63 protein-coding genes and 1 tRNA gene (2 of these 64 only partly in view) are annotated in these 53,292 nt (G+C 60.5%); 35 read left to right on the top strand and 29 right to left on the bottom strand.

The features are described from left to right. Both MGEO_RS10035 and MGEO_RS10030 read right to left on the bottom strand, forming a co-directional pair. Positions 1-773 carry the 5' portion of a class II glutamine amidotransferase gene (locus tag MGEO_RS10035; RefSeq protein WP_085636686.1) on the bottom strand. 16 nt of this gene lie to the left of the window's left edge, so only the first 773 of its 789 coding nucleotides appear in the window; the start codon lies at positions 771-773; the stop codon falls past the left edge of the window. Beyond that, positions 773-994, bottom strand: coding sequence for a DUF6356 family protein (locus tag MGEO_RS10030; RefSeq protein ID WP_085636684.1), 222 nt, complete (start codon positions 992-994; stop codon positions 773-775). The genes MGEO_RS10035 and MGEO_RS10030 overlap by 1 nt, the downstream gene beginning before the upstream one ends. 112 nt (positions 995-1,106) lie before the next feature. Here MGEO_RS10030 and MGEO_RS10025 point away from each other — a divergent pair, with 112 nt between their 5' ends. The 4 genes from MGEO_RS10025 (at position 1,107) to MGEO_RS10010 (ending at position 2,910) form a co-directional block, all read left to right on the top strand. Further along, positions 1,107-1,571, top strand: a complete 465-nt coding sequence (locus MGEO_RS10025; RefSeq protein ID WP_085636682.1) for an Lrp/AsnC family transcriptional regulator — start codon at positions 1,107-1,109, stop codon at positions 1,569-1,571. A 13-nt stretch (positions 1,572-1,584) separates the two neighbouring features. Beyond that, positions 1,585-2,043, top strand: coding sequence for a DUF6173 family protein (locus MGEO_RS10020; RefSeq protein ID WP_085636680.1), 459 nt, complete (start codon positions 1,585-1,587; stop codon positions 2,041-2,043). 86 nt (positions 2,044-2,129) lie between these two features. After that, a complete protein-coding gene (locus MGEO_RS10015) occupies positions 2,130-2,264 on the top strand; it encodes an aa3-type cytochrome c oxidase subunit IV (RefSeq protein WP_085636678.1) in 135 nt (44 codons plus the stop codon). 19 nt (positions 2,265-2,283) lie between these two features. Continuing rightward, positions 2,284-2,910 (top strand): hypothetical protein, encoded by a 627-nt coding sequence (locus tag MGEO_RS10010; protein WP_085636676.1) that lies wholly within the window; start codon positions 2,284-2,286, stop codon positions 2,908-2,910. A gap of 4 nt (positions 2,911-2,914) precedes the next feature. Here the strand turns inward: MGEO_RS10010 and MGEO_RS10005 are convergent, their stop codons facing one another. Together MGEO_RS10005 and MGEO_RS10000 are read right to left on the bottom strand one after the other, a co-directional pair. Continuing rightward, positions 2,915-3,238, bottom strand: a complete 324-nt coding sequence (locus MGEO_RS10005; protein ID WP_085636674.1) for an AzlD domain-containing protein — start codon at positions 3,236-3,238, stop codon at positions 2,915-2,917. After that, positions 3,235-3,942 carry an AzlC family ABC transporter permease gene (locus tag MGEO_RS10000; RefSeq protein WP_085636672.1) on the bottom strand — a complete coding sequence of 236 codons (708 nt, stop codon included), beginning with the start codon at positions 3,940-3,942 and terminating at the stop codon, positions 3,235-3,237. The genes MGEO_RS10005 and MGEO_RS10000 overlap by 4 nt, the downstream gene beginning before the upstream one ends. A 62-nt stretch (positions 3,943-4,004) precedes the next feature. On the opposite strand from MGEO_RS10000, the gene MGEO_RS09995 reads away from it, so the two are divergent. From MGEO_RS09995 to MGEO_RS09980, 4 genes are read left to right on the top strand one after another with little or no spacing between them, the layout of a single operon-like run. Beyond that, complete coding sequence (locus MGEO_RS09995; protein ID WP_408607493.1) at positions 4,005-4,883, top strand: formate dehydrogenase accessory sulfurtransferase FdhD; 879 nt, start codon at positions 4,005-4,007, stop codon at positions 4,881-4,883. Continuing rightward, positions 4,880-5,512 (top strand): molybdenum cofactor guanylyltransferase MobA, encoded by a 633-nt coding sequence (mobA, locus tag MGEO_RS09990; protein WP_085636668.1) that lies wholly within the window; start codon positions 4,880-4,882, stop codon positions 5,510-5,512. Before MGEO_RS09995 ends, mobA begins: the two co-directional genes overlap by 4 nt. Beyond that, entirely contained in the window at positions 5,509-6,000 is a 492-nt protein-coding gene (mobB, locus tag MGEO_RS09985) for a molybdopterin-guanine dinucleotide biosynthesis protein B (protein WP_085636666.1), read from the top strand. Before mobA ends, mobB begins: the two co-directional genes overlap by 4 nt. Next, a complete protein-coding gene (locus tag MGEO_RS09980) occupies positions 5,997-8,117 on the top strand; it encodes a molybdopterin-binding protein (RefSeq protein ID WP_085636664.1) in 2,121 nt (706 codons plus the stop codon). The genes mobB and MGEO_RS09980 overlap by 4 nt, the downstream gene beginning before the upstream one ends. Before the next feature lie 84 nt (positions 8,118-8,201). On the opposite strand, the gene MGEO_RS09975 is transcribed toward MGEO_RS09980, so the two are convergent. Further along, the gene (locus MGEO_RS09975; protein ID WP_106299141.1) at positions 8,202-9,206 is read right to left on the bottom strand and encodes a hypothetical protein; all 1,005 of its coding nucleotides are present in this window, start codon (positions 9,204-9,206) and stop codon (positions 8,202-8,204) included. Between the two features lie 16 nt (positions 9,207-9,222). Continuing rightward, the gene (gene greA, locus MGEO_RS09970) at positions 9,223-9,693 is read right to left on the bottom strand and encodes a transcription elongation factor GreA (protein WP_085636660.1); all 471 of its coding nucleotides are present in this window, start codon (positions 9,691-9,693) and stop codon (positions 9,223-9,225) included. A gap of 274 nt (positions 9,694-9,967) precedes the next feature. Between greA and MGEO_RS09965 the strand changes: the two genes are divergently transcribed. The 3 genes from MGEO_RS09965 to MGEO_RS09955 all read left to right on the top strand — a co-directional run bounded on the left by MGEO_RS09965 (position 9,968) and on the right by MGEO_RS09955 (position 14,330). Next, on the top strand, positions 9,968-11,617 hold the full coding sequence (locus MGEO_RS09965) for an electron transfer flavoprotein-ubiquinone oxidoreductase (protein WP_085636658.1): 1,650 nt from the start codon (positions 9,968-9,970) through the stop codon (positions 11,615-11,617). A gap of 99 nt (positions 11,618-11,716) precedes the next feature. Then, on the top strand, positions 11,717-13,441 hold the full coding sequence (locus MGEO_RS09960) for a tetratricopeptide repeat protein (protein ID WP_085636657.1): 1,725 nt from the start codon (positions 11,717-11,719) through the stop codon (positions 13,439-13,441). Beyond that, the gene (locus MGEO_RS09955; protein ID WP_085636655.1) at positions 13,428-14,330 is read left to right on the top strand and encodes a 4-(cytidine 5'-diphospho)-2-C-methyl-D-erythritol kinase; all 903 of its coding nucleotides are present in this window, start codon (positions 13,428-13,430) and stop codon (positions 14,328-14,330) included. The genes MGEO_RS09960 and MGEO_RS09955 overlap by 14 nt, the downstream gene beginning before the upstream one ends. Here the strand turns inward: MGEO_RS09955 and MGEO_RS09950 are convergent. Beyond that, positions 14,323-15,321 (bottom strand): polyprenyl synthetase family protein, encoded by a 999-nt coding sequence (locus tag MGEO_RS09950; RefSeq protein WP_085636808.1) that lies wholly within the window; start codon positions 15,319-15,321, stop codon positions 14,323-14,325. The two genes, MGEO_RS09955 and MGEO_RS09950, sit on opposite strands and share 8 nt — an antisense overlap. A 56-nt stretch (positions 15,322-15,377) precedes the next feature. On the opposite strand from MGEO_RS09950, the gene MGEO_RS09945 reads away from it, so the two are divergent. The 3 genes from MGEO_RS09945 to MGEO_RS09935 all read left to right on the top strand — a co-directional run bounded on the left by MGEO_RS09945 (position 15,378) and on the right by MGEO_RS09935 (position 16,632). Next, on the top strand, positions 15,378-15,593 hold the full coding sequence (locus tag MGEO_RS09945; RefSeq protein WP_085636811.1) for a putative signal transducing protein: 216 nt from the start codon (positions 15,378-15,380) through the stop codon (positions 15,591-15,593). Beyond that, entirely contained in the window at positions 15,574-16,383 is an 810-nt protein-coding gene (locus MGEO_RS09940) for a tRNA1(Val) (adenine(37)-N6)-methyltransferase (RefSeq protein ID WP_408607492.1), read from the top strand. The genes MGEO_RS09945 and MGEO_RS09940 overlap by 20 nt, the downstream gene beginning before the upstream one ends. A gap of 87 nt (positions 16,384-16,470) precedes the next feature. Beyond that, on the top strand, positions 16,471-16,632 hold the full coding sequence (locus MGEO_RS09935) for a YdcH family protein (protein WP_085636651.1): 162 nt from the start codon (positions 16,471-16,473) through the stop codon (positions 16,630-16,632). Between the two features lie 33 nt (positions 16,633-16,665). On the opposite strand, the gene gcvA is transcribed toward MGEO_RS09935, so the two are convergent. Beyond that, positions 16,666-17,604 carry a transcriptional regulator GcvA gene (gcvA, locus tag MGEO_RS09930; protein ID WP_085636649.1) on the bottom strand — a complete coding sequence of 313 codons (939 nt, stop codon included), beginning with the start codon at positions 17,602-17,604 and terminating at the stop codon, positions 16,666-16,668. 71 nt (positions 17,605-17,675) lie between these two features. On the opposite strand from gcvA, the gene MGEO_RS21385 reads away from it, so the two are divergent. Then, positions 17,676-17,819, top strand: a complete 144-nt coding sequence (locus MGEO_RS21385; protein ID WP_158091003.1) for a hypothetical protein — start codon at positions 17,676-17,678, stop codon at positions 17,817-17,819. Between the two features lie 90 nt (positions 17,820-17,909). On the opposite strand, the gene MGEO_RS09925 is transcribed toward MGEO_RS21385, so the two are convergent. The 6 genes from MGEO_RS09925 to MGEO_RS09900 all read right to left on the bottom strand — a co-directional run bounded on the left by MGEO_RS09925 (position 17,910) and on the right by MGEO_RS09900 (position 23,507). Continuing rightward, on the bottom strand, positions 17,910-18,506 hold the full coding sequence (locus tag MGEO_RS09925; RefSeq protein WP_085636647.1) for an alpha/beta hydrolase: 597 nt from the start codon (positions 18,504-18,506) through the stop codon (positions 17,910-17,912). Next, the gene (locus tag MGEO_RS21700) at positions 18,499-19,431 is read right to left on the bottom strand and encodes a VOC family protein (protein WP_085636645.1); all 933 of its coding nucleotides are present in this window, start codon (positions 19,429-19,431) and stop codon (positions 18,499-18,501) included. Before MGEO_RS21700 ends, MGEO_RS09925 begins: the two co-directional genes overlap by 8 nt. Before the next feature lie 105 nt (positions 19,432-19,536). Then, complete coding sequence (gene yddG, locus MGEO_RS09915) at positions 19,537-20,400, bottom strand: aromatic amino acid exporter YddG (RefSeq protein ID WP_085636643.1); 864 nt, start codon at positions 20,398-20,400, stop codon at positions 19,537-19,539. 78 nt (positions 20,401-20,478) lie between these two features. Next, the gene (gene phbB / locus MGEO_RS09910; RefSeq protein WP_085636641.1) at positions 20,479-21,201 is read right to left on the bottom strand and encodes an acetoacetyl-CoA reductase; all 723 of its coding nucleotides are present in this window, start codon (positions 21,199-21,201) and stop codon (positions 20,479-20,481) included. A gap of 123 nt (positions 21,202-21,324) precedes the next feature. After that, a complete protein-coding gene (locus MGEO_RS09905) occupies positions 21,325-22,497 on the bottom strand; it encodes an acetyl-CoA C-acetyltransferase (RefSeq protein ID WP_085636639.1) in 1,173 nt (390 codons plus the stop codon). A gap of 185 nt (positions 22,498-22,682) precedes the next feature. Then, positions 22,683-23,507: an EAL domain-containing protein gene (locus MGEO_RS09900; protein ID WP_085636637.1), complete on the bottom strand. Its 825-nt coding sequence runs from the start codon at positions 23,505-23,507 to the stop codon at positions 22,683-22,685. A 226-nt stretch (positions 23,508-23,733) separates the two neighbouring features. On the opposite strand from MGEO_RS09900, the gene rpsD reads away from it, so the two are divergent. After that, a complete protein-coding gene (rpsD, locus tag MGEO_RS09895; protein ID WP_085636635.1) occupies positions 23,734-24,354 on the top strand; it encodes a 30S ribosomal protein S4 in 621 nt (206 codons plus the stop codon). Positions 24,355-24,501: 147 nt separating this feature from the next. Here the strand turns inward: rpsD and MGEO_RS09890 are convergent, their stop codons facing one another. Beyond that, positions 24,502-24,717, bottom strand: coding sequence for a DUF1127 domain-containing protein (locus tag MGEO_RS09890; RefSeq protein ID WP_085636633.1), 216 nt, complete (start codon positions 24,715-24,717; stop codon positions 24,502-24,504). Positions 24,718-24,936: 219 nt separating this feature from the next. Between MGEO_RS09890 and MGEO_RS09885 the strand changes: the two genes are divergently transcribed. From MGEO_RS09885 to MGEO_RS21695, 3 genes are all read left to right on the top strand, one after another. Beyond that, complete coding sequence (locus MGEO_RS09885) at positions 24,937-26,262, top strand: NAD(P)-dependent oxidoreductase (RefSeq protein WP_085636631.1); 1,326 nt, start codon at positions 24,937-24,939, stop codon at positions 26,260-26,262. A 16-nt stretch (positions 26,263-26,278) separates the two neighbouring features. Further along, positions 26,279-27,586 (top strand): NAD-dependent dihydropyrimidine dehydrogenase subunit PreA, encoded by a 1,308-nt coding sequence (gene preA, locus MGEO_RS09880; protein ID WP_085636630.1) that lies wholly within the window; start codon positions 26,279-26,281, stop codon positions 27,584-27,586. Between the two features lie 84 nt (positions 27,587-27,670). Continuing rightward, positions 27,671-27,919 carry a hypothetical protein gene (locus tag MGEO_RS21695; protein ID WP_233139802.1) on the top strand — a complete coding sequence of 83 codons (249 nt, stop codon included), beginning with the start codon at positions 27,671-27,673 and terminating at the stop codon, positions 27,917-27,919. An 11-nt stretch (positions 27,920-27,930) separates the two neighbouring features. Here MGEO_RS21695 and MGEO_RS09870 read toward each other — a convergent pair whose 3' ends face one another. Beyond that, the gene (locus MGEO_RS09870; RefSeq protein ID WP_085636626.1) at positions 27,931-28,545 is read right to left on the bottom strand and encodes a TetR family transcriptional regulator C-terminal domain-containing protein; all 615 of its coding nucleotides are present in this window, start codon (positions 28,543-28,545) and stop codon (positions 27,931-27,933) included. Positions 28,546-28,731: 186 nt separating this feature from the next. On the opposite strand from MGEO_RS09870, the gene MGEO_RS09865 reads away from it, so the two are divergent. The 6 genes from MGEO_RS09865 (at position 28,732) to MGEO_RS09840 (ending at position 35,145) form a co-directional block, all read left to right on the top strand. After that, positions 28,732-29,982, top strand: coding sequence for a Zn-dependent hydrolase (locus MGEO_RS09865; protein ID WP_085636624.1), 1,251 nt, complete (start codon positions 28,732-28,734; stop codon positions 29,980-29,982). 84 nt (positions 29,983-30,066) lie between these two features. Continuing rightward, positions 30,067-31,521: a dihydropyrimidinase gene (gene hydA / locus MGEO_RS09860; RefSeq protein ID WP_085636622.1), complete on the top strand. Its 1,455-nt coding sequence runs from the start codon at positions 30,067-30,069 to the stop codon at positions 31,519-31,521. Further along, positions 31,521-32,342, top strand: coding sequence for an ABC transporter ATP-binding protein (locus tag MGEO_RS09855; protein ID WP_085636621.1), 822 nt, complete (start codon positions 31,521-31,523; stop codon positions 32,340-32,342). Before hydA ends, MGEO_RS09855 begins: the two co-directional genes overlap by 1 nt. Before the next feature lie 6 nt (positions 32,343-32,348). Then, positions 32,349-33,281, top strand: a complete 933-nt coding sequence (locus tag MGEO_RS09850; protein WP_085636619.1) for an ABC transporter permease — start codon at positions 32,349-32,351, stop codon at positions 33,279-33,281. Beyond that, positions 33,278-34,129 carry an ABC transporter permease gene (locus tag MGEO_RS09845; RefSeq protein WP_085636617.1) on the top strand — a complete coding sequence of 284 codons (852 nt, stop codon included), beginning with the start codon at positions 33,278-33,280 and terminating at the stop codon, positions 34,127-34,129. Before MGEO_RS09850 ends, MGEO_RS09845 begins: the two co-directional genes overlap by 4 nt. 29 nt (positions 34,130-34,158) lie before the next feature. Next, a complete protein-coding gene (locus tag MGEO_RS09840; RefSeq protein WP_085636615.1) occupies positions 34,159-35,145 on the top strand; it encodes an ABC transporter substrate-binding protein in 987 nt (328 codons plus the stop codon). 52 nt (positions 35,146-35,197) lie between these two features. On the opposite strand, the gene MGEO_RS09835 is transcribed toward MGEO_RS09840, so the two are convergent. Further along, positions 35,198-36,220: a LacI family DNA-binding transcriptional regulator gene (locus MGEO_RS09835; protein ID WP_198948098.1), complete on the bottom strand. Its 1,023-nt coding sequence runs from the start codon at positions 36,218-36,220 to the stop codon at positions 35,198-35,200. 131 nt (positions 36,221-36,351) lie between these two features. Here MGEO_RS09835 and MGEO_RS09830 point away from each other — a divergent pair. After that, positions 36,352-36,428: transfer RNA gene (locus tag MGEO_RS09830), tRNA-Arg, on the top strand. A 17-nt stretch (positions 36,429-36,445) separates the two neighbouring features. Here MGEO_RS09830 and MGEO_RS09825 read toward each other — a convergent pair. Genes MGEO_RS09825 through MGEO_RS09815 form a run of 3 tightly spaced genes read right to left on the bottom strand, consistent with a single transcriptional unit; the run spans position 36,446 to position 37,914 of the window. Further along, a complete protein-coding gene (locus MGEO_RS09825) occupies positions 36,446-37,054 on the bottom strand; it encodes a MotE family protein (RefSeq protein WP_085636611.1) in 609 nt (202 codons plus the stop codon). Further along, positions 37,051-37,404, bottom strand: coding sequence for a hypothetical protein (locus MGEO_RS09820; RefSeq protein WP_085636609.1), 354 nt, complete (start codon positions 37,402-37,404; stop codon positions 37,051-37,053). The genes MGEO_RS09825 and MGEO_RS09820 overlap by 4 nt, the downstream gene beginning before the upstream one ends. Positions 37,405-37,413: 9 nt before the next feature. Beyond that, positions 37,414-37,914: a flagellar basal body-associated FliL family protein gene (locus MGEO_RS09815; protein WP_085636607.1), complete on the bottom strand. Its 501-nt coding sequence runs from the start codon at positions 37,912-37,914 to the stop codon at positions 37,414-37,416. Between the two features lie 123 nt (positions 37,915-38,037). On the opposite strand from MGEO_RS09815, the gene fliF reads away from it, so the two are divergent. From fliF to fliP, 4 genes are read left to right on the top strand one after another with little or no spacing between them, the layout of a single operon-like run. Further along, entirely contained in the window at positions 38,038-39,639 is a 1,602-nt protein-coding gene (gene fliF, locus MGEO_RS09810) for a flagellar basal-body MS-ring/collar protein FliF (RefSeq protein WP_085636605.1), read from the top strand. Further along, the gene (locus MGEO_RS09805) at positions 39,636-40,238 is read left to right on the top strand and encodes a FliH/SctL family protein (protein WP_085636603.1); all 603 of its coding nucleotides are present in this window, start codon (positions 39,636-39,638) and stop codon (positions 40,236-40,238) included. Before fliF ends, MGEO_RS09805 begins: the two co-directional genes overlap by 4 nt. Continuing rightward, positions 40,231-40,527 (top strand): FliM/FliN family flagellar motor switch protein, encoded by a 297-nt coding sequence (locus tag MGEO_RS09800; RefSeq protein WP_085636601.1) that lies wholly within the window; start codon positions 40,231-40,233, stop codon positions 40,525-40,527. Before MGEO_RS09805 ends, MGEO_RS09800 begins: the two co-directional genes overlap by 8 nt. Positions 40,528-40,533: 6 nt before the next feature. Continuing rightward, complete coding sequence (gene fliP / locus MGEO_RS09795; protein WP_085636805.1) at positions 40,534-41,259, top strand: flagellar type III secretion system pore protein FliP; 726 nt, start codon at positions 40,534-40,536, stop codon at positions 41,257-41,259. 2 nt (positions 41,260-41,261) lie between these two features. On the opposite strand, the gene MGEO_RS09790 is transcribed toward fliP, so the two are convergent. From MGEO_RS09790 to sfsA, 6 genes are all read right to left on the bottom strand, one after another. Beyond that, entirely contained in the window at positions 41,262-42,077 is an 816-nt protein-coding gene (locus MGEO_RS09790) for an extensin-like domain-containing protein (protein WP_233139801.1), read from the bottom strand. A 93-nt stretch (positions 42,078-42,170) separates the two neighbouring features. Then, positions 42,171-43,082 (bottom strand): prephenate/arogenate dehydrogenase family protein, encoded by a 912-nt coding sequence (locus MGEO_RS09785; protein ID WP_085636597.1) that lies wholly within the window; start codon positions 43,080-43,082, stop codon positions 42,171-42,173. Beyond that, positions 43,079-44,164 carry a histidinol-phosphate transaminase gene (gene hisC / locus MGEO_RS09780; RefSeq protein ID WP_085636595.1) on the bottom strand — a complete coding sequence of 362 codons (1,086 nt, stop codon included), beginning with the start codon at positions 44,162-44,164 and terminating at the stop codon, positions 43,079-43,081. The genes MGEO_RS09785 and hisC overlap by 4 nt, the downstream gene beginning before the upstream one ends. 80 nt (positions 44,165-44,244) lie before the next feature. Further along, on the bottom strand, positions 44,245-44,928 hold the full coding sequence (locus tag MGEO_RS09775) for a hypothetical protein (RefSeq protein ID WP_085636593.1): 684 nt from the start codon (positions 44,926-44,928) through the stop codon (positions 44,245-44,247). 14 nt (positions 44,929-44,942) lie between these two features. Beyond that, positions 44,943-45,758 (bottom strand): type I methionyl aminopeptidase, encoded by an 816-nt coding sequence (gene map / locus MGEO_RS09770; RefSeq protein WP_085636591.1) that lies wholly within the window; start codon positions 45,756-45,758, stop codon positions 44,943-44,945. A 67-nt stretch (positions 45,759-45,825) separates the two neighbouring features. Then, complete coding sequence (gene sfsA / locus MGEO_RS09765; RefSeq protein WP_085636589.1) at positions 45,826-46,542, bottom strand: DNA/RNA nuclease SfsA; 717 nt, start codon at positions 46,540-46,542, stop codon at positions 45,826-45,828. A gap of 46 nt (positions 46,543-46,588) precedes the next feature. Between sfsA and MGEO_RS09760 the strand changes: the two genes are divergently transcribed. From MGEO_RS09760 to MGEO_RS09745, 4 genes are read left to right on the top strand one after another with little or no spacing between them, the layout of a single operon-like run. Next, on the top strand, positions 46,589-47,311 hold the full coding sequence (locus MGEO_RS09760; protein WP_085636587.1) for a competence/damage-inducible protein A: 723 nt from the start codon (positions 46,589-46,591) through the stop codon (positions 47,309-47,311). Beyond that, on the top strand, positions 47,308-48,045 hold the full coding sequence (locus MGEO_RS09755) for a GNAT family N-acetyltransferase (RefSeq protein ID WP_085636585.1): 738 nt from the start codon (positions 47,308-47,310) through the stop codon (positions 48,043-48,045). The genes MGEO_RS09760 and MGEO_RS09755 overlap by 4 nt, the downstream gene beginning before the upstream one ends. Then, positions 48,042-48,614 carry a peroxidase-related enzyme gene (locus MGEO_RS09750; protein WP_085636581.1) on the top strand — a complete coding sequence of 191 codons (573 nt, stop codon included), beginning with the start codon at positions 48,042-48,044 and terminating at the stop codon, positions 48,612-48,614. The genes MGEO_RS09755 and MGEO_RS09750 overlap by 4 nt, the downstream gene beginning before the upstream one ends. Then, positions 48,589-49,530, top strand: coding sequence for an OmpA family protein (locus MGEO_RS09745; protein ID WP_085636579.1), 942 nt, complete (start codon positions 48,589-48,591; stop codon positions 49,528-49,530). The genes MGEO_RS09750 and MGEO_RS09745 overlap by 26 nt, the downstream gene beginning before the upstream one ends. 54 nt (positions 49,531-49,584) lie before the next feature. Here MGEO_RS09745 and MGEO_RS09740 read toward each other — a convergent pair whose 3' ends face one another. After that, positions 49,585-50,238 carry a peroxiredoxin gene (locus MGEO_RS09740; RefSeq protein ID WP_085636577.1) on the bottom strand — a complete coding sequence of 218 codons (654 nt, stop codon included), beginning with the start codon at positions 50,236-50,238 and terminating at the stop codon, positions 49,585-49,587. A 130-nt stretch (positions 50,239-50,368) separates the two neighbouring features. On the opposite strand from MGEO_RS09740, the gene MGEO_RS09735 reads away from it, so the two are divergent. Then, positions 50,369-51,808 carry an aldehyde dehydrogenase family protein gene (locus MGEO_RS09735; RefSeq protein WP_085636575.1) on the top strand — a complete coding sequence of 480 codons (1,440 nt, stop codon included), beginning with the start codon at positions 50,369-50,371 and terminating at the stop codon, positions 51,806-51,808. A gap of 109 nt (positions 51,809-51,917) precedes the next feature. Here MGEO_RS09735 and MGEO_RS09730 read toward each other — a convergent pair whose 3' ends face one another. Together MGEO_RS09730 and MGEO_RS09725 are read right to left on the bottom strand one after the other, a co-directional pair. Continuing rightward, entirely contained in the window at positions 51,918-52,562 is a 645-nt protein-coding gene (locus MGEO_RS09730; RefSeq protein WP_085636573.1) for an RluA family pseudouridine synthase, read from the bottom strand. Positions 52,563-52,655: 93 nt separating this feature from the next. Continuing rightward, positions 52,656-53,292 carry the 3' end of a GcvT family protein gene (locus MGEO_RS09725; protein WP_085636571.1) on the bottom strand. The gene runs 1,808 nt beyond the window's last position, so the window shows 637 of its 2,445 coding nt (coding positions 1,809-2,445); its start codon lies off the right edge, out of view; it ends in the stop codon at positions 52,656-52,658.

The raw sequence follows: 53,292 nt of genomic DNA, 5'->3' as shown, positions 1-53,292 counted from the left end.
CATGCGCCGAAGATGTCTGCAAACTCGGGGTCGTTGCCCGAGATCGTGACAAACTGATCCATCCCAACAGTGATCCATCCGTCGCGTGTCGGCTCCAGCGGTTCTGACGCAAGGATGCGGCCTCCATCGCAAAGCTGTTTCAAATAAAGCGTCGGCGCGCGCATGTCGCTGGCATGGCGGAAGGCGTAAAGGGTTTCGCCATCGCTGAGAACGCAGGTCAACCGTATCGCGTCTGACGCAGGATGCCCCAGGCTGAAGCTGTGCAGCAGGTCGATCACCGTGCGTACAGCGCTCAGGGGATCTTCGCGCAGTCCGTTTGCGAGCAGAAGCAGGAAGATCAGTTCGGAATCCGTTGTTCCCCGGCGCGCCGCATACAGATCGTCGGGCAGGGTCGACTCCAAGGGGCGACGGATATGTTCGATCCGCGGTACCTGACCATTGTGCATGAAGCACCAGTCCCCATGCGCGAAGGGATGGCAATTGACCCGAGAGGTTTCCCCGGACGTGGATGCGCGAACATGCGCCAGGAAAAGGGGAGAGCGGATCATCCTGCACAGGCTGAGCAGGTTGCCATCGGACCATGCAGGAAGCACATCGCGATAGAGGCCCATTTGCTGTTCGTGATCATACCACGCGAACCCGAACCCGTCGCCCTGTACGGCGAGCTTTGCTTCGGTCGCGTGGATGCTTTGCTCCAGCAGCGAATGGGACGGTTCGACGATGACATGCGAAAGTGCAACCGGAGGTCCGATATACGCGGCGAGGCGACACATCAGTGGCGGCGTTCCATTTTGGCGTGGAGCCTTTTGAGGATGCGGCTTGCAGTGGTTTCGCACATGGCCGGGATCAGGGCATGAATGGCCGCCGCGCCTGCCGCAACCGACAGCCAGAAGGCAAAACCGGCGGCGAAGCGCATATGTTCGAAATAGGTTTCGTCCACTGTTTCGGGATGTTCGATGAATACCCTGTGCAGGAAGGAGCCTGTGTCTGCCATTGATCTGCCCTCGTTTTGGTGCGTTCCGTGAGTGGGTGAAATATGATGGATTTCGCTGGCGCTATCTTCCCAATTTTCATATCGTAGGGCGGAATTATTGGGAAAAATTCTCATGAAAGCTGCGGAATTGGATGGTTTCGACAGGGCGATACTGCGAATTCTGCAACGCGATGCCAGTCTGAGCGTCGAGGTCATTGCGGAAAAGGTCGCGCTGTCGCGTAATGCCTGCTGGCGGCGGATCAAGCTGATGGAAGAGGCCGGGGTCATCACGGGACGCGTGGCGCTGGCCGATCCGGCGCGGCTGGGCTGCCCGCTTGAAGTGATGGTGATGATCCGCGCCGGGCGCCATGATGCGGAATGGCTTGAGGGGTTTCACAGGGCCGTGCGCGCCATGCCCGAGGTTGTGGGGGCTTACCGGATGACCGGCGATCTGGATTACCTGCTGCGCGTGCGTGTGGCCGATGTGCCGGCCTATGACGCCTTTTACAAGCGCGTGATCGCGCGGATTCCGCTCTCGGATATTTCGGCGAGTTTCGTTATGGAAGAGATCAAGGAAACCACCGCATTGCCGATCTGAGGGGCGGAGACCTATGAGCCAGGATATTCAGACCACCGCAGAGGCGACAGAGAACGATGCGCTGCCGCGTCAGGTCGAGGCACATGCCGTGGGCTGTGGTGAAACCGGCGAGAAGCCCTTGCCGGAAGTGGTGACGCGCAAGCCCGTCAAACAGAAAAGCGCGGCTGAATGGGCCTATGAGCGGCTGATCCTCTATATCCAGAACTTCGAGGAGCAACTGGATAACGAACACGAGGTGGCGATGGGCTTTGCCGGGAATGAAACCGGTGTGCTGCGGATCGAGGGGCTGTGCTATTTCGACCCTGACATTCTGACCTTCTACGGATCAGACGAAGAGGGGGGCCGTATGCAGCTGATCCAGCATGTGTCGCAGCTCAACGTGGCGCTTCGCGCTTTGCCGATTCTGCGCGAGGATACAGAGCCGCGCCGTATCGGGTTTCAGCTTGCGGCAGAATTGGAACAGGCGACCTGAGGCGCGACACACTGCGCGCTTGGCATGGGTGACATGGTCGGGCAAATCGGGTAGCGACAAGAAAACATTTGTAAGGGATGTCTCAAATGGCAGAACACAAGCACGGCACCATGGATATTTCCGAACACGAAAAGACGTTCGACGGCTTCATCCGTTGGACGATTCGCGTTGCGGCGGTTTCGATCGGTGTTCTGATCTTCCTCGCGATCTTCAACTCCTGAGATCGGGAGCCGGGCTGACATGATCGGATCTGCGCGTCTCTTGACCGGATTGGCGATGTTGGCCCTTGCGGGCTGTGGCGCGGGCGCGGATATGCGCCCGGATGCCTCGCCCGAAGTGATTAGCAGCGCATCTTACCGCCACGAAGGCCCGACGGCGCTGACGCTCTACACGATGATCAACAACCGGTCCGGAGCGGGGGCGCATACCAGCCTGATGATCAATGGATCGCAGCGGGTGATCTTTGATCCGGCTGGAACGGTCCGGTTGCGCGCAGTCCCCGAGCGGGACGATGTGCTTTATGGCATCACGCCGGGCGTTGCAGATTTCTATGCGCGCGCCCATGCACGCAAGACCTACCACGTTGTCATCCAGACAATCGAGGTTCCGCCCGAAGTGGCCGAGCGCGCGCTGCGGCTTGCGGTGGCCAACGGACCGGTGGCATCGGCTCAGTGTGCGCTGAGCACGGCGGCCATCCTGCGGCAATTGCCGGGGTTCGAGTCGGTGGGTTCCACATGGTTCCCGAAGCGACTGATGGACGATTTCGAGAAGCTGCCCGGCGTGACCACCACGCGCATCTTCGAGAACGACGACGACGACAAGGCGGTTGCCATCGCGCAGTACGAACAGGCGCTGATCGGGCAGTGACCGGTCAGAGCAGCGCGCTCAGCGTTACGAGCACCGCCGCGCCGACACCCATCGCAGCAAAGACGTTTTTCGTCAGGTAGCCTACGGCAAAAGTGGCGACCGCCGCAGAGAGGCGGGTTGCGTCCGGTTCGCCGCCTGTGGCGGTCGGCCAGACGACCAAAGGTGCCACCAGAGCCGGGATCACGGCGACTGCCGTATAGCGCAGGTGGCGCAGAAGCCATTCGGGCATGGCCCGGTCTCCGACAAGCCCCAGAAACGCAAAGCGCATGCCGAAGCTGCCAAGTCCAAGCGCGATGATGATGACCCAGAGTTGGGTTGTGTCGCTCATGGTTTGATCCCCAGACGGACCTCGGCCTGTGCGCCGGCCATCATGCCGCCCAGCCCCGCCACCAAAAGACCCGCGTTGAACGGCAGCCACGCAAAGGCAAGAGCCAGTACCACGGCGGCCAGCGCAGCGATCCTGTGCGCCGGTGTGCGCAGCATCGGACCGATCATCGCGAGGAATGCGATGGGCAGTGCGAAGTCGAGTCCGAAGCTTGATGGAATGGTTTCACCAAGAACCGCACCGAGAAAGGTAAAGAGATACCAGGGCGGGCAGATCGGGGTCATGACGCCAAGGAAGAACGCGAATTTCTCGGCGGTGGTTTGATCCGGGTTCTTTTCGTAGTCGATCAGCGAAACGGCATAGGTCTGATCGACGAGAAAATACGCCGCGATCCCGCGTTTCCAGAGCGGCAAGGACCCCAGATGCGGGGTGATCGACGCCGAATACATCGCCATCCGCAGGTTCACGGCAAGCGCACTAGCGATGATCACAAGTGTCGGTGCGTTTTCGTTCAACAGTTGCAGCGCAGTGAACTGGGCAGCGCCCGCGATCACCACAATGGAAAAGCCCATGGTCTCGTGCACGGCCAGCCCGGCTTCGGTGGCGAGCACGCCAAAGAGCATGGCAAAGGGGCCGACGACGGCCAGAAAGGGCAGCCCATCCCGGACGCCCCGCCAGTAGCTTGACATTGCGGTCCCTGCCGCCATCACTGTGCCTCGTCTGCTGTGTTCGGACCGGACGTAGCTTTGGACGAGGGGAGATGCAATCCATGCCGGATGACGTGTTGCGGGACTACCTGATTGCGCCTGATCCGGGCGCACCGCGGCTGACGCGCCGGGTGGTGGGCACCGATCATACCGGGGCCGAAACCGAGATCAGCGTGGTCGAAGAGCGGCCTTTGACGATTTTCCTGAATTCACAGGAAATCGTGACGGCGATGACGATCGGGGACTATCCCGAATATCTGGCGGTCGGTTTCCTGCGCAATCAGGGCATGCTGCGCGACGACGATGTGGTGACGAAGGTCGAGTATGACGACGACCTCGAAGTTGTTGTGGTGCGCACTGAGCGGCAGACCAGCTACGAAGAGAAGGTCAAGAAAAAGACCCGCACCAGCGGCTGTGCCGTGGGAACGGTGTTCGGCGACATGATTGAGGGGCTCGACAAGGTGGTGTTGCCGCAAGTCGAACTGCGCACCTCTTGGCTTTATGCGTTGGCGCACAAGATCAACACGACGCCGTCGCTGTACCTTGAGGCGGGGGCGATTCACGGCACGGTGCTCTGCCATCAGGATCGTCCGCTGGTCTACATGGAAGACGTGGGCCGTCACAACGCGGTGGACAAGATCGCGGGCTGGATGTTTCAGGAAGGTGTCGGGCCGGAGGACAAGATCCTTTACACCACCGGGAGGCTCACGTCGGAGATGGTGATCAAGACGGCGCTTATGGGCATCCCGGTGCTGGCCTCGCGCTCGGGCTTTACCGCCTGGGGTGTCGAGATTGCGCGGCAGGTGGGTCTGACCTGTATCGGGCGAATGCGCGGCAAGCGGTTTGTCTGCCTGTCGGGTGAGGAACGATTGGTGCGCGATATGGACCCGGACTCTGTGCCCGAGGAAAGCAGGAAGAACCGCAGGAAGAGCGCGGAATGAGTGTGCCTTTGGGAGTGATCCTTGCCGGTGGTCTCGCAACCCGGATGGGCGGCGGCGACAAGGCGCTGTTGTCTGTTGGGGGGCAGACGCTGCTCAAGCGCGTGATCGACCGGTTGCAGCCGCAGGTGGCTGGCATGGCGCTAAACGCCAACGGTGATGCGGCGCGGTTTGATGGGTTTGGACTGCCCGTGCTGCCCGACAGCATCGAGGGCTTCCCTGGACCGCTGGCAGGCGTGTTGGCTGGACTCGACTGGGCTGCGGAGCAGGGCGCAGAAGCGATTGTGACCGTCGCCGCCGACACGCCGTTTTTCCCCGACGATCTGGTCGCGGTGTTGCAGGACAAGGCACAGGGCATGGCGCATCCTTTGGTTCTCGCCGCGACGCCGCGTGGTGAGGAAAAGACCAAGTCCATGAGCCGATCCGGCCTGATCCGTCACCCGACCTTTGGCCTCTGGCCGGTGGCTTTGCGCGATGATCTGCGCGCGGCCTTGGAGGATGGGATCAAGAAAGTGGTGATCTGGACCGAAAAACACGGGGGACGCGAGGCGGTGTTCAAGACGGATCAGGGTGATCCGTTCTTCAACGTGAACACGCCCGAAGACCTTGAGGCAGCAGAGGCGATGGTATGAAGATTTACGGGGTCACCGGGTGGAAGAACGCCGGTAAAACCGGGTTGATGGAGCGGTTGGTGACCGAGATCACCGGGCGCGGGATTACTGTGTCGACGGTCAAACACGCGCATCACACCTTTGATGTGGACCATCCTGGCAAGGACAGCCATCGCCACCGGGTCGCCGGGGCGACCGAGGTGCTTCTGGCCTCGCGTAACCGCTTTGCGCTGATGCACGAGCTGCGCGATGAGGCGGAACCAACGCTGGAAGAGTTGCTGTCCAAACTGATGCCGGTCGATCTGGTTCTGGTCGAAGGCTACAAGCGGGACCGTCATCCCAAGGTCGAGGCCTTCCGGGCCGAGACCGGCAACGATCTGATCGCGCCGGGCGACCCGACGATACGCGCCGTGGCAAGCGACACGCCGATGGAGTTGGACCGTCCGGTGTTTGACCTCGACGACACGAAGGCGATTGCGGATTTCATCCTGACAGAGGTTGGGCTTTGACGGGCTTCGACACGATTGCGATTGTCGATTGGTCGGCAGGCAAACGCGCGCCTGCACAGCCCTCAAAAGATGCGATCTGGATCGGGGTTGTGCGCGCTGGCGACGAGCAGGCGCCGGTCTATTGCCGGTCGCGGGTCGAGGCGGAAGAGTGGTTATCGGGGTTTATTGAGGCCGAGGCGCAGGCTGGGCGCCGTGTGCTGATAGGGTTCGATTTCCCGTTTGGATATCCGCGTGGCTTTGTGCGCCATGTGACCGGATCAAATGACCCGCTGGCGTTCTGGGATTGGCTCGAGGCGCGGATCACCGACAGCGAGGCGGGTGAAAACAACCGCTTCGATGTGGCGTCCGAGATCAACCGCCTGTTTGACGGTCCGGGGCCGTTCTGGGGGAAGCCGCTGGAAGACGGCTGGCCGGATATCCCCTATCGCAAGGCGGGCATTTCCTATGAGCTGTGCGCTGAGCGGCGGGCCTGCGATCTGGCGGCAAAAGCTTCGTCCTCCTGTTTTCAACTCTTCTTTAACCCGACTGTGGGAAGTCAGGTTCTGATGGGTCTGCCGATGCTCGCGCGATTGCGGCGGCGTGCGGGTGTATCGGTCTGGCCGTTTGAGGACTGGTCTGATGCGCAGATCGTGTTGACAGAAATTTGGCCGGGATTGATCGAACCGGCGGTGAAAGAGGCTCAAGGCGACGAGATACGCGACGCGGCGCAGGTTCGGCTCTTGTCGCGGGCGCTGGCTGGGCTGTCGGCCGAGCGGTTGCAGACGATGCTGGCCGATCACGGCTCCGACGCGCGTGAGGAAGCTTGGATACTCGGTGCCGGGCACTCCGAAGAACTGACCTCTGTGGCGTGCGGTCGAGTGGCATTGGAACCCCCGCCCTTGCGCAACGATTGTTTCGCGCTGCCTGCTGGTGTGGATTGGACGCCGGTGGATGATGCGCTGGCCTTACTGCGCGACAGGATGACCCCGGTGGTGGGTGTCGAAACAGTGCCGCTGATGCAGGCGGCGGGGCGTGTTCTGGCGGATGATCTGGTGGCAAAGCGGTCGAACCCGCCGCATCCGAATACGGCAGTGGACGGTTACGGTTTCGCCGGTGCCGCCATCGGAGAGGGGCCGCAGGTCTTGCCGCTGGTTGACGGGCGTGCGGCGGCGGGTGCGCCGTTTGCCGGTGTGGTTCCTGAAGGGAATGCGATCCGCGTGCTTACCGGGGCGGACCTGCCCGACGGCGTGGACACTGTGGTTCTGGACGAGGACGTGCGCGTGGGCGACGGGCATGTGGCCTTTCGCGGGCCTCTGAAGCGCGGGGCCAACACGCGCAAGGCTGGCGAAGACGTGTCCCAAGGAGAGCTGGCGTTGAGCGCGGGGCGTGTGTTGACACCCGCCGATCTGGCGCTTGCGGCCGCTGTGGGTCATGGCGCGCTTGCGGTGCGCAAACGGCTGCGGGTGGCGGTGCTGTCAACGGGGGACGAAATTGTCGAACCGGGTGCGCAGGCTGCCGAGGGTCAGATTTTCGATGCAAACCGACCGATGCTGCTCAGCCTTTGCGCACAGTTCGGGTTCGAGGTCGTCGATATGGGCCGTGCGGCGGATGATCGGACAACAGTGCGCTCGGCGCTCGATGAGGCGGCTGCGCGGGCTGATGTGATCCTGACCTCGGGCGGGGCATCGGCGGGGGATGAGGATCATATTTCGGCACTCTTGCGCGAAACCGGTGCGATGCAGGAATGGCGGATCGCATTGAAGCCCGGCCGCCCACTGGCGTTGGGCCTTTGGGCAGACGTTCCAGTTTTTGGCCTGCCGGGCAATCCGGTTGCAGCCCTTGTCTGCACTCTGATCTTCGCGCGCCCGGCGATGGGCGCGCTTTCGGGCGCTGGATGGCCCGCGCCTCAGGGGTTCACGGTTCCTGCGGCGTTCGAAAAGCGCAAGAAGCCGGGGCGGCGGGAATATCTGCGGGCGCGCATTCGGGATGGCCGCGCGGAGGTGTTCAAATCCGAGGGGTCCGGGCGGATCAGCGGATTGAGCTGGGCCGAAGGGCTGGTCGAATTGCCGGACGGTGCGGTGCACGTGCAGCCGGGCGATCCTGTCCGCTACATCCCCTTTTCCTCGTTCCTGTGTTGACTGCGGCCCGATTTTTCGACGAAAAATCGGTGCCCCGCGTGAAAATGTCAGGGAAGCGTTAAGATACGGTGACTGGCCGTGGGATCAATCGAAGGTGCCGGTCACACGCCCCAAGAGCATGAAGGCACGCGCTGTTCGGGTGCCCGCCAATTCCGAGATTTCCGTGTCGGTCGCATTGCTTTCAAACCGTGCGAAACCCTTGTCGAACAGGCGCAGGAAATGATGGGCCGCATCGCGGAAGATCGGGTCCTGCTTCATCCGGCCAGCCGTCAGGGCCAGCGACGAGCGGTCACGCACGCCACCCAAGGCGGCGATGGTGCGCCCGCGTTCCCCTTTGGCGAACCGCCGCCAGAGTTCCGGGCGCGCCATGTCGGGGCGCAGATCGTCCATGTAGATGCCATCCTGGCTGAGCAGGGTCAGCACATCCTGCGCCGCCTGCACAAGTTGAGCCGAGGGACGGTCCTTCAGCGCACGGCGCAGGGCGGCGAAGCCTTCCTGATCGTCGGCGGTTTCCGGGAAGTGCAGCGCGCGGATGAAATCGGCATTTGACAGCGGCGGGTGCAGCGCCTCTGCGGGAGTGCCCAATGCGAGGGCGGGCTGATCTCCGGGTTCGGCATCCGGTGCGGCGGCGTGGACCGCGATCTGCGCGGCCCGTGTCGACGTGAACATCGCCAGAGTGGTCTCTGCCTTTTTCTGCGCGTCTGCGATTTCTTCCAGTTTTTTTACGATCGAAGGATGCGGTGCCTGATCACGGCCGCCGGCCTGGTTCTGTGTGATGTAGGCATGGCGGATTGCGTCGATCGCGGTTTGAAGGCGGGTGCTTTCCTCTCGCATGATCCGCGACGCGCGCGCGCCGAGGGCGGCGACCCAGATCATTCCCACGGGAAAGAAGATCACCATCAGGATCAGCAAAAAGCGGATGCCATCTGCGCCTTCGGTGCCGGAGAAAAGAAAGAAGGCCCCGGAGATCACGAGCCAAAGAAGACTGAGCGCCGCAGCGGTCAGTTCAATTCCGCTCAATCCGCCGGAATTCGCTGGAGGGCTCGGGATGGAAACCGGTCCTGGGCGGGCGTCTTTGCTCTGTGCCATACTGGGCCTCGGGCTGTCAGATATACTCGATCTTCACAACTTCGTACGATTTGTCACCACCCGGCGTACGCACTTCCACGCTGTCGCCTTCCTCTTTGCCAATCAGGGCGCGGGCGATGGGCGACTTGATGTTGAGAAGGCCTTTCTCGATATTGGCCTCGTGTTCGCCGACGATCTGCCAGGTTTTTTCTTCGTCCGTGTCCTCATCCACCAAGGTGACCGTTGCGCCGAACTTGATTGGCCCGGAGAGCTTGGTTGGATCGATGACCTCGACCAGGCTCAGTACACCTTCGAGTTCCTTGATACGCCCTTCGATGAATCCCTGCTTTTCGCGGGCGGAATGGTATTCCGCATTTTCCTTGAGGTCGCCCAGTTCGCGGGCCTCGGCAATCGCCTTGATCACGGCGGGACGCTCTTCGGACTTGAGCATTTTCAATTCGGATTCGAGCGCGGCGTGTCCCGCGCGGGTCATCGGTAACTTTTCCATGGGACGGTTTCCCTTTTGCTCGGCAGAGCGGATACTCTGGCGCCGCTTAACATTGGCGCGGTCTAAACATGTCATCTACTTTGGCGCAACAGTGACCTGACCCGTCGCAAAAACGCAAGGGGGCTTGCGGTGGCTCGGCAGGCCCCGGCGCATCAAAAAGGGGCATTTCCTCCGGAAAACAGGCTGTAACGTGGTGTCGCAATTGACCGTCCGGGGTGCGCAGGGTACGTCACCGGGCAGGTTTTTGAGACGAGACTTCAGGAAAGAGCCCGACATGAGCGAACACACGCGCGAAGCGATGGAATATGACGTTGTCATCGTGGGTGCAGGCCCCGCTGGCCTCTCTGCTGCCATCCGACTGAAACAACTGGATGCCGAACTGAATGTCGTGGTCCTGGAAAAGGGCTCCGAAGTGGGCGCGCATATTCTGTCGGGTGCGGTGCTCGATCCTTGCGGACTGGACGCGCTGATCCCTGACTGGAAGGACAAGGGTGCACCGCTCAATGTTCCGGTAAAGGAAGACAAGTTTTACATGCTGGGCGAAGCGGGCCAGATCCGCATTCCGAACTGGCCGATGCCGCCGCTGATGAACAACCACGGCAACTACATCGTGTCGATGGGCAATGTCTGCCGCTGGATGGCTGAGCAGGCGGAAGAACTGGGTGTCGAGATTTTCCCGGGCATGGCCTGTTCCGAAATCGTCTACGGCGAAAATGGCGAAGTCAAAGGCGTGGTTGCCGGTGAATTCGGCAAGAACGCCGATGGTACCCCGGGGCCGGGCTATGAGCCGGGCATGGAACTGCACGGCAAATACGTTTTCCTGAGCGAAGGCGTGCGCGGCAGCCTCGCCAAGGAAGTGATCGAGAAATTCGACCTGTCGAAAGGCAAGGAACCGCAGAAATTCGGCATCGGCATGAAGGAAATCTGGGAGATCGACCCGGACAAGCACCGGGAAGGTTCTGTCACCCACACGATGGGTTGGCCTCTGGGTTCTAACGCCGGGGGCGGATCGTTCATCTACCACCTCGACAACAATCAGGTCTATGTCGGCTTCGTGGTCCATCTGAACTACGAGAACCCGCACCTCTATCCCTACATGGAATTCCAGCGCTTCAAGCATCACCCGATGGTGGCCGAGCTTCTGAAGGGCGGCAAGCGCGTGGCCTATGGTGCGCGGGCGATCTCCGAAGGTGGCTACCAGTCGATGCCGAAAATGGTGGCGCCGGGTGTGGCGCTGCTGGGCTGTTCGGTCGGCATGGTGAACGTGCCGCGCATCAAGGGCAACCACAACGCGATGCTGTCCGGTAAAGCTGCGGCGGAAGCGGCCTATGCCGCCATTCAGGACGGGCGTGCGTCGGACGAGCTGTCTGCCTACGAAAAAGAGGTTCGCGAAGGCGCGATTGGCACTGACCTCAAGAAGGTGCGCAACGTCAAACCGCTCTGGTCCAAGCGTGGTCTTCTGGCCTCGCTCACCGTTGGCGGGTTCGACATGTGGACCAACACGCTGGGCTTTTCCTTGCTGGGCACGATGGGCCACGGAAAGACCGACGCCGAAGCGACCGGCGAGGCGTCCAAGTTCCAGCCCATCGATTACCCGAAACCAGATGGAAAACTGTCTTTCGACCGCCTGACCAACGTGTCCTTCTCGGCCACCAATCACGAGGAAAGCCAGCCTGCGCATCTCAAGCTGAAAGATCCGTCGATTCCGGTGTCGGTGAACCTTCCGAAATACGGTGGACCGTCCGCGCGGTACTGTCCGGCTGGTGTTTACGAATTTGTGAAGGACGAGAAAGGCGACGACAAATTCGTCATCAACTTCCAGAACTGCGTCCACTGTAAAACCTGCGATATCAAGGACCCAAGCCAGAACATCACCTGGACGGTGCCTCAGGGTGGGGACGGACCGAACTACCCGAATATGTAAGAGCAAAGGCCGGGCCAATGCCCGGCCTTTTGCTTTGGTTGCGCGTGCCGAAACGGCGCGCTACGCTTCGCGAAATTCGCCTTTTTCAAGGAGAAGAAAATGATGCAATCGGGCATGAAGCGGCTACTGGGAACGGCAGCTCTGGTGCTGTGTCTGGCCGCTCCGGGCGGGACCTTCGCAAACAGCCTTGCCGGTGATTACCTTGCCGGGCGACAGGCGAGCTTTGACGGCGATATCCAGGCGGCGGCGGATTACTACGGTCGTGCGGTCATGCACGATCCGGAAAACCCGGTGATCCTTGAGCGGGCTGCGCTGGCAGAGATCTCGCTGGGTGATTTGGACCGTGCTGCGGCCCTCGCGAACAAGCTCGTGAATGATGGGCACCGCAGCCAGGTTGCGCATATGGCGCTTGTTGCGCAGCAGGCCCGGGCGGAAGAGTACCAGACCCTGATCGACATGATCGATGACGACCGTGGCGTAGGGCCGCTTGTAGACGGTTTGCTTCTGGCGTGGTCGCAGCTTGGGCTGGGCGATATGTCCGCTGCTCTGGTGCAGTTCGACGACCTGTCCAACCAGCAGGGTCTGCGGAATTTCGCGCTTTACCACAAGGCGCTTGCGCTGGCCTCGGTGGGCGATTTCGAGAGTGCAGCTTCGATCTTTGAGGATGCCGGAACCGGGGGTATGCAGCTCACCCGACGCGGGGTCATGGCGCATGTCGAGGTGCTGAGCCAGCTTGAGCGGAATTCGGATGCGCTGACGCTGATCGATACGGCGTTTGGCGGAGATCTTGACCCGGGGCTGCGGCAGATGCGCGATGCGCTCGAGGGTGGTGAGGCGATTCCTTACACCCATATCCGGGGCGCGCGCGATGGTCTCGCGGAAGTGTTCTATACGCTGGCCGCCGCGCTGGCGAGCGAAGCCAATGACGAATTCACGCTGCTCTACACACGTGTGGCCGAGTACCTGCGTCCCGATCATATTGACGCCATTCTGCTGTCGGCGGGTCTTCTGGATGAACTGGAGCAGTCGGAATTGGCGGTAAAGGCCTATGCGCAGGTTCCGGAGGACCATCCGGCCTACCACGCCGCAGAATTGGGGCGTGCCGCCGCGCTTAGGGACAGTGGTAAGACCGATGCAGCGGTCGAGGTTCTGCAGCGGCTGGCCAAGACCCATGGTGATCAACCCGTTGTCCATTCGACGCTGGGCGATACGATGCGCCAGCTTGAGCGGTACGAAGTGGCGGTGGACGCCTATTCCGCAGCGCTGGCGCTTTTCGAGGAAGAGACCCAGAGCCAGTGGTTCCTGCATTACGCCCGTGCAATCAGTTATGAGCGCCTTGACCGATGGGACGAGGCCGAGGCCGATTTCCGCGCGGCGCTCGAATTGAACCCGGATCAGCCGCAGGTGCTGAACTACCTTGGCTATTCGCTGGTCGAAAAGAAGATCAAGCTCGATGAGGCGCTCGACATGATCGAACGCGCGGCGGCTGCGAGACCTGACAGCGGTTATATCATCGACAGCCTTGGCTGGGTGCTCTACCGGCTGGGCCGCTACGATGAGGCGGTTGGGCATATGGAGCGCGCGGCCGAACTGATGCCCGTAGATCCCATCGTGAACGACCATCTGGGCGACGTTTACTGGGCTGTGGGTCGCAAAACCGAGGCGCGGTTCCAATGGCGCCGGGCCCTGTCTTTCATCGTGTACGGATCGACTGCCGAAGAGGTGGATGCTGACCGCATCCGCGCCAAGCTGGATGTCGGGCTGGATCAGGTACTGGCGGATGAGGGCGCGCCGCCTTTGCAGGTGGCGAATGACGGCGGTTAACGTCTTTGCGCCTGCCAAGATCAATCTGACCCTGCACGTCACCGGCCAGCGCGCCGATGGGTACCATTTGCTCGACTCGCTGGTGACCTTTGCATCAGTCGGAGACAGGTTGGATATCGTACCGGGCAATGCGCTTTCTTTGACTGTGGAGGGACCGGAAGCGGCCGGCGTGCCAGCGGATTTGGATAATCTGGCCCTTCGCGCGGCAGCCCTGATCCAGAAGGACGGCGCTGCGCTGGTGTTGGAAAAACATCTGCCTGCCGCCTCGGGTATCGGGGGTGGGTCGGCAGATGCCGCTGCCGCTTGGCGCGGTATGCTCTGCCTGAACGACGATGCATACCACGCGTTCGCTGACGGGTCGGATCATCACTTCAAGACACAAATTGACGCGCTCACCCGGCTGGGTGCCGACGTTCCGATGTGCATCGCCTGCAAACCGATGCGGGCGCGCGGGATCGGCGATCAGCTTGATGTCGTGCCGCTTCCCGCGCTCTACGCCGTGCTGGTCAATCCACGCCGTCCCGTGTCAACGCCGTCCGTGTTCAAGGCGCTAACCTCCAAGGTCAATCCACCGATGCCTGAGGCCATCCCTGCGTTCGCGGACGCCGCCGTGCTGATCGACTGGCTAAAGGGGATGCGCAACGATCTGGAGGCACCCGCCATTGCGGTGCAGCCGGCGATTGCCGACGTTTTGACGGTGCTTGAAGCTCAGACTGGCTGCGGTCTTGCGCGAATGTCGGGTTCGGGGGCGACGTGCTTCGGGCTTTTCGAAACCGAAGACGCGGCCAAAGAGGCGGCACGCAGGCTCTACACTGCGTATCCCGATTGGTGGGTTGCAGGCTGCGTGCTGGGTGATCAGTTCAACGCAGCCCTGCCTAAGGTCAGTTGACCCGAGCCACCACGTAATCGGCCAGATCGTCCAGCATGTCGCGGATTGGATGAGCAGGCAGGTGTGCCAATGCTGCGCGGGCTTTGGCGATCCACTCATTGGCTTCGGCCCGTGTCGCCTCAAGAGTGCCGTGCTTGTTCAAGAGCGCAATCGCGTGTTCGAGGTCGCCATCTTCCTGACGACCCTTCTCAATCGTCCGTTTCCAGAACGCACGCTCTTCGTCGTCACCCAATGCCACGGCCTTGATCACCGGCAGCGTCAGCTTGCGTTCGCGGAAATCGTCGCCCACGTTTTTCCCGGTGGCGTCCGAGCCCCAGTAATCCAGCAGGTCATCAACGATCTGAAACGCGATACCCAGAGCGTCGCCGTAATCGAACAGCGCCTTGACCTGCGCCTCGTCCATCTCGGCGATCACGCCGCCTACTTCGGTTGCGGCGGAAAACAGCGCGGCGGTCTTGCCGCGCACCACTTGCAGGTAGATCGCTTCGGTCGTGCGCAGATCCTGCGCCGCGGTCATCTGCAAGACCTCTCCTTCGGCAATCGTTGCCGCCGCATCGGACAGGATGCGCAACACGCGGATGTTGTTGGTTTCGGTCATCAACTGGAACGACCGGGCAAAGAGGTAATCGCCTACCAGAACGCTGGACTTGTTGTCCCAGAGCAGGTTTGCCGTGGGCCGTCCGCGCCGCTTTTCGCTCTCATCGACCACGTCGTCGTGCAGCAGCGTCGCGGTGTGGATGAACTCCACCGTCGCGGCCAACTTCACGTGGTTGTCACCCTCGTAGCCACACATCCGCGCCGCTGCCAGCGTCAGCATCGGGCGCAGCCGCTTACCACCCGCCTCGACCAGATGGGCCGTGACTTCGGGAATCCGCGGTGCATGTTCCGACGCCATTCGGGTGCGGATCAATGCGTTGACCTCTGCCATGTCACCCGACAGCGCTTCTGCCAGCCGATCATGCGGTTTCTGATCTGGTTTATCCAACATCATCACCATTCCTTCAGGAAGGCTCGACAAAGCGGGCCGGGTGTTCCTACATCATGGTCATGGAAGAGCTTTTGCGCACCAATGACATCACACTAATACCGCTCGCCCGCGCCGTGCTTGAGGACGAGGGTATAGACAGCTTTGAATTGGACGTAAACATGAGCATCCTCGAAGGGTCCATCGGAATACTACCGCGCCGCCTTATGGTGCGCAGCGATGAAATTGACGACGCAAGACGCGTTTTGCGCGAATACGGTGTCAGGTTTGAGGACTGAGTCCTTCGCGGGCGACGAGTTGACCCGCGATGATTTTCTTGGCGGCGCGCTGCGCCTCTGGCAACCCAGGGACGGTTACCGGGCGGGGATGGATCCGGTCCTGCTGGCTGCATCGATCCCCGCAAAGGAAGGGGACACCGTTCTAGAACTGGGCTGTGGAGGTGGAGCGGCTCTGGCCTGTTTGGGCGCGCGTGTGCCGGGGCTGATCTGCACCGGGGTCGAAATGCAGCCAGCCTATGCGGCGTTGGCTCAGCGCAACCTCAACGAAAATGGGCTGACAGGCACGGTCCACTGTGCCGACCTTTCCGCGTTGCCTGCAGCCGTCAGATCAGAGCGCTTCGATCACGTGATCGCCAACCCCCCGTATTTCGAGGATTTCCGGGCAGTCGCCGCACGATCAGAGGAGCGGGCGGTTTCCCGATCCGGCGCTCTGCCGTTGGAAAGATGGGTCAGTGTCGCGTCCAAGCGGCTCAAGCCCGGCGGTGTCGCAACCTTCATTCAGCGTGCTGACCGCTTGCCCGAACTCATGAGTGCGTTTTTCGGATGTCTTGGTGCGCTGGAACTGTGGCCGATTCACCCGCGCAGCACCCGCCCGGCAGGCCTGGTCCTGTTGCGGGGCCGTAAAGAACGCAGAGCGGCGTTTGTGTCGCACCCTCCGCTTGTGCTGCACCGCGGCGAAAGTCACGAGAAAGATGCCGATTCGTATACGGAAGCGGTCTCAAAAGTGCTGCGCAGTCCGCAAATGTTGCCGTTTCCGGACCAAAGCCGGGGCCAAAGGCAGCGCTTTTAGCAAGAATTTACTCAGAATGCGTATGCAGCGTGACAGAATTGTAAAACTGTGATCGACTGAAGATCCATTCAGTCACAGGAGGAATACATGAGCTTGTCTTCACATCTTCAGGAACTGAAACGGAAGCACCAACATCTGTCTGAAGAGGTCGAACAGGCCCAACGCTCGCCCGGAACGGACGATCTGACGATCGCCTCTCTGAAGAAGCAGAAACTCCGACTCAAAGAAGAGATCGAACGTCTCTCATAAATTGGATTGGCCCGGGTCTCCCCCCGGGCTTTTTCATATCTCACTTACCGGCAGTAACGTCTTCTGCGGAAGGCGACGGGTCAGTGCGCCGATTTCCTGATCCAGCCAGTCTGAAAACGCGGCGACCTGGGATTTGGTCTCGTGTCCCTTCGGGCAGACAAAGCGGAAATGCGCCTCTGTTGACAGGGCGAGGTCGAACGGAGCCACCAGTTGCCCGTCGATCAGATGATGGGCCGCGACCGTACTTCGCGCCAGAACCACTCCGCCCCCTGCCAGAGCGGCGTCAACGGCGTGGTCGGCCTGCGAAAAATGCGATCCTTTGATCAAAGGTGTCCCAAGGCCGTTTGCCTTGAACCACTTGGCCCAATCTGCCTTCGGGCTCAGGAAATCCACACTATCGTCGAAGATCAGTGGCGCAGCCAGGAGCTTTTCCGGTGTGTCGAGATCCTTCGCAAGCGCGGGGGTCATCATCGGCGCAATCCATTCGCGGATAAGCGCCCGGGAATACAATCCTTCGTCCCCACCATAGCCAAAGCGAATGGCCACATCGATGTCGTCCCGGACGAAATCCATGATCCGCAGGCTGGCGGAAAACCGCAGGTCGATATCAGGGTGCGCTTGTGCGAACTGGAAGAGGCGGGGGGCCAGTACCTTGGCCGTAAAGGCCGGTCCCGCCGTGACGGTGAGCGTGTTTGATTGCGTTTGGCGTCTTGCTGATCTCCAGGCGGTTGTGATCAGGTCAAACCCGTCGTGGACGCCCGCGCGCAATGCCTCTCCCTCTTCCGTCAGTTCGACAGCCCGGTTCAAACGCCGAAACACTGGCGCGCCCAGATGCTCTTCCAGGGATTTTATCTGAAACGACAGCGCGGCCGGCGTCACGTTGAGTTCTGCGGCGGCCTGAGCAAACGACATATGGCGCGCGGCCGCTTCAAAGGCCCGCAGGGCAGTCAGTGGGGGAAGGCGGTCATTCATGGTTAGTTAAGTAAAACTTAATCGAATGGGTCAAAAGTCTCGTTTGTAGATTAATATCTAAAGAAGCACATATGAAACAGTTGAAATTTTCTGATGTTAGGATCTTGCAGATGTTTGAAAGTGCCACAGACACCCGACACCGCGATGCTATCCGGGCCGCCCATGCCGAGCGCGGGAAGATGGTCCGCGACTTTTTCAGTGCGCTGCGCCGTTGAAGCCGGATCCCTGGCCGCAGACTGCGCGGTAAGCGTGGTCCGACGACCTGTGAAAACGCCCCCGAACCAACAGGCTGCGGGGGCGTTTTCTTATGCGATAAAACTCTGAATCGCCGCGAGTTCGGATTGCGCCAGCTCATGTCCGCCAGGGTGCCAGTGCTCTGCCACATCGACGTTCTGATCGCGCAGGTACTCCGCCAGCGCCCGTGTCATCGGGGCGGGACAGATCGGATCCCGTTCTCCTGCGGTGATCAGCCACCGCGAACCGGAAAGGCCCTTCTGAGGTTCGGGCGTCCATGGGATCAGCGGGTGCATGGCAATCACATCGGTAAACAGATCCGGATGCACAAAGGCTGCGGCAGCGGCAATGTTTGCGCCGTTGGAATAACCAAGCGCAAAGATCCGGGTTGCGCCCGTATCCCTAATTCGCGACCTGACGAATGCCGCCATTGCGTCACGCCGCGTGGCGAGGTCGTCCATATCATAGACGCCTTCTCCGGTGCGCCGGAAATACCGGGCCATGCCGTGTTCAGACACGTCGCCGCGTGGCGACACCACATGAGCACCGGGCCAGAGCTGCTCGGCCAACCCATGAAACTGGTTTTCGTCCCCGCCCGTGCCGTGGAAGGTGAACACCAAAGGCGCGCCGGGCGTGCCTTTGGTTTCGCGCAGTATGTAGTCAGTCAATGATCGGCTCCAGATAGCGGTCTTCAAGGATCTGACGCAGATGCTCGTGCTGTGTCGGCAGCTTGAGTGCTTCGCCCAGATGCGCAGTATCTTCGTCGCGGTCAAAGCCCGGTTCGTTTGTGGCAATTTCGAACAGAACGCCGCCGGGTGTCCGGAAGTAGATCGCATAAAAGTAATCGCGGTCGATCACCGGCGTTACCTGATATCCGGTGTCCATCAGCGCTTTGCGCACCTCGAGCTGCTTTTGCCGGTTGTCGACAGAGAAAGCGATGTGATGCACCGAACCTGCGCCCTGGTCCGCCATCGGGGCATTGACCTGTGAGATGTCGATGACATTGGCCTCATTGCCGCCGGGCACGTGGAAACGGGTCACGTTGTCCTGACGGTCGAGTTCTTCGTAGCCCATGAATTTCAGAAGCTCGGCGCTGGCTGCCGCATCGCGCAGGCGCATGTCGGCGCTGTGGAAGCCGCGAATGGCGGCGTCTGCCGGGACACCGTTGTTGGTCCAGGGGGTACGGGAGTCCCCGTCGGTTTCGACGAGCACAAACCCGTCGCCATCCGGCCCGTCAAACCTCAGGCGGTTCTCGCCAAACGTGGTTTCGGTCTCGATGTTCCGGACGTCAAAGGTCGCCAACCGCTCCTGCCAATAGGGCAGGCTGCCCTTGGGTACGGCAAAACCGGTGATCCCAACCTCGCCCGTACCCGGCCGACCGCGCCGCGCATTCGGGAATGGGAAATAAGTCATCACGGTGCCGGGCGTGCCCGCTTCGTCGCCGTAGTACAGGTGATAGACCTCGGGCGCGTCGAAGTTGACGGTCTTTTTGATGCGCCGCAGGCCCAGTGTCTTGGTAAAGAAATCATTGTTCGACTGCGCCCCGCTGGCCAGCGAGGTCACGTGATGCAGTCCGTTGATCTGATCGATCATGTTGGGTCTCCCAAAGGTCGGTGTTTGCCGGATCGGAGCAGTATCTAGCGGTACTCACACGCACATAAACCCAAAGATTCGCGCCTATTCTGTGCGAATATGCACTTAAGTTCGGCGCGAAGCGAGTGCTGCGATTCCTGCGCCAACGGTGATCAGTATTGCCGCTGCCACCAGTTGCCACGAGGTCTGTGCAAAACCGGCAACGATCAGGACCAGTGTCGAGAGCAGCGGCGCTGCATAGCTCGCAACACCCAAGAGCTGAATATCCCCCCGCTTCACTCCAATGTCCCAGACGTAGAACGCAAGTCCCACAGGTCCAAGACCGAGCGCAGCGACGGACACCCAGCCAAAGCCGGTCTGAGGCCACGCCGGTTGTTCGAAAGCAAGATGCGCAGGTACGGACAGCAGAGCGGTCAGAACACAGAATACCGCAACCGCTTCGGTGGGGGTGGTGCCAAGTCGGCGCGACAGCACCGAATAGCTGCTCCATGTCAGCGCACAGAAACCGGCAAGGATGAGACCGGGTGTGGCGGAAGCTTCAAAGCTGAACCCGTTGCGCAGCACGATCAGCGCCGCCCCCGCAAAGGACACCAGCGCGCCGACAATATGCCCCGCGCGCAGCCGTTCTCCGGGAAGAAGTCCGGAAAAGAGCACGATGAAGAGGGGCCAGAGATAGGCGATCAGCCCCGCCTCGGCAGGCGGTGCAAGTCGCAGTGCCGAGTAATAAAGCGCGTGATAGCCGAAGAGACCCGCCGTCCCAAAGGCGTAGACTGTCCAAGGTACCAACCGCAGCACCGACATCCGTCCGCGCACCAGCACCCAGGTCACGCCAACTGCGCCGCCGATTGCAAAGGTCAATGCGTTCAGCAGAAAGGGTGGCACCGGCGCCGACCCGGCTGTGAAGAGCGCTAGAAGAGCCCAAAGCAGGACGGCGACAAATCCGATGGCGGTGGCTGTGGTTCGGGTCATGTCCTCCGCTAAACTGCACCGGACAAAAAGAAAAGGCCCGCCGAACCGGCGGGCCTTTCCTGAGTTCTCTGGCGTAACTCAGACGAAGAACTGAGCACCGTTGGCCGAGATGGTCGAGCCGTTGATGAAGCCCGACTGCTCTGAGGCAAGGAACACCACGCAGCGCGCGATTTCCTCGGGCTCGCCCAAACGACCCGCCGGGATGCCTGCAACGATCTTCTGGCGCACCTCGTCGGGGATCGCCATGACCATTTCGGTCGCGATGTAGCCCGGGCAGATCGCGTTTGCGGTGATGCCTGCGCGTGCGCCTTCCTGCGCCAGCGACTTGACGATGCCCAGATCGCCCGCCTTGGTCGCGGCATAGTTCACCTGACCGAACTGGCCTTTCTGACCGTTGATCGAGGAAATGACGATCACGCGTCCGAACTTGCGCTCGCGCATGCCCGGCCAGACGGGGTGCACGGTGTTGAACACGCCGGTCAGGTTGGTGTCGATCACCTCTTTCCACGCCTCGGGGGTCATCTTGTGGAACGGTGCATCGCGGGTGATGCCGGCGTTGGCGACAACCACATCGATCGGGCCGAGATCGGCTTCGACCTTGGCGATGCCTTCTTTGGACGCCTCATAGTCCGCGACGTTCCACTTGTAGGTCTTGATGCCGGTCTCTTCAGTGAATTTCGCGGCTTTCTCATCGTTGCCGGCATAGGTTGCCGCAACTTCATAGCCTTCGGCCTTGAGCGCTTTGGAAATAGCTTCACCGATACCACGGCTTCCGCCGGTGACGAGTGCTACACGTGCCATGGGGGAGTCTCCTCTTGGGTGTTCTCTTTGACGGGATCAGCCCTTCTGGGGCCGGAGAAATTAAGGGGATGCGGGGGCCGAGCCCCCGCGTCCGGAAGCGCCACAAACGGCGCAGGTCAGGTTTTACCGCTCGACACAGAGCGCGACACCCATGCCGCCGCCGATGCAGAGGGTTGCGAGACCCTTCTTGGCATCGCGGCGCTGCATTTCGAACAGCAGGGTGTTCAGAACGCGCGCACCGGACGCGCCGATCGGGTGGCCGATGGCAATCGCGCCGCCGTTCACGTTCACGATTGCCGGATCCCAGCCCATGTCCTTGTTCACGGCGCAGGCCTGCGCGGCGAAAGCTTCGTTGGCTTCGACGAGGTCGAGATCGCCAACCGACCAGCCAGCTTTTTCCAGCGCTTTGCGCGACGCGTGGATCGGGCCGACGCCCATGATCGACGGATCAAGACCGGCTGTCGCGTAGGACGCGATGCGGGCCATCGGGGTGATGCCGCGCTTGGCAGCGTTTTCTTCGCTCATCAGCAGAACGCCGGCGGCACCGTCGTTCAGGCCCGATGCGTTTGCCGCTGTAACCGACCCGTCCTTGGTGAAGGCGGGGCGCAGTTTCTGCATCGCTTCGATGGTTGCGCCGTGGCGGATGTATTCATCCTTATCGACCACGATGTCGCCCTTGCGGGTTTTGACGGTGAACGCGATCACCTCGTCGTCGAACTTGCCCGCCTTCTGCGCGGCCTCGGCTTTGTTCTGCGATGCGACAGCGAATTCGTCCTGCTGTTCGCGGCTGATCTGCCACTTCTCGGCGACGTTCTCTGCGGTCTGACCCATGTGGTAGCCATTGAATGCGTCCCAAAGGCCGTCGCGGATCATCGTGTCGATATACTTGACGTCACCCATCTTGTGACCGGCGCGCAGATGCGCGGCGTGGGGGGAGAGCGTCATGTTTTCCTGACCGCCGGCGCAGACGACATCTGCATCGCCCAGCATGATGTGCTGCGCTCCCAGTGCAACGGCGCGAAGGCCCGAGCCACAAACCTGGTTGATGCCCCAGGCCGCGCTTTCCTGCGGCAGACCGGCATTGATGTGCGCCTGGCGCGCCGGGTTCTGGCCCTGCGCAGCGGTGAGCACCTGACCGAGGATGGTCTCGGAAACGGCCTCTTTCTCGATGCCTGCGCGTTCGACCAGCGCATTCAGAACGGCAGCGCCCAGATCATGTGCGGGTGTGTTTGCGAAAGAACCGCCGAACGAGCCAACGGCTGTCCGTGCGGCGGATGCGATAACAACGTTGGTCATTGGTCCCTCCACCAAAGTCATGGCCCGGAGGTGATTCCACAGGATTCACGCGTTCTGCGCCTGTGGCCCCGGACCCATTCCCGCGCTCTCCTAAAGCACTGGTCGACATTCGCATACCGGACAGGGTGTCTCAGGCCTTGATTGCATGGCGGGGTTGCCGCTGCGTCATGGCGGCGTTTGAGGGATCAGTGTACGTGCTGTGGGGCGTTTACCGGCTTCCAGGGGGCTTCGACTGTCGGTGCGCCGAAATAGTATCCCTGAAGGAAATCGACACCCAGCTCACCCAGCGCGCGCGCGTCGGCGGCGTTTTCGACAAACTCGGCCACGGTAAACATGTCAAACTGCTGGGCAATGGCGAGGATTGCCCGTGTCAGTACCTGGTTGTCCGCGTCACCGGCTATTCCCCGAATGAACTGTCCATCGATCTTTAGGATATCGAACTGGAACTGCCGCAGGTAACGCAGGGCCGTATATCCGGCACCGAAGTCGTCGAGTGCAAAACTGATGCCGCGCCTCTGGAGATCGCGCATTGCCTGAACGACCAGTTCGGGCACCATCATGGCCGATGCCTCGGTGATTTCGAGAATCAGCCGTGCGGCAATAGATGGATTGCGCGACAGTCCCCGCTCAAGAACCTTGCGCCATTTCGGAAACCCGATGGAACGCGCTGACAGGTTAATGGCCAGTCGTATTCCGGGATTGCGCGCCAGCGTTCGCAAGCCGTGCTCCAGTGCAAGGCAATCCAGAAGACGACCGGTTTCGCATTCCTCGATGGCCTCAATGAACTCACCGGCCGGGATGATGCGTCCGGTCGGATCGGTCACACGGATCAGACCTTCGTAAAATGCGACATGACGTTGGTTTTGGGCATCCACGATCGGCTGAAAGGCCAGGCGCACCTCCCGGTGGCGCACCGCGTCTTCGACCAGCTTCAGGATATTCTGATCCCGCTGCTGTGCCGCCTGTTCCAGTGGCGAAATGCCAAGTGACTTTCTGACTGCCCGCTGCAATATGCACGTCCTCGCTGCTCTCGTCTGCACTCTCTCTCATCGGCGTTAAGCAAGGTTTAAAGGCGCAGCAGCAATCACGTGTTGACTCTGTCAATTGCCGCCGTATAAGCGCGGCTTCATTGGTGTTGGTGGCCCCCGCAAGGGGATGCCTGTCATGGCTTCGGCCAAGAGGACAACGCCCTTCATAGTCGCCTTTCGGGGCGTCGTACCAAGAAGGAGATCAGCCGTGACCAAACGCACGTCTGCCAAGTACAAAATTGACCGCCGGATGGGTGAAAACATCTGGGGTCGTCCGAAATCCCCCGTCAATCGCCGCGAATACGGCCCGGGCCAGCACGGTCAGCGCCGTAAGGGCAAGATGTCCGACTTCGGTCTGCAATTGCGCGCCAAGCAGAAGCTCAAGGGCTATTACGGCGACCTGACCGAAAAGCAGTTCCGCCGCATCTACGGCGAAGCCGAGCGTGTGAAGGGTGACACTGGTGAAAACCTCATCGGTCTGCTCGAGCGGCGTCTGGACGCGGTTGTGTATCGCGCGAAGTTCGTTGCAACCATCTTTGCTGCACGTCAGTTCGTGAACCACGGCCACGTGCTGGTCAACGGTCAGCGCGTGAACATTCCGTCCTACCGCGTCAAGGAAGGCGACGTGATCGAAGTCCGCGAGAAGTCCAAGCAGATGACCGCGCTTCTCGAAGCCATCCAACTGGCCGAGCGTGACGTTCCGGATTATATCGAAGCAGATCACTCCAAGATGAAAGCGACCTTCGTCCGCACTCCGGGTCTGAGCGACGTTCCGTACCCGGTGATGATGGAACCGAACCTCGTCATCGAATACTACGCCCAGAACTGATCCGGGCATCCGTACGCTACGATCGTACGACTTTCAGATTTCAAAGCCGTCCCACTGGGGCGGCTTTTTCTTTGGGTCACAGGCAAGAGAAAAAGGCCGCGCCATCAGCGCAGCCTTTTTTCCAACCAGAGGTTTCGAGAAACCCGGTTATGTCCAGAACACGTCCCGAAAGACGTGGCGAACGATATCTTCGCGCTTAAGGCCTTTTTTGGCCAGCGCCTCGTCGGACAGTGCCTGAAGCCGTTCAACCTCGCGAATCCGCCAGTTTGCTTCCGCAACCTGGCTCAGACCGCGGGTCAGACCATCAAACAAGCTCGAGAAAAATCCGGGCTTTTCGCCCTGATATGACTGTGTCAGTGCCATGTGATGCCTCTGCTGTGCTCAAAATTTCGACAGGTCTAATCTAAGTCCTTGAAATCGCGCCGAGTACCGCTGCTTCGACATACCCGCCCCGCTCTGAGCGCATAACGCTGCAGCGCAGCATCACGTAAAATCTGCAGACTAAAAAATTTTACCAGTTGATAAAATTTTTGCCTCGTGAGACCGTTTGAAAAATGGTCAAGCTGATCTCGGAGTGTGAAGATGGACGCCAGAGCATTGAAAGAAGGGGTTGTTTCAGGCCGATTGGATGCCGATGCGCTCAGCGCAGGGTTCGCCGATCTGCACGCGCCCCTGAGTGATCACGAAGCCTTGGTTGCAGCGGATCGCTGCTATTTCTGCCACGATGCGCCCTGCATCACCGCCTGCCCCACCGATATCGACATCCCACTCTTCATCCGGCAGATCGCCACTGGCACACCCGAAGCGGCGGCCAAGACGATCCTGACGCAGAACATCATGGGCGGCATGTGCGCTCGCGTCTGCCCCACTGAAACCCTTTGTGAGGAAGCCTGTGTGCGCGAAAAAGCTGAAGGTGAGCCGGTTCAGATCGGTCGCCTGCAGCGTTACGCGACCGACACTCTGATGGCGCAAGGGGTGCATCCTTTCTCCCGGGCGGCCCCGACCGGCAAGAGTATTGCCGTCGTTGGGGCCGGTCCGGCAGGATTGGCCTGCGCGCATCGGTTGGCGATGCACGGGCATGACGTTGTGGTCTTCGACGCACGGCCCAAGGCTGGCGGTCTTAATGAATACGGAATCGCTGCCTATAAGAGCACCGAGGATTTCGCGGCGCGCGAAGTGGACTGGCTCCTGCAGATTGGCGGAATCGAAATCCGCAACAACATGGCGTTGGGCCGTGATGTGACCATGGCGGACCTTCAGTCGGACTATGACGCTGTGTTCCTCGGAATGGGATTGGGCGGCGTCAATGCTCTGACGGCACCGGGCGCCGAAAAAGAAGGCGTGCTGGATGCGGTCGAGTTCATCGCTGACCTGCGGCAGGCGACCGATCTGAGCAGCCTGCCGGTTGGCCGCGACGTGGTGGTGATCGGCGGCGGGATGACGGCTGTCGACGCGGCGGTGCAGTCGAAGCTGCTCGGCGCTCTGAACGTGACCATCGTGTATCGGCGGGGCCGTGACCGGATGAACGCCTCGGTCTGGGAACAGGAACTGGCGGCCGCCAAGGGTGTGCGGATCATCACCAACGCCTCGCCCGTCGCCGTGCACGGTAACGGGGCGGTGCGCGAGATCGAATTCGAGTTTACCGACGACAACCTGACACCCACAGGGCAGACCTTCCGGCTTGCTGCAGATCAGGTGTTCAAGGCCATCGGACAGACGCTGGTTGGCGATGACCTGCCCGACCTTGACGGTCGCAAGATCGCCGTGACCGGGCCGGGCCGCTCCTCGGTCAAAGGTGTGTGGGCCGGGGGCGACTGCGCCGCTGGCGGGGACGACCTGACCGTTACGGCGGTGGCCGAAGGGCGCGATGCCGCCGAAGATATCCATGCCGCGCTGATGCGCGCCTGATCCGGGAGGATTGAGAATGGCTGACCTGACAACCGATTTCGTGGGCATCAAGAGCCCGAACCCGTTCTGGCTCGCTTCGGCGCCGCCCACGGACAAGGAATACAACGTCCGCCGCGCGTTTGAGGCGGGGTGGGGTGGCGTCGTCTGGAAAACGCTGGGCGAGGCGGGGCCGCCCATCGTGAACGTTAATGGACCACGCTATGGCGCGATCTGGGGCGCGGACCGGCGGCTCTTGGGCCTCAATAATATCGAGTTGATCACCGACCGGCCGCTCGAGGTGAACCTGAGTGAGATCAAGGCGGTCAAACGCGACTATCCCGACCGAGCCATGGTCGTATCACTGATGGTGCCCTGCGTCGAAGAGGCCTGGAAGGCCATCCTGCCTCTGGTGGAAGAAACCGGGGCGGATGGGGTCGAACTCAATTTCGGGTGCCCACACGGCATGTCCGAGCGTGGCATGGGCAGCGCCGTGGGGCAGGTGCCTGAGTATATCGAGATGGTGACACGCTGGGTGAAGCAGAATACCCGCATGCCGTGCATTGTGAAGCTGACCCCGAACATCACGGACATTCGAAAACCCGCGATGGCGGCGCATGCCGGCGGGGCTGACGCGGTGAGCCTGATCAATACGATCAATTCGATCACGTCGGTCGACCTGGACCTCTTCGCGCCAGAACCGACGATTGACGGCAAGGGCGCACATGGCGGCTATTGCGGACCCGCGGTGAAACCCATCGCGCTCAACATGGTGGCCGAGATCGCGCGCACGCCCGAAATGGCAGACCTGCCGATTTCCGGAATTGGTGGTGTGACGACGTGGAAAGACGCGGCGGAGTTCATGGCGCTTGGGGCGGGCAACGTGCAGGTCTGTACGGCCGCTATGACCTATGGGTTCAAGATCGTGCAGGAGATGATTTCCGGCCTGTCGCAATACATGGACGAGAAAGGCATGACGTCCACCAGCGAGCTGGTCCGCAAGGCAGTGCCGAATGTCAGTGACTGGCAGCATCTGAATCTGAACTACGTGACCAAGGCTCGGATTGATCAGGATTTGTGTATCTCCTGCGGTCGTTGCTTTGCGGCCTGCGAGGACACGTCGCACCAGGCGATTGCGATGTCTGAGGACCGTGTGTTCACGGTCAAGGATGACGAATGCGTGGCTTGCAACCTGTGCGTCAATGTCTGCCCGGTTGAGGATTGCATCACGATGGAGCGGCTGGAGGTTGGAGCGATCGACGAGCGGACGGGCCGTCCGGTTGCTGCGGAGCATGGTGACTGGACAAGCCATCCGAACAACCCGGCCGCAGCGCAGGCGGCAGAGTAAGATTATTCGTACGAATAATCTCAGGATGGAGAAAATTCGTACGAATTTTCTTTTGTCTCAGCAGAGTTGCCGAATGGGGCGGCGGTGGCAAACGATTACGTAGTCATCGCCGACTTCATAGAGGCGAAAACCGCGTGCGCGCACCTCGGCGACAAGCAGAGCAACACCGATTTCGCGGTTTATGCTGTGCTTGTTTCGTCGAAGGATGCCACCTTGTTTGGCCGCGCGCGTATTGAACAACTGATCGCGCCAGGGCGCGTTCAGTCGCGGGGAATCAGGAAATGTCAGATGCTGTGTCATTCCGCTACACTGCGGAGGCATTGGTTAACCTGACATAAACGCCATTAAGGTGTCAGCACTTTCCGGAACATCATCTCGACAAACTGGTCGGCACCCCGCGCCCGTTTGTCATCCCCCGGAAGCAGGACCGCGATCTGTGCTTCGAAATCGGCATAGTGCTGCGTCACCGCCCAGATCGAAAAGATCAGATGTGCGGGGTGCATTTCGGCGATTTTGCCGTCGTTCATCCACTTCGCGATGATTCCGCATTGTTTGTCGAAAAGTGGTTTCAATGTGCTTTCCAGATGCGGCAGCATCCGTGGCGCGCCTTGCACGATCTCGTTTGCAAACAGTCGGGATTCGCGCGGATAGAGGCGGCTCATCTCCATCTTGCGGCGGATGTAACCGATGATTTCCTCGAGCGGATCCCCCTCGGCATCCATCGCGTCCAGCGGGCTGAGCCATTCTTCCATCAGCGTGTTCAGAAGGTCGATATGGATCGCTTCCTTACTGTCGTAATAGTAAATGAGGTTTGGTTTGTGCATCCCGCAGGCGTCGGCGATCTGGTCGAGCGTGGTGCCACGAAACCCGTGTGTCGCAAAGAGACCAAGTGCGGCATCACGAATGCGCTGGCGGTTCTCGGTCTGGATCCGGCTGGGCTTGCGGGCGGGGCTGGTCATGGTCGGTTTCCCTCATGCTGCAATTACAGGCACGACCTGTCACGGAGACCGGCGCGCACGAACTCATTCCAGATCATACCTTGACAGCTTGAGGGCGCGTTGCAATCGTAACTTTACCAAATGGTAAAAAACTTGCGGGGGCTGTTGTGCCGTCACGCAAGACAGCCGGCGGCGAGGGGAACGAACATGGCAGCACCCGGAGAAAACCTGCGGATCAATGGCGACCGCCTGTGGGACAGTCTCATGGAGATGGCGAAGATTGGGCCGGGCATCGCAGGCGGCAACAACCGTCAGACGCTCACGGACGAAGACGCCGAGGGCCGGGCGTTGTTTCAGACATGGTGCGAGGATGCGGGCTGCACCATGGGTGTGGACGAGATCGGCAACATGTTTGCGCGCCGCGAGGGCACGGACCCGGACGCGCTGCCGGTTTACGTGGGGTCTCATCTCGATACCCAGCCCACGGGCGGCAAATATGACGGTGTCCTGGGTGTGCTGGGTGGGCTTGAGGTGATCCGGTCGCTCAATGATCTGGGGATCAAGACCAAGCATCCGATTGTCGTGACCAATTGGACCAATGAAGAAGGCACACGCTTTGCGCCGGCGATGCTGGCCTCGGGTGTGTTTGCGGGCAAGCACACGCTTGACTGGGCCTATGACCGCACCGATGCCAAGGGCAAGAAATTCGGTGACGAGTTGGAGCGGATCGGCTGGAAGGGCCCCGAAAAGGTCGGGGACCGCAAGATGCATGCCTTCTTCGAGTTGCATATCGAACAGGGTCCGATCCTCGAAGCCGAGGGCAAGGATATCGGGGTCGTCACCCATGGGCAGGGCCTGCGCTGGATCGAATGTACGGTGACCGGCAAGGAAAGCCATACCGGGTCCACGCCGATGCATATGCGCAAGAACGCCGGGCGGGGCCTCGCTCTGGTGACGGAACTGGTGCACGAGATTGCGATGAAGAATCAGCCGAACGCGGTGGGGGCCATCGGGCATATCGACGTCTATCCCAACAGTCGGAACATCATTCCGGGCAAGGTTGTGTTCACTGTCGATATGCGGACGCATCTTTTGGACAAGTTGAACGGCATGGTCGACGAATTCATGGAACGCGCGCCGAAGCTGTGTGAAGAGATCGGTGTGGAGTTTGACTGCCATATCGTTGGTCAGTTCGATCCGCCCGCGTTTGATGAGGCCTGTGTGAGCGCCATTCGAGATGCCGCCGAGCGGTTGGGTTACAGTCACATGGATATCGTGTCGGGTGCCGGGCATGATGCCTGCTGGATCAACGATGTCGCGCCTACGGCGATGGTGATGTGCCCTTGCGTCGACGGGCTGTCGCACAACGAGGCGGAAGAGATTTCCAAGGAATGGGCAACAGCAGGGGCGGATGTGCTGTTCCATGCGGTCGTCGAGACGGCGGAGATCGTCAGTTGATCGGGGGCTCTGCCCCCGTCGCGCAATGCGCGACTCCCCCGAGGTATTTTTGAAACAGAGAAGATCAGGACCACGGAGTAAACCATGACTACAGTCATCAAGAACGGAACGGTTGTCACAGCGGACCTGACCTATGAAGCGGATGTCCTGATTGAAAACGGGGTCATCACCGAGATCGGGCCGAACCTGAAGGGCGACGAGGAACTGGACGCCACAGGGTGTTATGTCATGCCGGGCGGGATTGACCCGCACACGCATCTCGAGATGCCGTTCATGGGCACCTATTCCAGCGACAATTTCGAAAGCGGAACACGCGCGGCGCTGTCGGGCGGGACCACGATGGTCGTGGATTTCGTGCTGCCCGGTCAGGGGCAGGGTCTCGTCGATGCGATGAAGGGCTGGCACAACAAGTCCACGATGGCGAATTGCGACTACTCGTTCCACATGGCGGTGACCTGGTGGGGCGAAAAGGTGTTCGACGAGATGCCGACGGTGATCAACGATCACGGGATCAACACATTCAAACACTTCATGGCCTACAAAGGTGCGCTCATGGTCAATGACGATGAGCTGTTTGCCTCGTTCAACCGCCTCGCGGAACTGGGTGGAATCGCGATGGTCCATGCCGAGAATGGCGATGTGGTGGCGGAATTGACGGCGAAGCTTCTGGCTGAAGGCAACACCGGGCCGGAGGGGCATGCTTATTCGCGGCCCTCGCAGGTCGAAGGCGAAGCGACCAATCGTGCGATCATGATCGCGGATATGGCGGGTGTGCCGCTTTATGTCGTGCATACGTCCTGCGAGGAAGCGCATGAGGCGATCCGGCGGGCGAAGATGCAGGGCAAGCGGGTTTGGGGTGAGCCTTTGATCCAGCACCTGACGCTGGATGAGAGTGAGTATTTCAACAAGGATTGGGATCATGCTGCGCGGCGGGTCATGTCGCCGCCGTTCCGGAACAAGCAGCATCAGGACAGCCTGTGGGCCGGTCTGCAATCTGGGACGCTGTCGGTCGTGGCGACGGACCATTGCGCGTTCACGACCGAACAGAAGCGCTATGGAGTCGGTGATTTCTCGAAAATCCCCAACGGCACTGGCGGGCTGGAGGACAGGATGCCGATGCTCTGGACCCATGGTGTGGCGACCGGGCGGCTGACTCCGAACGAGTTTGTCGCTGTGACCTCGACCAATATCGCGAAGATCCTGAACTGCTATCCGAAGAAGGGGGCTGTTCTGGTTGGCGCGGATGCCGATCTGGTGGTCTGGGATCCGGAGAAGGAAAAGACGATTTCCGCCAGCACGCAGCAATCGGCCATCGACTACAACGTGTTCGAAGGCCACCATGTCAAAGGCCTTCCGCGCTTTACGCTGACGCGTGGGCATGTGGCTGTGCATGATGGCGAGATGCGGACGCAGGAAGGCCATGGCCAGTTCGTCAAACGCCCAGGCAATGGCACGGTGAACCGGGCGCTGTCGACATGGAAAGAGCTGACTGCGCCGCGACCGGTGGAGCGGACCGGCATCCCTGCGACGGGGGTTTGATGCAAGACCAAACTGACGCTCCGGTCCTTGACCGGAGCACGACCAAGCCGGTGATTTCTGCAAAATCGCTGGATCTGACTTTCCAGACCAATGACGGACCGGTGCATGCGCTGTCTGGTGTCGATCTTGATATCGGCAAAGGCGAGTTCGTCAGCTTCATCGGGCCGTCGGGCTGTGGCAAGACCACGTTCCTTCGGTGTATCGCGGCGCTTGAGGCGCCGACGGGTGGGACGCTGACCGTCAATGGCATGACGCCGGATGAGGCCCGCCGCGCGCGGGCCTATGGCTATGTGTTTCAGGCGGCGGGGCTCTATCCGTGGCGGACCATCGAAAAGAACATCGCACTGCCTCTGGAGATCATGGGGTATTCCAAATCCGAGCAGGACGAGCGGATCGCGCGGGTGCTGGATCTCGTGGAGCTGTCGAATTTCGGGAAGAAGTATCCGTGGCAACTCTCGGGCGGGATGCAGCAGCGCGCGTCGATTGCGCGGGCTTTGGCGTTCGATGCGGATATTCTGCTGATGGATGAGCCGTTCGGGGCGCTTGATGAGATTGTGCGCGATCACCTGAACGAACAACTGCTGGACCTCTGGGCGCGGACGGAGAAAACCATCGGGTTTGTCACGCACTCGATCCCGGAAGCCGTGTACCTGTCGACCAAGATCGTTGTGATGTCCCCCCGGCCGGGACGGATCACCGATGTGATCGACAGTCCCCTGCCGAAGGAGCGGCCTTTGGACATCCGGGATACACCAGAGTTTCTGGAGATCGCGCACCGGGTGCGCGACGGGCTGCGGGCGGGACATGCCTATGACGATTGAGGCATCATGAAGAACCTGCTTCCCATTCTCACGGTCCTCGCCGCGATTGCGGCGCTTTGGTATGTGGCGGTCGCGCCCATGAACATCCGTGGTGCGCTGGATATGGCGGAACGGGGCGGGGCCGAGGTTGTTCCCGCCGAGTCCATTGCCCGATTTGACCGGTCGGTCTGGCGGTTGATGATGGATAATCCTGAACATATCGCCGCGGGCTATGCTCTTGAACGGCCGCGCCTGCCGACGCCCGGTCAGGTGGGGGCGGAGCTTTGGAAGACCACCGGGGACATGGCGCTGCGGGGACGGGCGCTGTCCAAACGGTCGTTGATTTATCATGGGTGGATCACCCTGCAATCGACGCTCTGGGGTTTTGCGCTGGGCACTGTTCTGGGCATGGCGGGGGCGATTGCCATCGTCTACAGCCGGGTGGTGGATATGAGCCTGATGCCTTGGGCGATCATCAGCCAGACCATCCCCATCGTGGCCCTCGCTCCGATGATCATCGTATTGTCCAGCCAGGTCGGGATCGAGGGCAGGACGGTGCCAAAGGCGATCATTTCTGCCTATCTGTGTTACTTCCCGGTGCTGGTCGGAATGGTCAAAGGGTTGCGGTCGCCGGGCGCGGCGCAGCTTGACCTGCTGCGGACCTATTCCGCGTCGGGCTTGCAGGCGTTTCTGAAGCTGCGCCTGCCGGCGTCGATGCCGTATCTCTTCACGTCGCTGAAGATCGGGATTGCGGCAGCGTTGGTCGGAACCATCGTGGGTGAGTTGCCGACGGGGGCGATTTCCGGGCTGGGTGCGCGTATCCTGATCGGGGATCAGTTCGGTACGCCGCTGGCCATCTGGGCGGCGCTCTTTGCGGCCGCGATTCTGGCTGGGGTTCTCGTGACGTTGCTGGACGTGATGCAGCGGGTGACGCTGAAGCGGATGGGGATGCAGACATGAGTTGGCTGATCTTTGCGCTGGTGTTCTGGATCGGGGCCTGGATGCTTAACACCTGGCTGGCCAATTCGGCGTGGCGTGGATCGGTTGTGGTTCGGGTGCTGATTCCGGTGCTGTTCGGGGTGACGCTGATTGTGCTGTGGGAAGGCATCGTGCGCGGGTTCGGCGTGTCGCCGGTGATCCTGCCGGCACCTTCGACCGTGGCGCAGACCTTTGCCGCCTCGACAGATATCCTCTGGGAGGACTTCCGGCAGACCGTTCTCAAAGGCGCGCTGTCGGGCTTTGTGATTGGCGTGCTTGCTGCTTTTGCGACCGCGATCGTGATCGACCGGTCCGCCTTTCTGACACGGGGGCTTTTGCCCATCGGCAATTTCGTGGCCGCATTGCCCATTGTCGGTATCGCGCCGATTTTGGTGAGCTGGTTCGGCTTTGACTGGCATTCGAAGGCGGCAGTGGTCGTGGTGATGGTGTTCTTCCCCATCCTCGTGAACACGGTGCAAGGCTTGCGCGAAACCGATGCGATGCAGCGCGATCTGATGCGCACCTATGCTGCGAGTTATTTCGACACGTTGCTCAAGCTGCGTCTGCCTGCGGCCCTGCCGTTCGTGTTCAACGGGCTCAAGATTGCGACGACGCTTGCATTGATCGGGGCAATCGTTGCTGAATATTTCGGGTCACCGACGCGGGGGATGGGATTCCGAATTTCGACCGGGGTCGGCAGTTTGTCGATTGATCTGGTCTGGGCTGAAATCGCGGTCGCGGCCTTGGCCGGGACCGCGTTCTACGGGCTGGTGGCCTGGGTCGAAAAACGCGTGACGTTCTGGCACCCGTCGCACCGCGGACATGGATGAACAACAAACGACAACACGGAGGTACTACCATGAAGACGAAACTACTTGGCGCCCTGGCGGCCTTTGGTCTGGCGGCCCCGGCCTGGGCTGCGGATGACGTGACCCTGCAACTCAAGTGGGTCACGCAGGCCCAGTTTGCGGGCTACTACGTGGCGCTGGAAAACGGCTATTATGAAGAGGCCGATCTGAACGTCACCATCAAACCGGGTGGCCCGGATATCGCGCCCACGCAGGTGATCGCCGGCGGTGGTGCCGATGTGACAGTTGAATGGATGCCTGCTGCACTCGCGGCCCGCGAAAAGGGTCTGCCGCTGGTGAACATCGCGCAACCGTTCAAAAGCTCTGGCATGATGCTGACCTGCTGGAAGGACGCGGGCATTGCCTCGCCGGACGATCTCAAGAACCGCACACTGGGCGTCTGGTTCTTCGGCAACGAATTCCCGTTCATGTCGTGGATGAGCCAGCTTGGCATTTCCACCGATGGCAAGAGCGAGAACGGTGTCGAGGTTCTCAAGCAGGGCTTCAACGTGGATCCGCTGTTGCAGCGTCAGGCGGACTGCATCTCGACCATGACCTACAACGAATACTGGCAGGTCATCGATGCCGGTGTCAGCCCGGATGACCTCGTAACCTTCAAATACGAAGATCAGGGCGTGGCGACGCTGGAAGACGGTCTTTACGTGCTGGAGGACAAGCTGTCCGACCCGGCCTTCGTCGACAAGATGCAGCGGTTCGTTGCGGCCTCGATGAAGGGCTGGAAGTGGGCCGAGGAAAACCCGGATGATGCGGCGTTGATCGTGCTCGAATATGACGAGACCGGTGCGCAGACGGAAACCCATCAGAAGCGGATGATGGGTGAAGTTGCCAAACTGACTGCGGGCTCCAACGGAACCCTGGACCCGGCGGATTTCGAGCGGACGGTTGAGACCCTGCTCGCCGGCGGATCTGATCCGGTGATCACCGCGCATCCGGGCGAATCTGCCTGGACCCATGCGGTGTCCGACGTTCTGAAATGAACTGAAAGCCAAAGAACGATGTGAAAAAGGGCCGGGAGACCGGCCCTTTTTTCTAGCGGCGCAGCGTGTCGCCGTAGGTGATCTTGGGTGTCAGCTCGACCACTTTCGGGGTTTCGGCCTCGGGAGAATTGACGCGCTCTGCGATGATTTCGGCGGCCTTCTCGCCAATCTCCGTGCGACAGGCGTCCATCGTGGCCAGCTGTCTCGGCAGACCTTCGAGCAGTTCAACGCCGTTGAATCCTGCGAGGCCGATCTGGTTGGGGATATCGACGCCCTTTTCAAGCAAAGAGAGCAGGCCACCGGCTGCGATCATGTCGTTGGAGTAATAGAGAAAATCAAGTTCCGGGTCGCGTTTCAGGAGTGTCTCGGTCATTTCACGCCCTTTGGCGAGCGCAGACCCACCGGAATAGAATTCCTGATCCGCAACTTCGACCCCACTCTTCGCCAGAGCCCCGGTAAATCCTTCGAAGCGTTTGCGCGCGCGGTGGTCGAGCGGCATCTTGGTGCCCAGAAATCCGATGCGCTGATAACCCGCTTTGAGAATGGCTTCGGCCATTTTACGACCGGCGCGGCGATGCGAGATGCCAACCATCGAATCGATTGGTGTGCCATCAACATCCATGATCTCCACAACAGGAATACCGCTTGCCTTGAGCATCGCGCGTGAGGCGTCCGTGTGTTCAAGCCCGGCAATGATCACGCCGGACGGGCGCCAGGACAGCATCTCGTAAAGGACCCGTTCTTCCTTTTCGGGCAGGTAATCCGTGACGCCTACAACCGGTTGAAGCTCGGTCTCTTCGAGAACCGCGCTGATCCCGGACATCACTTCCGGAAACACCATGTTCCGCAGGCTCGGGATAATGACGGCAACGAGATTGACCCTCTGGCTGGCAAGTGCGCCGGCGATCTTGTTCGGGACGTAGCCGAGGGTCTTTGCGGCCGTGAGAACACGCTCGCGTGTGGCGGATGATACGTCGCCCCGATTGCGCAGCACGCGGCTGACCGTCATTTCCGAAACACCGGACGCTTCTGAAACATCGCGGAGTGTGAGGGGGCGTGTATCGTCACTGGCCAAGAGAGTCATCCTACTGCTTTTGTAAGGATGTTATCGCAAACTCTCGCACGCCAGCAAGCGCTTGCGTATGCGGGAAAATCCGGGTGGAAGAGATGACAAGCCGGTCGAAGCAAAGTATGTCTGTCCGGCGTGGTCCCGTGGCTCAACTGGATAGAGCAGCCCCCTCCTAAGGGGCAGGTTGCAGGTTCGAATCCTGCCGGGATCACCAATCAGACGTGCTGTTCGTTATTCGAGCGGGATTTCGGCGTTGCGTCCGGCAAGTTTCACGCTGATTTCGTAGGCTTTCTCAGGGCTCATCCCAGCCATGATGCGGGCGGCGTTTTCGGACGCCATGCGGCCAAGGAAGCCAGCGGCGAAGGTCGAATCCATCTTTTCGAACAGGGCCGCTGCCTGCTTTGGTTTCATGTTGGAATAGACCTTGGTGAGCTGTGCCAGATCGTCTTCGGCAGCGGCGGAGGCCAATGCGATGGTTTCCCTGAGGCTTTCTTCGGCGGCTTCCAGTTTGTCGAGTTCGCCCTGAATGGCCGACTCTGCCGCACTGACAGTGGCTTCCCGCTCATCCATCTCGGCTTCTCTGGCGATCAAACGCTCCTCGCGCGCCCGGATCGCCTCAAGCGCTGCATTCATCTGCTCCGGTCTTGCAAGATCCAGACGCGCCGGGGGCGGTTCCGCCTCTGTGGCCGCAGTTTCAGGTTCGCTTGCGATGACCTGCCCCGCCTCTGTGGCAAGGCGAAACCCGGCAGAGAGCAAGAGCAGCGTGCCGATAATTGCAAGTGTTCCGGTCTTTCCGGACCGGCTTCGTCCTTTGCGTTTCGCGTGATTTTCTGCGGTCATCGCGCGTCTCCCGCATGGCGGGCAAAGACGGGTCCGGTGGGTTGTGAAGGGGGGCGTTCCGTATCAGGCGGCAAATCGTGAAGTGCGGCCACCATCAGTTCAAGACGTTTCGCAGCACCCTCTGCCCGCTCTGTCAGATCCTCGAGGCTGTCACTTGAATGGCTGGCCGTCTTTTGCGCGGTTTCCAGTGCTGCCTGCAGATCGGTGACTTGCGACGACAGGACCGCGACCGCGGCGCCAACACCGTTTTCAAGATCGGTGAAACGCGTGAGTCGCCGTGACAGCACAAAGCAATAGAGCCCCGCGCCCAGCGCCCCTGCGACCAATAGAATGTCTGCGACAAACTCCATGTCAGTTCCTCAGTTCAGGATAAACTCGGTCACCAGAAGGTTTTTCGCCTTGCCCAGACCCACCACCATCACGACTCTGCGAAACAGGTGCAGCCGGATTTTGTAGAGTGCCCCCGCGCCTTCGATATCCTCGGCGGTCAGGGCGCGCAGATAGCCATTCATTGCGTCCTGTATCCGCGGCAGCAGGAATTCCACATCGCCCTGATATTCGCGTGGCACCTCGATCTGCGCACTGAAGCGAAGATGCTCATTCTGGGCTCCGGGCGGCAGCGTGACGATCAGTGTCGGTACCGTGACAAATGCAACATCCGGTCGGGCCGCCACAGGGTCATGTTCGACGGCATCTTCAGAGGATGCACTGTCTCCAAGGGGGATCACGCCGCTCGCTATGCCGAAATATCCAAGCCCCGCACCGAGAAGGCCCAGCACAACAGAGAGAATCAACGTGAGTTTCGAGCCTTTCGCCCTGGGTTCATCGAGATCGGTATCTGTCGCCTCAGCCGTGGTCATAGTGCGCCCATCGTTGACTTCGTGGACGCTGTTTTAAGGCGCAGGCACTAACCGATTGTTAACGCGAACCGGCAATAAGGGACGTCATAAACGAAACAGAACGTTTTGGTTCGGAGGATATCGGTGCAGCACATCCTGCCTGTCTGGCGCAGACTGACTACAACCCGCAAAGCCATCGTCATCGGATCGACGCTGGCAATCTTCATCGCTGTTCTTGGAATGTCGCGTCTGCTGACACAGCCGCGCATGACACTGCTGTATTCCGGTCTTGAGCCTGCCGCAGCAGGTGAGGTTGTGCAGGCGTTGCAGCAGAAAGGGATCGCGTTCGAAGTGCGCGGAACCTCGGTTCTTGTACCAGAGTCGTCGCGTGACCAGCTGCGCCTGACGCTTGCGAGCGAAGGGCTGCCTGCAAGCGCCGGGCAGGGGTACGAGCTTTTGGATTCGCTGACCGGGTTCGGCACAACATCACAGATGTTCGACGCTGCCTATCTGCGCGCAAAAGAGGAAGAACTGGCCCGGACGATCGTATCGTCACCCGAGATCGTATCCGCTCGTGTGCATATCGCGACTGGGAGCGACAACCCGTTTCGGCGCGATCTTGCGCCAAGCGCTTCGGTCCACGTCACTGCCCGCTCCGGTGCCATCGACCGCGCGAAAGCACAGGCGATCCGCCACTCGGTTGCGTCTGCCGTCGCGGGTTTGCTTCCAGAGAACGTTTCTTTGGTCGATGCCCATGCGGGTTTGCTGACAGATGAAGGTGACGCGATGTCCTCTTCCACTGATCGGGACCGATCCGATCTGCTTCGGGAACGCGTGCTGCGCCTGCTGGAGGCGCGCGTCGGACGTGGCAATGCGGTGGTCGAAGTCAGTATCGATTCCGTCACGGACACCGAATCCATCACGGAGCGGCGATTTGATCCGGACAGCCGGTTCGTGATCAGCTCCGACAGCGAGGAGCGGACGGATCAATCCGAAAATGGTGGTTCTGGTGCGGTGACGGTCGCTTCCAACCTTCCCGACGGTGATGCCAACTCCAGCGAAACTGAGACACGACAAAGCTCGGAGCTGCGTGAGCGGTTAAACTACGAAGTATCGCAAACCACGCGCGAGATCATTCGTGCTCCAGGTGCGATCAGACGGCTGACCGTCGCTGTTCTTGTCAATGGACGAACAGAAACCGATGCGCAGGGCGCCGAAATATTTGTGCCGGTTCCGGACGAAGACCTCGCGGCGCTGCAGGACCTCGTGGAATCAGCGGTTGGCTTTGATGAAGCGCGAGGCGATGTCATCACGCTGAAGTCGCTGCCTTTCGAACCACTTGAGGTTTTGGGTTCAGAGCCAACGGAACAGCCATGGTTCAACGGGCCTCTGAATCCGATGACCCTGATCCAGATTGCCGTCCTGACATTCGTTGTTCTGATACTTGGCCTTTTCGTCGTCCGACCCCTTCTGGCCCCTTCGCGGCAGACACAGTTGCTGGCGGCTCCGTCTTCAGGAGAGGTTGGCGGCAATAGCACCGATCTTCCAGTGCTGAACGGAACAATCGAACCTGAGGATGCCGCGTCCACTCTGCCCGTTCTTGCGGAGGCGGCGCGCACGTCTGACCTTCCGGCGCCTGAGGATGCCGTTGCCCGCCTGAAAACGCTGATAGAGGAACGGCGCAGCGAAACGGTTGAAGTGTTGCGCAGCTGGCTTGATGAGCCGCAGGCCGGTGACGCGCGATGACCACGCTCGCCTCATTTCTTGAAGATTTCGGCTCACCGACTGCAGTTACCGGTCATGCGGTCGTGTCGGACGATGTTCTGGAATCGGAGCGGTTGGAAGCCTTTGACAAGGGATACCGGGCAGGCTGGGACGATGCGATAAAGGCGAAATCGGAAGAAGGCGCCCTGATTGTCGATGGGTTCGCCCAAAACCTGCAGGATCTGGCATTTACCTACCACGAGGTTCACGCGCAGGTCCTGTCGAACCTGACACCGCTGTTTGACGAAATCCTACAGAAGATTCTCCCGTCCGTCGCACGGGACACGCTTGGAGCGCATATATCCGATCAGCTGTCAAAGATTGCACGGGATATGGGGACCGTTCAGATCGATGTTGGGGTCGCACCCGGTGCAGGCAGCCAAGTGTCCGACCTTGTTGCTGCGGCGGCGAGCAGCCTTCCGATTTCGGTGCATGAAGACCCGACCGTTGGGGAGGCGCAGGCTGAACTTCGGCTGGGCGGAAAAGAAATCTTGGTCGATCTGGCCGATGTCGTCGAACAGATCACCCAAGCCGTTCACGCGGTTCTTTATGACATGACGGAGGTGCGGGGACATGGGTAGTGCAACCGATACGCTGGACCAGAAAAACCCGGACGCGGCATTCACGACCGTACCGATCGAAATCACGGTTGCCGTCGGGCGCGCTCGTCCGCTTGTCCGGGACCTTCTGCAATTGGAGGAAGGCTCTGTTCTGGTGTTGGACAAGCGGGTGGAAGATCCGGTCGAGCTCTTAGTCGGCGACCACCTGATTGGAACTGGTATTCTGGAAATCGCAGAGTCGGGTGAACAGCACGGGCAATTGTCGGTCCGGCTGATCGATGTGAACGATTTTGGCAAATCCGGCGGCTAGACCATGATGCCTCCTGTTGTCGTCGCAATCGGCTTCGCCTTACTCAGCGCCAGCCCGGCGGAGGCACAGAGTCTGTCTCTGGACTTCGGAAGCGGTGGGTCAGTGACGGCGACCACGCTCCAACTGATCGCGCTGCTCACGGTTCTGAGCATCGCGCCCGGAATCGTCATAACGGTCACCTGCTTTCCCTTCATCATCACCGTCCTGTCCATCCTGCGACAGGCGATCGGCCTTCAGCAATCACCGCCCAATATGCTGATTGTCAGCATCGGGTTGTTCCTGACCTTTTTTGTGATGGAGCCGGTTTTGCTCGACTCGTGGAGCAGGGGGATAGCCCCCTTGTTGAATGAGGAGATCGGGACGGAAGAAGCTTTCGTCCGCGGGTTTCAGCCCTTCCGTGTGTTCATGGCCGCGCAGGTGGATCCGGACACGTTCGCCACCATGGCGCGCATCCGAAGCGACCTTGATCTGACCGAAGCAACCCCCGATACGCCGCTGTCGATCCTGATCTCGACCTTTCTGCTGTCTGAGCTTGCGCGCGCCTTTCAGGTGGGCTTCCTGATCTTCCTGCCGTTTCTGATCATTGACCTTGTCGTGGCGGCAGTGCTGATGTCGATGGGGATGATGATGGTGCCGCCCGCCATCGTTTCACTGCCGTTCAAGCTGGCGTTCTTTGTAGTTGCAAATGGCTGGTCGCTGGTCGCGGAAAGCCTGGTACGATCCTACCAGTAAGCCTAACGGCAGAACGAACCGCTGCGATACCGTGCGGTATCGAAGTGGAAGTGGTCCTTGTGGAACCGGTCGGAATCGGGGCCAAGAACGGTTCCGAAAATCCCGCAGGCGCGCTGATGCATTTTTCGCAGGATGGCTCCCGTACCGCGTTGATCCCACCCCTGCAGCAAGGTGATCTCGGATCCGTCCCGAAGTCTGAAGCCAGAGATGTCGATGGCCCGGCCCTTGCCATGTTCGCTGACCTTTGCACCGGGCTGGTTGTTCCGGGTGCGGCACGCGTAATGGGCCGCGACCTTGATTTGCGTGACGCCGCCACCGGTATTGCCGATTGCAGGCTTCATCCCCTTGTCCACCCACTGTTTGAGTGCCTTGGCGGTGGGACAATCCATTACGGCTTGCTGGCTCAGGTTCACGCCCGATACCGCGCGCACCCGTACCCCGTCCTTGATCCCACAGGCCGAGAGGCGGCCCGGTACAAATCCGATCACCTCTCCCTGAATACCCGGATCACCGCAGACGGCCCCGCGCGCCCGTTCGCGTCGCTGTGCCATGGCTTTGCGGACCAGGGAGTCCGGTCGCAGACTCGGGCGGGCCGACACTCCGGTCGCCTGTGGCGACAGGGCTGCAAATGCCCTTTCCCGGGCCGGGACAATGTCGGTGGGATCGCCACGATAGTTGGGGTCGTTTTCGCGTTGGAACTGTTGGGCCAGCAGGCTGACCAGCGCAGTCTCAAGTACCTCGGGCCTTGCCTGCGGGCGCACTTTCGGGAGATCGGCTTCGACTGAAGTTGTCAGTGTATCGGGTGTGTTGCGGGCCATTGGTCTGAGAGATGTCTCGGGCGCGGCCGCAGTCTGTCCTGCGACGAACCAGAGAGCACACACCAAAACACAGATACCCCGCATCGTCCTGCCTTACCGAGACCGCCCGAAATTCGGCGCTGCCGTATCCTGCCCTGCCTCGATAATCCCGCGCCGGATCGCCCGTGTTCGCGTGAAATAGTCGTGCAGGAGCTCTCCGTCACCCTGCCGGATGGCACGTTGCAAGGCAAAGAGTTCTTCCGTGAAGCGGCCGAGAATTTCCAGCGTCGCCTCTTTGTTGGTCAGAAACACATCCCGCCACATGGTCGGATCAGAGGCGGCAATGCGCGTGAAATCTCGAAACCCGGCAGCAGAGTATTTGATCACTTCGCTGTCCGTCACACGGCGTAGATCGTCCGCCACGCCTACCATGGTGTAGGCGATAAGGTGGGGACAATGGGATGTGACCGCAAGCACCAGATCATGGTGGTCTGGGTCCATCACGTCGATATGCGACCCGAGAGCTTTCCAGTAATTGCCCAACTGATCGACCGCGCCCTGGTCACTGCCTTCTGACGGAACGATCAGGCACCAGCGGTTGTCGAACAGGGTGGCGAAACCGGACTCAGGACCCGAGTGCTCGGTCCCTGCGAGCGGGTGCGCAGGCACGAAATGGACGGTGTCCGGCACATGGGGCGCCACGTCCTCAATCACCTGCTTCTTGACCGACCCGACATCGGTGAGTGTCGCGCCGGGTTTCAGATGCGGTCCGATCTCCTGAGCAACCTGACCCATTGCTCCGACGGGTACAGCAAGGACAACGAGATCAGCGTCTTTTACAGCTTCAATCGCCGTGTCGCACACCGTATCGCACAGGCCGATGCGGCGGGCCGTGTCCCGGGTTTCAGCGCTGCGCGCGTATCCGGCAACATGACCCGCAACACCGTTGCGTTTCATCGCCCAGAACATCGAAGACGCGATCAGGCCCAGTCCGATCAGAGCAACGCGATCGTAGATCTGTGTCATCGCGCGCCCGCCTTGAACTGCCCGATGGCGTGCGCCACCCGGCGGCAGCTGGCCTCGTCACCGACGGTGATCCGCAGCGCGAAGGGCAGGTTGTAAGAGCCGACCTGCCGGACAATAAGTCCCTGTTTCTGCAGATAGAGGTTGCAGGCTTCGGCTTCTGCCTCGTCCGTGAATCGGGCAAGGATGAAATTCGCCATCGATGTGTCCGAGGGTACGCCATGTTCGGCCAAGGCCTCCGCCAGCCATGCGCGCAGGCGGGTGTTTTCGAGGCGACACTTTTCAACGTAAGCGGTGTCGCGGACAGCGACTTCGGCCGCGGCCAATGCGGTGCCCGACAGGTTGAACGGGCCGCGAATCCGGTTGAGTACGTCGATCACCTCTTGCGGGCCATAGCCCCAGCCGATGCGCAGACCTCCAAGGCCGTATATCTTGGAGAAGGTGCGTGTCATCACGACGTTGTCGCGCGCCTGAACAAGGCCCGCGCCTCCGTCATACCCATCGACGAATTCGGCATAGGCCCCGTCCAGAACCAGAAGTGTCTGCGAGGGAAGGTTTTCCGCAAGGCGTTCGACCTCGGCCAATCCAATCATCGTGCCGGTCGGGTTGTTCGGGTTGGCGATGAACACCAGCTTGGTCCTGTCCGTGCATGCAGCAAGGATCGCATCGACATCGGTCACCCGTTCGTGTTCGGGTACCTCGACCGGAGTAGCGCCCGCCGCGAGTGCGCAGATTTTGTAAAGCGCGAAGCCGTGTTCTGTGTGGATCACCTCGTCGCCCGGCCCGGCATAGGCCTGGCACAGGAACGTGATGATTTCGTCCGATCCGACACCGCAGATGATCTGATCGGCGTTCAGACCATGCACTTCGGCAATTGCGTTGCGCAGGGCAGCGTGATCGGTCGATGGATAGCGATGGAGTTCCAGAACAGACCGGCGCACCGCTTCCTGAGCAGCCGGGCTGGGCCCGAACGGGTTTTCGTTCGAGCTGAGTTTCACCACGTTCGACACGCCGTCGACATGCGATTTGCCGCCGACATACAGCGCAATATCCATGATCCCAGGCTGGGGGGTGATTTTTGTCATCTGAGCCTCCGCTATGGCACAGGGTTTAGCGGCGGGAACGGGCAAGGGAAAGCGACAAACCACCCCAGTCTGAAGCGGGTTCAGGACTGTGACGAAGAGACGATGCCCGTGAGGAGGGCATCGTAGAGATCGGGTGGTCCCTTAAAGGCGTCTCCACGCGGTAAGTCGACAGCGGTCACGTCGGGCGCTGATCGCAACTCTGGCGACATGTCCTCTTCCAAAGACAGAAAGCTGAAGCGCGTGTCCGGACCAAAGACGTCTGTGCCAAGGGCCTTGATTGTGGCGTATCGCTCTGCGGTCAGTTGGAAGTCTTCCCAGGGCGTCACGTTGTCGACCGTGTCGGGCAGGTTTGGCTGAATGTTGGACCAGACAAGATGTGTGCGCCCTGAGCGGTCGGGGGGCAGAAAGGGTGCAGCCTGATGGACGACCTTGCTGATCAGGGCGTCAATCTGGCCGGGTTCAGAAAAACGTCGGGCAACGTCCTGTTCGTGAAAGAAGCAAACACCCGGAAGCTCACGATTGAAGATCAGCACGTCCCATTCGACATGATAGAGCGCCGGATCACGCAGGACGTGCTCCAGAGCCTCGTCGCGCGCGAGGCGCAGAACGGTTTCCGTTCCGATCAGCGAGGTTATGTTCCAGTCGAAGAACGACTTGATGAACCGGGTGTCCGTACCGGTGTGTCGTTCCTGATAGAAGTCGAACTGGAAGCGGTTGATGCAGCTTGACCCGATGGTCAGGATGCGGGGCGCGGAGCCGCTCATTTCCGTTGTATCACCTATTCGCCATAGGTCGGATGAAACCGACCGGCGGGGGATGGCGTGAAGATCTCGCAGCCATCTGAAGTAATTCCGATGGAATGTTCGAACTGAGCCGACAGCGACTTGTCCCGTGTGACTGCTGTCCAGTCATCGGCCAGAACCTTTGTTTCCGGGCGACCGAGGTTCACCATCGGTTCGATGGTGAAGAACATGCCTTCCTCAAGTCGGGGGCCGGTTCCGGGACGTCCATAATGCAGCACGTTGGGCGGCGCATGAAACACACGGCCAAGACCGTGCCCACAGAAATCCCGGACAACGGACATGCGGTTGGCTTCGACAAAGCTCTGGATCGCATGACCGATGTCACCAAAGGTGTTGCCGGGGCGCGCGGCCTCGATGCCTTTGAAAAGGGCATCGTGTGTCACCTGAATCAGGCGTTCGGCTTTGCGGCTCAGTTTGCCCGCAACATACATCCTGCTTGTATCGCCAAACCAGCCATCGACAATCACGGTCACATCGACATTCAGGATGTCCCCATCCTTGAGCTTTTTGTCTCCGGGAATGCCGTGGCAGACCACGTGATTCACGCTGATGCAGCTGGCGTGCTGATAACCCTTGTACCCGATGGTGGCCGAGGTTGCCCCGGCTTCTTCGACGCTGTTGCGGATGAAATCGTCAATGGCGCCGGTGGTCTGACCGACGAACACATGATCGGCAACTTCATCCAGAATGCGCGCAGCCAGTTCCCCGGCTTTGCGCATGCCGGCGAAATCAGAGGCGTCATGTATCCGGATGCCTTCTCGTGTCAGGCGTCCGTCAGCGGAATTGTTCACAACCGAACTCCAATAGGTCTTTCCCGGTTTTTAGTCCCGATTACGCATGTTTACCAGTAGGGCGACATTACTTCACACCCGGCGCGATCATCGGGATCGGCTTTCCAAGGCGTATTGCCTCGGGCGTGATCCGACAGTCCAGCGCAAGCGTCTCCACTCCGGAAGATGCTGCATCGGTCCACGCGGCGACATAGGTGGGGTCGATATCGCGTGCAAGCGTCATGCGATCACAATCGGTGCGCTGAACGAGATAGAGCATTACCGCCCGATGTCCCTGCTGGACCATGTTCGACAGTTCCTGCAGGTGTTTCGTGCCCCTTGCTGTCACGCTGTCGGGGAATTCTGCAAGCCCGGTCTGCCGTGACAGGGTCACTGATTTCACTTCCACATAGGTGTCGCGCTTGTCCTGTCCTGTTAGCAGAAAGTCGATCCTGCTGTTTTCTCCGTATCGCACCTCTGCTCTCAGTGAGGAAAAGTCGGTCAGCCCCGGCACTTCCCGCGCCTCAAGTGCGGCGCGCAACATCCGGTTCGGGACACCGGTATCGACCCCGGTGAAATGCCCGCCTGTGTGTTCCACAAGCCGCCAACGGAATTTCAGCTTCTTCTTCGGGTCGTCATTGGGCTCGAGCCAGACGCGCATCCCCGGTTCCGCGAGCCCCATCATCGACCCCGGGTTGGCGCAATGCGCTGTTACCTCCTGCCCATCGACAAGAGTCACGTCCGCCAGAAAGCGTTTGTACCTCCGGATGAGAACACCCGGAACAAGGGGGGTTTGAAAGCGCATGACCCCCGCCTATACCTGTGAAAAAGCGGGATCAAGGAGACTGCACATGCCCAATCCAACGGCAGCCATGCTGGTGATCGGGGACGAAATCCTGTCAGGCCGCACGCGCGATGCCAACATGCATCATCTGGCGCAGGAACTGACCAAGGTGGGCATCAACCTGCGCGAAGTGCGGATCGTGAGTGATGACCGCGATGCCATTGTCTCGGCATTGAACGATCTGCGCGCGGCCCATGACACCGTCATCACGTCAGGCGGCATCGGGCCCACCCACGACGACATAACCGCGGATTGCGTGGCGGCAGCCTTTGGAGTGCATGTCGATGTGCGCGACGATGCAGCGGCTTTGTTGCAGGCGCATTACGACAGCCGCGGGATGGAGTTCAACGATGCCCGCAAGCGTATGGCCCGCATCCCCGATGGCGCGACCCTGATCGAGAACCCGGTCTCCATCGCCCCCGGTTTCACCATCGGGAATGTGCATGTCATGGCCGGTGTCCCATCGGTGTTCCAGGCGATGGTCGCAAGCGTGATCCCAACTCTGACGGGGGGCGCGCCGATCCTGTCCCAGACCCTCCGCGTGGATCGGGGTGAGGGCGACATCGCCGGTCCTTTGGGACGAATCGCGGAAGAGTTTCCGGATCTGTCCATTGGCTCCTATCCGTTTCAGCAGAACGGGGCTTACGGATCGAATATCGTTGTGCGGGGAAGCGACGGCGTGCAGGTGGATCACGCGATGGCGCGTCTTGCAGAACTGTTCACGGCATGACACCGACGGTCCAGACGCTCTATGCGGTGACCGAGGCCACGTGGCCTTCGGCAGACCGGATGCCTGCCGGACCATGGACGCTGCGCAACGGAGCCGGAGGCGGCAAACGTGTGAGCGCGGCAACCGCAGAGGGCGACTGGACGGATGATGATCTGACTGCTGCCGAAACCGCCATGCGGATGCTGGGGCAGTCGCCTCTGTTCATGATTCGCGAAGGTGAAGAAGCACTGGATTCCGCACTTGAAACGCATGGGTACGAGGTCATCGATCCGGTGAACCTTTGGCTCTGCCCCATCGACGCACTGACCGATGTTCCCGTGCCACGCGTTACCGCATTTGCCATCTGGGAACCGCTGGCCATCATGCGTGACCTTTGGGCGGCGGGTGGCATCGGACCTGAGCGGATCGCAGTCATGGAGCGCGCTGAGGTGCCGAAGACGGGCATTCTCGGCAGGATTTCAGACAAACCGGCGGGTACGGCCTATTGTGCGATTTCCGACAGGATTGCGATGGTGCACGCGCTCGAAATCGCCAGGTCGCATCGCCGCAAAGGTATGGGGGTCTGGCTCATGCGGCAGGCCGCGCATTGGGCCAAGGCCAATGGCGCAGACTGGATGAGCGTTCTGTGCACGCAGGCAAACGACGCGGCCAATGGCCTCTATGCTTCCCTCGGAATGCAGGTTGTGGGACAGTACCACTACCGCATCCTGCCAAACACAAGCGACACTGAATGACCAAAGAAACTCTTCCCACGGCACTCAACCTGCCGATGGCCGATCCGCTGCCACCAGAGACGCAGAAGTATTTTGACGTCTGCCAGGACAAGCTGGGCATGATTCCGAACGTCCTCAAAGCGTATGCCTTCGACATCGACAAACTGAACGTATTTACCGCGATGTATAATGACCTGATGCTGGCGGGCAGCGGTCTGAGCAAGCTGGAACGCGAGATGATCGCGGTGGTGGTCAGTTCGATCAACAAGTGTTTCTACTGCCTGACGGCGCATGGCGCTGCGGTGCGCGAATTGTCTGGCGATCCCAAACTGGGCGAGATGCTGGTGATGAACTGGCGCGTTGCTGATCTGCCGCACCGCCACCGGGCAATGCTGGCCTTCGCCGAAAAGGTCACAAAAACAAGCGCGGAGGTGGCTGAGTTCGACCGAGAGGCGCTGCGCGATGCGGGCTTCAGTGACCGTGATATCTGGGACATTGTCAATGTCGCCGCCTTCTTCAACATGACCAACCGCGTGGCCAGCGCCACGGATATGCGGCCCAACGATGAGTATCACGCGCAGGCGCGCTGAATTTTTCGGTCTGTGCCTTGCCGGCTGTCTGGCGGCAGGCCCCGCCGCTGCGCTTGAACTGGCGCTTCCCTCCGGTGCGCGCGAAACCGTGTCCCGCGAAACGCCGGCCGGCGCGTATGATCTGCCAATTGCGGCTTGGTCCTCGGAAACGGGGGTTCCTGTGGCAAGCCTCGACGGAGAGGTTCTGCGGAAGGCGTGGCGCATGTCCGGTGCCGGCATCACCACCGGGCAGGTGCTTGGCCGTTTGCGTGAACAGCTGTTGGAAAATGGCTTCGACATCATTTTCGAATGTGCGGCCCGAAGCTGCGGCGGGTTCGATTTCCGGTTTGGAATCGAAGTGCTGCGTGCGCCAAACATGTATGTCGATCTTTCCGACTACAGGTTTCTGTCGGCGAAATCTTCCGATGCCACGCAAGCGTTGAGTCTGCTTGTCAGCCGTGACGGAGACACCGTGTTCGTGCAACTGATCGAGGTCGGACCACCCGGCCGTCCGGCCGTCACGGTTTCGCAGGCACCGTCCGTGTCCGTGCCTGCGGATGCCGGTGATGTGATTGCACGGCTGGAACAGGTCGGACATGTCGTTCTGGCCGATCTCGAATTTGCCAGCGGTTCGGCATCGCTTGGCGATGGCCCGGTGCAGTCTCTGGATGCCGTCGTGTCTTACCTGACGGAAAACCCGACCCGCCGAATTACATTTGTGGGCCACACAGACGCCACCGGGTCGCTTGAGGCCAACGTGGCCCTGTCACGGCGAAGGGCAGAGGCTGCGATGAGCTATGTCACATCACGGGGCGTTGCGTCATCGCAGGTCGCTGCGGACGGCGTCGGCTTCCTGTCTCCCCGCGCGACCAACCTTACTGCCGAAGGACGGGAGGCCAACCGCCGGGTCGAGGCTGTGCTGATTTCAGTGGAGTAAAGAAAAGGCCGGGTTCTGACCCGACCTTTTCCTAAATTGCGGATTGCAGTCCCGTCAGACAGGCAGCTTGGCCTTGCGCAGATAGGGCAGCACGGTTTCGATCTGCCCGTATTTGGCAATCGCATCCGCATCGCTGACTGCCATGGGCACGATCACGTCCTGACCGACGGTCCAATTCGCCGGGGTCGCCACGTTCTCGCGCGCGGAGGTCTGCAACGCATCCAGCGCGCGAAGTACCTCGGCAAAGTTGCGGCCCACGGTCATCGGGTATGTCATGGACAGCTTCAGCTTCTTGTCCTGACCGACGATGAAGACGACCCGTACGGTTGCACTGTCTGCCGGGGTGCGGCCATCGGGCAGCACGTATTCTGCCGGGAGCATGTCGAACGCCTTGGCAACGGTCAGGTCTTCATCGGCGATGATCGGAAAGCCCGCCTTGGAGCCCGAGGTCGCCTCAATATCGCCCTTCCATTTCTTGTGATCCTCCACACCATCGACGGAAATACCCATCACCTTGGTGCCGCGCTTTTCCCATTCGTCCGCCAGCTGTGCGACCGCGCCGAATTCGGTCGTGCAGACAGGTGTGAAGTCCTTCGGATGCGAAAACAGGATTGCCCAGCTGTCGCCGATCCAATCGTGCAGAGTGATCTTACCCTGATCCGTTTCCACGGTCAGGTTCGGGATTTCATCATTGATACGCAGGCCCATGCTTGCCTCCTTGGGTGAGTTCGAAGTCAGGTTCGTACATAGGCAGCCGCCCCGTGACTTGCACCCCCTTGCGGGGGTCGATTTGGGGTGACACAGTGTCGTCTGCAACGCTCTGAGGGGAGACAATCAGATGATCGAGAAACGCCAATTCTACATCAATGGAGCATGGGTCGATCCCATCGAAGGGCGCGATTATCATGTCATTGATCCATCCACCGAAGACCCCTGTGCGGTGATCTCGCTGGGAGGGCAGGCCGACACCGATGCTGCTGTGGCCGCAGCCAAGGATGCGTTCCCGTCCTGGATGGCAACACCGCCAGCCGAACGCATCGCACTGGTGGAAAAACTGCTCGAGATCTACCAGTCGCGTGGCGAAGAAATGGCCCAGGCCATGAGCCTCGAGATGGGTGCTCCGATCGACATGTCGCTTGCGAGCCAGGTCGGTGCGGGAACATGGCACCTGCAAAACTTCATCGACGCGGCAAAGTCGTTCGAATTCGACCGCCCGCTGAATGACCACAGCCCCAAGGACCGGATCATCTACGAAGCCGTTGGCGTCTGTGCTCTGATCACGCCGTGGAACTGGCCAATGAACCAGGTCACGCTCAAGGTCGGCGCGGCCGCGATTGCCGGTTGTACGATGGTTCTGAAACCGTCAGAGGAAAGCCCGCTCAACGCGATGCTGTTCGCCGAAATGATGCACGAGGCCGGGTTCCCGCCAGGTGTTTTCAACCTTGTGAACGGAGATGGTGTCGGCGTCGGCAGCCAGCTTTCCGCACATCCCGATGTGGATATGGTCAGCTTCACCGGCTCCAGCCGTGCAGGCAAGCTGATCTCAAAAGCCGCAGCAGACACGCTCAAGAGGGTCCATCTGGAACTCGGCGGCAAGGGTGCCAACCTGATCTTCGCCGATGCCGATGAAAAGGCCGTCAAGCGCAGCGTGCTGCACATGATGCAGAACACCGGCCAGTCCTGTAATGCGCCATCCCGTATGATGGTCGAAGCGTCGATCTACGATCGCGTCGTCGAGGAAGCAGGCGAGATCGCTGCCAAGGTCAGCGTCGGCCCGGCCTCTGCCGAAGGCCGCCATATCGGCCCGGTGGTGAACGCGACCCAGTGGCAGAAAATTCAGGATCTGATTCAGAAAGGCATCGACGAAGGCGCCCGCCTTGTGACTGGCGGCACCGGCCGTCCCGACGGTCTGAACAAGGGCTTCTACGTGCGCCCGACCGTCTTCGCAGACGTGACCAACGACATGACCATCGCGCGCGAGGAAATCTTCGGTCCGGTCCTGTCGATCATGAAGTTCGAGACCGAGGAAGAAGCGGTGCAGGTCGCCAATGACACGGTCTATGGTCTGACCAACTATGTCCAAAGCCAGGACGGCGCGCGCTGCAACCGTCTGGCGCGTCAACTGCGCTCGGGCATGGTGGAAATGAACGGTGAAAGCCGCTCGGCCGGGTCGCCCTTCGGTGGCATGAAGCAGTCCGGAAACGGGCGCGAAGGCGGTGTCTGGGGGATCGAGGATTTCCTTGAAGTCAAAGCCGTCTCTGGCTGGGCGGCCGAATAAAAGTGACGTGGGGCAGGGGGCACAGGTCCCCTGCTTCTTCTTTTTCCAAATATGCAAAATCGCGCAGCCAAAGCCTGCGCGTGTTTAATGCGGCAGCGTCCGTCACGCCTTAAAATGGCGCTGCCACTCGAAACTTCACACCTTCCCCGCCATCCGGGTGCCGCAGCCGCAGTTCTTCGGCATGCAGCATCATCCGGGGATAATGATCCGCCGTTTCGGGCGCATAAAGCGGATCGCCCAGGATCGGATGGCCCAGAGCCAGCATATGCACCCGAAGCTGGTGGCTCCGCCCGGTCTGTGGAAACAGCTTCACCCGGCTTTCAGCATCTGACGCCTTCATCACCCGCCAGTCCGTGACTGCCGGTTTGCCGGTCTCATGATCGACCTTCTGCAAAGGCCGGTTCGGCCAATCCACGATCAGCGGCAAGTCCACCGTGCCGGTCTTCGGCTCCAGTCGTCCAGAAACGCGCGCAAGATAGGACTTCTTTGTCTGCCGTTTCTCGAATTGCAGCCCCAGATGGCGCTGGGCGTGGGGCGTCAGGCCAAACACCATCACACCGGATGTGTCCCGGTCCAGTCGGTGCACCAGAAGCACCTGAGGATACACCGCCTCGAGCCGCGCGATCAGGCAATCGGCAAGGTTCGGTCCTTTTCCTGGGACCGACAGCAATCCCGCAGGTTTGTTGACGACGAGGATCTCATGGTCTTCGTGCAGGATGTCGAGAGGTGTATCGGGAGGGGTGTAACCGGTCATCCGCACCGTCTACGCAGCACAGCGGTTTTGGGCAAGGCTCAGGATTTTCGTACGAAAATCCTGCCGCCGCAGAAACTTCGTACGAAGTTTCTGTTACGCCTTCACCCGTGCCGCCGTTGGATCGTACATAGGCTTCAGCGACGCCTCCGCTTTCACCCGTGTACCGGCCACGTCGATCTCATAGGTGGACGCAAGGACCTGCTCTGGGCTTTCCCCGGCGCAAGGCACGTATCCCATGCCGACAGCGCCGCCCAGATGGTGACCGTAAGCGCCGGAACTCAGATAGCCCGCGATTTCGCCGTCCCGCAGGATCGGTTCGTGGTGATAGAGCAGGGGTTCCGGGTCTGTCAGGCAGAACTGCACCATGCGGGTTTGCAAACCGCCCTCGCGCTTTTTCAGCACCGCATCTCGTCCGATGAAATCGGGTTTCGCAGTTTTCACCGCAAAGCCCAGACCAGCCTCCAGAACGTGGTCCTCGCAGGTGATGTCGTGGCCGAAATGCCGGAACGCCTTTTCGATCCGGCAGGTGTCCATCGCGTGCATCCCGCAAAGCGTCAGCCCGTGATCCTGTCCCGCCTCCCAGAGCGTTTCGAACACATGCCCCGCCTGATCGGCTGAGACGTAGATCTCCCACCCCAGCTCCCCGACATAGGACACCCGATGCACCCGCGCGGTGCCAAGCCCGATCTCGATCTCTTGGGCCGTGCCGAAGGGGTTTGCGTCGTTCGAG

Source organism: Marivita geojedonensis (assembly GCF_002115805.1).
In the GTDB taxonomy this organism is placed as follows: domain Bacteria; phylum Pseudomonadota; class Alphaproteobacteria; order Rhodobacterales; family Rhodobacteraceae; genus Marivita; species Marivita geojedonensis.
This window is presented reverse-complemented; position numbering and strand designations above follow the sequence as displayed.

Excerpts from the sequence above, each read along its gene's own strand:
- MGEO_RS10030 (WP_085636684.1), bottom strand. The coding sequence starts at position 994 with ATGGCAGACACAGGCTCCTTCCTGCACAGGGTATTCATCGAACATCCC.
- MGEO_RS10025 (WP_085636682.1), top strand. The coding sequence starts at position 1,107 with ATGAAAGCTGCGGAATTGGATGGTTTCGACAGGGCGATACTGCGAATT.
- MGEO_RS10020 (WP_085636680.1), top strand. The coding sequence starts at position 1,585 with ATGAGCCAGGATATTCAGACCACCGCAGAGGCGACAGAGAACGATGCG.
- MGEO_RS10015 (WP_085636678.1), top strand. The coding sequence starts at position 2,130 with ATGGCAGAACACAAGCACGGCACCATGGATATTTCCGAACACGAAAAG.
- MGEO_RS10010 (WP_085636676.1), top strand. The coding sequence starts at position 2,284 with ATGATCGGATCTGCGCGTCTCTTGACCGGATTGGCGATGTTGGCCCTT.
- MGEO_RS10005 (WP_085636674.1), bottom strand. The coding sequence starts at position 3,238 with ATGAGCGACACAACCCAACTCTGGGTCATCATCATCGCGCTTGGACTT.
- MGEO_RS10000 (WP_085636672.1), bottom strand. The coding sequence starts at position 3,942 with ATGGCGGCAGGGACCGCAATGTCAAGCTACTGGCGGGGCGTCCGGGAT.
- MGEO_RS09995 (WP_408607493.1), top strand. The coding sequence starts at position 4,005 with ATGCCGGATGACGTGTTGCGGGACTACCTGATTGCGCCTGATCCGGGC.
- mobA (WP_085636668.1), top strand. The coding sequence starts at position 4,880 with ATGAGTGTGCCTTTGGGAGTGATCCTTGCCGGTGGTCTCGCAACCCGG.
- mobB (WP_085636666.1), top strand. The coding sequence starts at position 5,509 with ATGAAGATTTACGGGGTCACCGGGTGGAAGAACGCCGGTAAAACCGGG.
- MGEO_RS09975 (WP_106299141.1), bottom strand. The coding sequence starts at position 9,206 with ATGGCACAGAGCAAAGACGCCCGCCCAGGACCGGTTTCCATCCCGAGC.
- greA (WP_085636660.1), bottom strand. The coding sequence starts at position 9,693 with ATGGAAAAGTTACCGATGACCCGCGCGGGACACGCCGCGCTCGAATCC.
- MGEO_RS09965 (WP_085636658.1), top strand. The coding sequence starts at position 9,968 with ATGAGCGAACACACGCGCGAAGCGATGGAATATGACGTTGTCATCGTG.
- MGEO_RS09960 (WP_085636657.1), top strand. The coding sequence starts at position 11,717 with ATGATGCAATCGGGCATGAAGCGGCTACTGGGAACGGCAGCTCTGGTG.
- MGEO_RS09955 (WP_085636655.1), top strand. The coding sequence starts at position 13,428 with ATGACGGCGGTTAACGTCTTTGCGCCTGCCAAGATCAATCTGACCCTG.
- MGEO_RS09950 (WP_085636808.1), bottom strand. The coding sequence starts at position 15,321 with ATGATGTTGGATAAACCAGATCAGAAACCGCATGATCGGCTGGCAGAA.
- MGEO_RS09945 (WP_085636811.1), top strand. The coding sequence starts at position 15,378 with ATGGAAGAGCTTTTGCGCACCAATGACATCACACTAATACCGCTCGCC.
- MGEO_RS09935 (WP_085636651.1), top strand. The coding sequence starts at position 16,471 with ATGAGCTTGTCTTCACATCTTCAGGAACTGAAACGGAAGCACCAACAT.
- gcvA (WP_085636649.1), bottom strand. The coding sequence starts at position 17,604 with ATGAATGACCGCCTTCCCCCACTGACTGCCCTGCGGGCCTTTGAAGCG.
- MGEO_RS21385 (WP_158091003.1), top strand. The coding sequence starts at position 17,676 with ATGAAACAGTTGAAATTTTCTGATGTTAGGATCTTGCAGATGTTTGAA.
- MGEO_RS21700 (WP_085636645.1), bottom strand. The coding sequence starts at position 19,431 with ATGATCGATCAGATCAACGGACTGCATCACGTGACCTCGCTGGCCAGC.
- yddG (WP_085636643.1), bottom strand. The coding sequence starts at position 20,400 with ATGACCCGAACCACAGCCACCGCCATCGGATTTGTCGCCGTCCTGCTT.
- phbB (WP_085636641.1), bottom strand. The coding sequence starts at position 21,201 with ATGGCACGTGTAGCACTCGTCACCGGCGGAAGCCGTGGTATCGGTGAA.
- MGEO_RS09905 (WP_085636639.1), bottom strand. The coding sequence starts at position 22,497 with ATGACCAACGTTGTTATCGCATCCGCCGCACGGACAGCCGTTGGCTCG.
- MGEO_RS09890 (WP_085636633.1), bottom strand. The coding sequence starts at position 24,717 with ATGGCACTGACACAGTCATATCAGGGCGAAAAGCCCGGATTTTTCTCG.
- MGEO_RS09885 (WP_085636631.1), top strand. The coding sequence starts at position 24,937 with ATGGACGCCAGAGCATTGAAAGAAGGGGTTGTTTCAGGCCGATTGGAT.
- preA (WP_085636630.1), top strand. The coding sequence starts at position 26,279 with ATGGCTGACCTGACAACCGATTTCGTGGGCATCAAGAGCCCGAACCCG.
- MGEO_RS09870 (WP_085636626.1), bottom strand. The coding sequence starts at position 28,545 with ATGACCAGCCCCGCCCGCAAGCCCAGCCGGATCCAGACCGAGAACCGC.
- MGEO_RS09865 (WP_085636624.1), top strand. The coding sequence starts at position 28,732 with ATGGCAGCACCCGGAGAAAACCTGCGGATCAATGGCGACCGCCTGTGG.
- hydA (WP_085636622.1), top strand. The coding sequence starts at position 30,067 with ATGACTACAGTCATCAAGAACGGAACGGTTGTCACAGCGGACCTGACC.
- MGEO_RS09855 (WP_085636621.1), top strand. The coding sequence starts at position 31,521 with ATGCAAGACCAAACTGACGCTCCGGTCCTTGACCGGAGCACGACCAAG.
- MGEO_RS09850 (WP_085636619.1), top strand. The coding sequence starts at position 32,349 with ATGAAGAACCTGCTTCCCATTCTCACGGTCCTCGCCGCGATTGCGGCG.
- MGEO_RS09845 (WP_085636617.1), top strand. The coding sequence starts at position 33,278 with ATGAGTTGGCTGATCTTTGCGCTGGTGTTCTGGATCGGGGCCTGGATG.
- MGEO_RS09840 (WP_085636615.1), top strand. The coding sequence starts at position 34,159 with ATGAAGACGAAACTACTTGGCGCCCTGGCGGCCTTTGGTCTGGCGGCC.
- MGEO_RS09825 (WP_085636611.1), bottom strand. The coding sequence starts at position 37,054 with ATGACCGCAGAAAATCACGCGAAACGCAAAGGACGAAGCCGGTCCGGA.
- MGEO_RS09820 (WP_085636609.1), bottom strand. The coding sequence starts at position 37,404 with ATGGAGTTTGTCGCAGACATTCTATTGGTCGCAGGGGCGCTGGGCGCG.
- MGEO_RS09815 (WP_085636607.1), bottom strand. The coding sequence starts at position 37,914 with ATGACCACGGCTGAGGCGACAGATACCGATCTCGATGAACCCAGGGCG.
- MGEO_RS09805 (WP_085636603.1), top strand. The coding sequence starts at position 39,636 with ATGACCACGCTCGCCTCATTTCTTGAAGATTTCGGCTCACCGACTGCA.
- MGEO_RS09800 (WP_085636601.1), top strand. The coding sequence starts at position 40,231 with ATGGGTAGTGCAACCGATACGCTGGACCAGAAAAACCCGGACGCGGCA.
- fliP (WP_085636805.1), top strand. The coding sequence starts at position 40,534 with ATGCCTCCTGTTGTCGTCGCAATCGGCTTCGCCTTACTCAGCGCCAGC.
- MGEO_RS09790 (WP_233139801.1), bottom strand. The coding sequence starts at position 42,077 with ATGGCCCGCAACACACCCGATACACTGACAACTTCAGTCGAAGCCGAT.
- MGEO_RS09785 (WP_085636597.1), bottom strand. The coding sequence starts at position 43,082 with ATGACACAGATCTACGATCGCGTTGCTCTGATCGGACTGGGCCTGATC.
- hisC (WP_085636595.1), bottom strand. The coding sequence starts at position 44,164 with ATGACAAAAATCACCCCCCAGCCTGGGATCATGGATATTGCGCTGTAT.
- MGEO_RS09775 (WP_085636593.1), bottom strand. The coding sequence starts at position 44,928 with ATGAGCGGCTCCGCGCCCCGCATCCTGACCATCGGGTCAAGCTGCATC.
- sfsA (WP_085636589.1), bottom strand. The coding sequence starts at position 46,542 with ATGCGCTTTCAAACCCCCCTTGTTCCGGGTGTTCTCATCCGGAGGTAC.
- MGEO_RS09760 (WP_085636587.1), top strand. The coding sequence starts at position 46,589 with ATGCCCAATCCAACGGCAGCCATGCTGGTGATCGGGGACGAAATCCTG.
- MGEO_RS09755 (WP_085636585.1), top strand. The coding sequence starts at position 47,308 with ATGACACCGACGGTCCAGACGCTCTATGCGGTGACCGAGGCCACGTGG.
- MGEO_RS09750 (WP_085636581.1), top strand. The coding sequence starts at position 48,042 with ATGACCAAAGAAACTCTTCCCACGGCACTCAACCTGCCGATGGCCGAT.
- MGEO_RS09745 (WP_085636579.1), top strand. The coding sequence starts at position 48,589 with ATGAGTATCACGCGCAGGCGCGCTGAATTTTTCGGTCTGTGCCTTGCC.
- MGEO_RS09740 (WP_085636577.1), bottom strand. The coding sequence starts at position 50,238 with ATGGGCCTGCGTATCAATGATGAAATCCCGAACCTGACCGTGGAAACG.
- MGEO_RS09735 (WP_085636575.1), top strand. The coding sequence starts at position 50,369 with ATGATCGAGAAACGCCAATTCTACATCAATGGAGCATGGGTCGATCCC.
- MGEO_RS09730 (WP_085636573.1), bottom strand. The coding sequence starts at position 52,562 with ATGACCGGTTACACCCCTCCCGATACACCTCTCGACATCCTGCACGAA.